The organism is Amycolatopsis sp. NPDC049253, assembly GCF_040678995.1.
Taxonomy (GTDB): domain Bacteria; phylum Actinomycetota; class Actinomycetes; order Mycobacteriales; family Pseudonocardiaceae; genus Amycolatopsis.
The window spans coordinates 111,937-168,119 of the sequence record NZ_JBFAQX010000006.1 but is presented as its reverse complement, the minus strand read 5'-3'; the positions used below and the strand labels follow the sequence as shown (position 1 = coordinate 168,119).

The window sequence follows — 56,183 nt, the reverse complement described above, 5'->3', positions numbered from 1 at the left end:
CCGGGCGTAGCCGGCGGCCTCACGTTCGGCCAATGCCGAGGGCTCGGCGCGCGGGCCAGACGCCCGACGCGCTGGTGCGGGCAGCTCTCGTCGCTGGGACTACACGGCCGGGAGGGAAGCGCGTTTCGCGGGCTGGGCCGCGTTCGGCCAATGCCGAGGGCTCGGCGCGTGTGCTACGGGGCGCTCGACGTAGTTCTTGCGTGCTCAGGCCGCATTCCGACGTCGCGGCGGCGATGGTGCGGGTGCGGGCAGTGCTCGTCATGGGACTACTCGGCCGGGAGGGAAGCGCGTCTCGCGCGCTGGGCATGCCGAGGGCTCGGCGCGCTGCCAAGGCGTAGTTCTTGTGTGGTGGGGCCGCGTTCCTGCGCGCGGCGGGCGATGGTGTGGGTGCGGACAGCGCTCGTTGCCGGTACTGCACGGCTGCGAGGTAAGCGCGCTGGGCCACGATGCCGAGGTCGACGGTCCCGCGGGCGCCGGCGGCGGGCCTTCACGTGACGCGAACCGGGTTCGCGCCTAACGTGGTCGGTGGTGCCGTCGAGGGGGAGAGCCGTGGCTGACCTGGATACCTTCACGCAGCTGTTCGCGCCGGAGCACAAGGCGGATCCGTACCCGCTGTACCGCAAGTGGCGCGAGGCGGAGCCCGTCGCGGAGATCGCGCCGGGGTTCCTCGTGGTGAGCAGTCTGGCGGAGGCGACGGACGTCGTGCGCGATCCCGCGTTCGGGCATCCCGAGCCCGAGGTCCTCGACCCGGCCGCGCGCCACCCGGACGACCTGGTCGACGCCGAGGGTCGCCCGGTGGTGTCGTTCCTCGGTCTCAACCCGCCGGACCACACGCGCCTGCGCCGGCTCGTGTCGAAGGCCTTCACGCCGCGGATGGTCGAGCGCCTGCGCCCGCGCGTCGAGGACATCACCGCGCGCCTGATCTCCGACCTGATCGACGCCGGTTCGGCCGACCTGATGACCGCGCTGGCCGCGCCGCTGCCGGTCGAGGTCATCAGCGAGATGCTCGGGGTCCCGATGGCGGACCGTTCGCGTTTCGCCGAGTGGTCGCACGCGCTGGCCCGCGCCCTCGACCCGGCGTTCCTCGTCGCCGACTCCGTGCTCGAAGAAGCGGGCGACGCCGGGCGCGAGTTCAACGCCTACTTCCGCGAGCTGGCCGCCGAACGCCGCCGCAACCCCGGCGAGGACCTCCTGTCGGACCTCGTGGCCGTCACCGACCAGGGCGACAAGCTCACCGAAGCCGAGCTCCTGGTCACGCTCACCCTCCTGCTCGTCGCCGGCCACGAAACCACCACCAACCTCATCGGCAACGGCGTCCTGGCCCTGCTCGCCACCCCCGCCGGTCTCCGCTCTCTCGGCGACGACGGCGCCCTCGCGCCCAACGCCGTCGAAGAAGTCCTCCGCCACGACTCCCCGGTGCAGCTCACCAGCCGCGTCGCCCTGCGGCCCACGCGCGTCGGCACCACCGACGTCGCCCCCGGCACCCAGGCCATCGTCCTCATCGGCGCCGCCAACCGCGACCCGGCCACTCACCCGGACCCGGACACCTTCGACCCCACTCGCGAGCCCTCGCGCCACCTCGCCTTCGGCCAGGGCATCCACTTCTGCCTCGGCTCACCCCTGGCCCGCCTCGAAGGCCAGACCGCCCTGCGCGAGCTCGCCGTCCGTACCCCCACCCTCGACCTGGCCGGCACCCCGGCCTGGAACCCGACCGTCACCATGCGCGGCCTGTCCGAGTTCCCGGTGGCGATCGGCTGAGTCCGCGAGACTTCCCGCGGCGAATCGAGCGGCCCGCGCCGAGACCCGGTGCCCTGCCCTGTTCGGCGACTCGCCGCGAAAGCCGAGCGCCGACGAGACCCGCGATCCGACCGCCGGCTCTTCTGCCCGTGTCGCCACCGTCGCCGATTCCGCGACGGGCTCCTCGCGAAACCAAAGAAGCCCGTCGCCGACCTGACGTCGTGACCCGCCCTTTGGGACACCCGTCCCATCAAGCAGCCGACGGACGCATCGGCGCCGCTCGCGCCGGACCCAGCCGCGGTGCCAGCAGGTGGAACCGCGTGCAGACCCACCCCGTTCGCGTCCGCTCGAACCGGGCGGCCAGGGCCAGCACCCGGGGCCCGCTCCGGATGGTCGTCGCGGCTTCCAGCGCGAGGTCCGTCGGATGGCACAGGTGCAGCGTCCCGATCCGGTGGCGCGTGCTCGGCAGGCGGCTGTGCGTCAGGAGCCGCGCGAACAGGGCCGGGTCGACGAGGTGCTGCACCTGCGCGGCGGCGCGGCGGCCGCCGAGGACTTCGAGGATGGCGTTGAGGCGGCCGGTCAGCTGGCGTTCGCTCGGGGGTCCCAGGAGCTGCACCACGTTGTGGCCCGCGGGCGGCAGGTCGCGGACCGGCGGGCGGTGCCGCGCGACGTGGCGGGCAGGGTGGGGCCGGGCGGCGGGCTCGCTGCCCGCGAGGCCCCGGAGGCGGTGGGTCGTCATGTGTTCCTCCCCTGAAACGCGGACGATCCGCTGCAGGTAGTGCCCGGACAAACCCGGAACCGGGACCGCTTGCGCCTGATCCGGCGAAATCCGCGAATCCGCCCATTCCGATCTGCAAGATGCGCTACGCCTGTTGCCGCGCCCGCGGATCGCTAGGGTGAGCCCGTGCTCAAAGGCTTGCTGGTCGACTACGCCGGCGTCCTCACCGACCCCGACGCCCACCTGCTCTACGACTACCTGCGCGCCATCCGCTCAGGCGGCACGCGCACCGGCCTGGTCTCCAACGCGCCCGGCGCCACGTCGGCCGTCCGCCACGAGCTGGCCGATTACTTCGACACGCTGGTCTTCTCCGGCGAGGTCGGCGTCGCCAAACCCAGCCGCGAGATCTACCTCGTGGCCGCCGAACGCCTCGGCCTCGCCGCCGCCACCTGCGCGTTCGTGGACGACGCCGCCCGCAACGTCCGCGGCGCCGCCGAGGCGGGCATGGTCGCCATCCACCACGTCACGATGGAAGGCACCCTCGAAGAGCTGGCCGGTCTCTTCAGCTAGCCCGTCGCACCAGCTCGAACGACAGCACCGCGGCCGCCGCCGAGACGTTCAGCGACTCGACGTCGCCGGGCATCGGGATGGAGACCCATTCGGTCACCAGCTCGGCCACGGCAGCGCCCACCCCCGCGGTCTCCCCGCCCAGCACGAACGCCGCCCGCTGCGGCAGCGCAACGTCGAACACCGTCGACTTGCCCGACGCACTCAGCGCGTACAGGCCATACCCCGCGTCCGTCAGCATTTCCGCCGCCTCGCGCGCGCTGCCGCACCGCAGCACCGGCGCGCGGAACGCCACCCCGGCCGAAGCCTTGACCACCATCGGGTCCAACGCGGCCACGCCTCGCCGCGGCACGATCACGCCTTCCAGGCCGGCGGCGGTGGCCGTGCGCAGGATCATGCCGACGTTCGCCGGTGTCGTGATGCCGTCGAGCAGCAGGACCCGCGCGGGCGGGCGGCGGTCGTCCAGCGCGGCGGCGAGGGAACGCATCCGCGGCGCGACGACGTCGGCCAGCACGCCCTGGTCCTGCTTGCCGTTGCCGGCCAGCACCTTCACGCGGTGGGCGCTCGCGCGCTGCACCGGCACCCCGGCGTCCCTCGCGGCGCGCTGGATCTCGGCGGCGGCCGGGCCGCGGGCGGTGTCGGCGAGGATGACCTTGTCCACCTGCAGACCGTCGTCGGCCAGCGCTTCGAGCACCGGCTTGCGCCCGTAGACGGTCAGGAACCGGTCCTTCGGAGAAACCTCCGCCTCATCACCCACGCCGGTCAGTCTCGCACTGTGTAAGGATCGGCCCATGCCCGACCGTCTGTCCGCGCTCGACGCGTCGTTCCTGTACGTCGAGGACCACGCGACCCCGATGCACGTCGGCGGCGTGGCGATCTTCGAGCGCCCGCGCAGCGGGTTCGACTACGCGGGCCTGCTCGACCTCGTCGGCTCGCGCCTGCCGTTCCTGCCGCGCTACCGCCAGCGCGTGCTCGACGTGCCCGGGCACCTCGCCCGGCCCGTGTGGGTGGACGACGTCGACTTCGACCTCAACTACCACGTCCGCCGCTCCGCGCTGCCCCAGCCAGGCACCGACGAGCAGCTGTTCGACCTGGTCGCGCGCCTGATGTCACGCCGGCTGGCGCCCGAACGCCCGCTGTGGGAGGCCTACTTCGTCGAGGGTCTCGCCGGCGACCGCGTGGCGCTGGTGACCAAGACGCACCAGTCCGTTGTGGACGGTATCGGCACCATCGACCTCGGCCAGCTCATCCTCGACGACGCCCCGGCGCCGCCCGAGCCGTACGAGGACACCTGGACACCGAGCCGCGAGCCGAGCCGCGCGCAGCTGGTGTTCGACGCCGTGAGCGAGGCGGTGCAACGCCCCGGTGAGCTGGTGGAGAACGTCCGCTCCGCCGCCGACGACGCGCTGACCTCGGTCGGCAAGGTCGCCGAGACGCTCGGGGACGTGGTGTCCACGCTGCGCACCGTCGTCAACCCTGCGCCGCAGGGCCCGCTCAACGTGCGCGTGTCCGGCGGCCGGCTGTTCTCCGTGGTGCGCACGCGGCTGGAGGACTACCGCAAGATCCGCGCGGAGCACGGCGGGACCGTCAACGACGTGATCCTCACCGCGATCACCGGCGCGCTGCGCGAGTGGCTCCTTTCGCGCGGGGTGAACCTCGCGTCCACGGCCACCGTGCGTGCGCTGGTGCCCATGGCCGTGCGCGACGCGGAGACGGCCGAGTACTCCACGCCGGCGCTCGTCGGCAACCAGGTGGCGGCCTACCTCGTCGACCTGCCGGTGGGCGAGCCGAACCCCGTGCTGCGGCTGCAGCACGTCGGCCACGCGATGACCGAGCACCTGGACTCCGGCCGTTCGGTCGCCGCGCGCGGGCTGCTGAAGGTGAGCGGCTTCGCGCCGGCGACGCTGCATTCGCTCGGCGCGCGGGCCGGCGGTTCGCTGTCGGGCCGGATCTTCAACCTCATGATCACCAACTCGCCGGGGCCGCAGGAACCGGTGTACGCGGGTGAGGCGAGACTGATCGAGATGTTCCCCGTGATGCCGCTGATGCGCACCCAGGCGCTGGCGATCGGGGTCACGTCCTACCACGGCGGTGTCTACTTCGGACTCAACGGCGACCGCAAGGCCGCGTTCGACGTCGACCTGCTCGGCGGGATGATCGAAGAAGCGTTGGAAGAGCTGAAGGGTGCGCACTGGTGAGGGTCTACATTCCGGCGACGATCGCGATGCTCCGCGAACTCGAGTCGAACGGCGAGTTCCGGGCCCGCAGCGGCACGGCGTTCGCGCTGACGCCCGCGCTGCGCGAGGCGTACGTGAGCGGCTCCGACGAAGAGCTGGAGTACGCCGCGTTGCTGGACGCCGCCCGCGCGTCGCTGCGCCTGATCAACGCGGAGGAAAAGGGCGAGCCCCGCCGCGCCGTCGTCTCGGCCGACGTGGACAACGTGACGTTGCGCGCGGACCTCGACGCCGCCGTCGTCCGCCTCGACGGCCCCGTCGCGCTCAGCCAGATCGCCGCGATCCACGTGGACTCCGTGGAAGCCGCCGACGCCGTCTCCGCCGCCGCTGCCGTGATCGACGCCGCCGATCTGGGCGACGAGGACGCCGAGTTCGTGCTGGGTGACGCCGAGGATCACGAGCTGGCCTGGTACGTGCCGCAGGAGCTGCCGTTCTTGCTGGAGCTGATGTAGTCCCCGTTTTTTGTCGGACCCGGCTGGCAGAGTTCCGTCCCGTGACGGAACTCGACTTCTGGCAGCTCATCGACTCCATTCGCGAGGATGTCGCCGCCCGCGCGGCCGACCTCCTCGCGACTCGCCCGCGCGCGGAAATCGTTGCCGCGCACGGGGTTTTGGGCGGACTCCTCGCGGAGTCCTACCGCAGCCCTCTGTGGGCCGCCGCGTACCTCATCAACGGCGGCTGCTCCGACGACGGCTTCGACTACTTCCGCGGCTGGCTCGTCACCCAGGGCCGCGAGGTCTTCACCCGCGCCCTCGCCGACCCCGACTCGCTGGCCGACGTGCCGGCCGTGCGCGCCGCCGCCGCGGGAGGCGAGGAGCTGGAGTGCGAAGAGATCCTTTACTTCACCTCCGCGGCCTATCTCGCGGCGACCGGGGAACCACTTCCCGAGGATTCGCCTGTCTCGCTGCCGCCGCTCGACCCGGACTTCGACGTCGAGGATCCCGAATACGTACAGGAACGGTTGCCGCGGTTGTCTGCGCTGTTCGCCGCCTGAACGGGGTCAGCGGCCGAGCCCGGCGATCATCAACCCCACCGTGAAGTCGAACCGGTCGTGGCCCTCGCCGGCCGTGAGTTCGGTGGCGTGGCGCGTGGTGTGGGGGAACGTCTCGGCGGGCAGGGCGGTGAGGCGGCGGCGGAGTTCGTCGCGGTCGAGGACCCAGGCCGTGTCGTCGCGGGTCGAGCGGCGGCGGGCGATGGAGAGCTCCAGGCAGTAGGACGCGACGTACAGCAGGAGCGCGTCGATCGCCCAAGCGGCAGACTGCGGTGCGACGCCGCCGGTGAGCAGGATCGCGAGCATGCCCTCGTGGACGCGCACGGCTTCCAGGTCGGTGGGGACCATGGCGAACGCGGCGCTGGCGATGCCGGGGTAGCGCAGGTACTGGTCGCGCAGCTGCTCGCACACGCCGCGGATCTGGTCGCGCCACTCCTCGGCGGAGGGCGAAGGCAGCGTGAGCTCGGAGCACAGCCGTCCGATGAGCAGCTCGCCCAGGTCGGCCTTGTTGACCACGTGGTTGTAGAGCGACGCGGGTCCGGTGTCTAGGGCGTCGGCCAGGCGCCGCATGGTCAGGGCCTCGTAGCCCTCCCGGGCGGTCACGTCGAGCGCCGTGTCGATGACCTGCTCCACGATCGGGGTCTTGCGGCGGCGCCGCGGTCGGGCCTCGGCCTGGAGGTTCGGCGGCTGGTGGCGCGCCGCGCGTCGCTCTCGCGGGTTCACGGGGACCACCCTAGCTTGACACGAACAACGTTCGTAAGTAGAACATTGTTCGTGTCTGAACGCGTGGACGTGACCGTGGTCGGTGCGGGGCCGGTGGGTCTCGTGCTCGCCGCCGAGCTGGCCCTGTCCGGGGCAAAAGTGCAGGTACTGGAGCGGCTGACCGAGCCCGACGTGGCGGTGAAGGCCGGTGCGATCAACGTGCCGACGGCCGAGGCGCTCGACCGCCGCGGCCTGCTGCCTGCGGCCGAGCGGGTGCAGCGGGAGCTGCTCGGGCAGGTGGGGTCGTTCGCGCGCCTGGTCGGGAAACGGGAAGGTCCGCGCTTCACCGGCCACTTCGCGGGCATGGTGCTCGACCCCGACCTCGTCGACTGGTCCGATCCGGACCTCGCCGCCCATGCCGCCGTCGACGGCGCGCGGCTGGTGCCCCAGCGCGAGCTGGAGGCGCTGCTGGCCGAGCACGTCGCGCGGCTCGGCGTGCCGGTGCGGCGCGGGGTGGAGGTCACGTCGCTCGAGGACACCGGCGACGGCGTGCTCGTCGGCACCACGGCCGGCCCGGTGCGCACGGCGTGGCTGGTCGGCTGCGACGGCGGGCACAGCGCCGTCCGCCGCCTCGCCGGCATCGATTTCGCCGGCACCGCCCCCGAGCTCACGGGGCGCCTGGCCGTCGCCGACATCGCCGACCCGGAGAAGCTCGCCGACGGCTGGGCGTGGTCGGCCGCGGGCGCCTACCGCTGCGGCCCGCAGCCCGGCCGCGTGACCACCGTCGAGTTCGACGGCGGCCCGGCCGACCGTTTCGCGCCCGTCACCCTGGAGGAGGTGCAGGCCAGCCTGCGCCGCGTCTCCGGCACCGACGTCACCCTCACCGCCCTCCGCGGCACGGCCACCCGCTGGACCGACAACACCCGCCAGGCCGCCACCTACCGCTCCGGCCGCGTCTTCCTCGCCGGCGACTCCGCCCACGTCCACCCGCCCTTCGGCGGCCAGGGCCTCAACCTCGGCGTCGGCGACGCGATGAACCTGGGCTGGAAACTGGGTGCCGTCATCGCCGGCTGGGCCCCCGACGGCCTGCTCGCCACCTACGACGCCGAACGCCGCCCCCTCGGCGCCTGGGTCCTCGACTGGACGCGCGCCCAGATCGGCGTCCTGCGCGGCGACCCCCAGTCGGCCGCGCTGCGCACCGTCGTCGCCGACCTGCTCGCCACCCCCGACGGCGCCACCCACGCCGTCAAGAAGATCTCCGGCGTCACCCAGCACCTCGACCTCCCCGGCGACCACCCGCTGACCGGCCGCCACGCCCCGGACGTGCCGCTGTCCGACGGCTCCCGCCTCGCCGACCACGCCCACTCCGGCGGGTTCGCCCTGCTCGACCGCACTCCCGACGGCGCGTTCTCCCGCCTCGCCGCGCCGTGGTCCACCCGCGTCACCACCGTCCCCGACGCCCCCACCACCCCGACCGGCCTCCTGCTCCGCCCGGACGGCATCGTCGCCTGGGCCACGGACACCCCCGACCCCGCCGGCCTTGCCACGGCCCTGCACCACTGGGCCGGCGAGCCGCTGCCCGATCACGCAGCAGTGGGCTGAGCTTCGCGCGCATCGGTCGCTCGCCCTGTGACTCGGCGCGGGTGGTTCGTGCGGAGCCGGGAGGCCCGAACCTCGCCGACAGCGGCGGGTTACGGCGCCTTGGGCGGCGGTGGTGCGATTTCCTGCCGCGGCCCGTCGGCGGCGCGCCTGTCGTCACGGGTCCGGACCCAGGCCGACCGGCCCGGGCCGGTCAGCCGCCGATGAGCGTGCCGACCTGGTCTGCCGCCGGGGCGGTCACGTTGACCGGCGAGCCCCACGCCGAGTAGCGGGCCATGATGCGGGCGCTGCCCTGGCCGCCGGAGCCGCGCAGGACGGGGGAGAGGTCGAGGACCAGTTGCAGGGGCCGGTTGTCCTCGTCGAGCCACAGGTCGAGGGGGACTTTCGTGTCGCCCAGCTGCGCGTCGGCCGGGAGGCCCGCGGGGAGCTCGGCGCCGAGGTGGGCCAGGTCGACGTCGACGCGGTAGTGGGCGGCGTCGGTGCCGTCGAGGATCGTCGCGTCGCTGGACGTGAGCGTGCCCGCGGTGCGGACCTGTTCGAGTGTGCGCGCGGGGTCGTTCTGCTCGGCGAGCTGGGCGAGGCTGCCGCCGAGGACCTGGGAGAACGGGTCGCTGCCGTCGGGCGACACCTTCACCCAGGGTTTGCGGCCCGTCACCTGGTCGAGGGCGCTCGGGGGGACCTTCGCGTACAGCGTCTGGGCGACCAGGCGAAGCTCCAGCGGCTCGCCGACGTAGTCGGTGGTCATCTGCAGCGACGTGCCGCCGGGGCCGAACACGGCCTCACCCTGGCCGTGGGACACGAGGGCGCCCGCGGCGACGTCGGTGGTGAACTTCGCGGAGTGGCCGGCGTTCGTCGCCGCGACGGCCGCGTCGGCCAGGGCGCGGGCGTCGGAGAACCGCTCGGGCGAAGCCGAACACCCGCCGATCACGAGCAGCGCGGCGCACGCCACGGCCGTCCTGCGCATCCGGAAAACCCCGTCCTGACCGGCGGAAAGAGACCCTACAAAAGCACAGGTGCACCCGAGAACCCGTTCGGGGGAAGCGGCGCTACCGCCAGTGACGCGAAAGGGGCGCCCGACGAGTCGAGGCGCCCCTTCAAGCTGGGAAAGCGGGTCAGCCACCCATCTTCTTCAGCATCGCGCTCAGGTCGGTGACCTGGTCCGCCGGCGGAGCGGCGACGGTAACCGGGGTACCCCAGTCGCTGTACTTGAGCGTCATCTTGCCGGTCCCGGCCGCGCCCGCGCCCATCGCCTGCATCATGGAGCTCTCGTCCATGGTGATCTCCAGCGGCAGCTGGTTCTTGTCCACCCAGATCTCCGCGGGGATCTTGATGTCCTTGCCCTTGATGGCCTGCTCGAGCTGAGCCTTGCTGGCGGCAGGCATCGACTGGGTGAACTTGTCCATCGCCTTGGCGATGTCGATCTCCACCTTGTAGTGGTTCACCTGCTGACCGTCGAGCGTGGTCTGGTCGGAGCTGACGATTTTGCCGGCCTCGGCGATCTGGTCCAGCATCTTCGTCGGGTCGCTGTTGTCCCCGGCCTGCGACATGCTGCCGGACAGCGCCTGAGACATCGGGTCGTCGGCGTCCGGCGAGATCTTCACCCACGGCTTGTCGGTGCCGAGTTGCGCCAACTGCGCGGCGGGCATCTTGATGTACATCGTCTTGTCGACCAGCCGCATCTCCATCTGCTGGCCTTCGGTCGTCATGGTCATCGACATTTCCGGGTTGCCCGGTTCGTACGACGCCACACCCTGAGCCGTCACGGTGTTGCCCGCCGCGGACATCTCCATCGAGACCTTCGACGACTTCGACTTCTGCGTGCCCTGCTTCGACGCCGTCGCCAGCTCGATCACGTTCGAGAACGGCGCGGCCAGCCCCAGCTCCGGCTTCGCCCCCGCCGGCGCGGCGGTCCCGTTCTCAGCCTTCGAACCACAGCCCGTCAGCACGAGTGCCAGCGCGGCACCCGCGGCGACGGCGAAAGTGGTTTTGCGCATGCAATCCCCCTATGAAGGTCATTACTCCACCCGCAGTATCGCTGGATCGGGGCAGTGGTTACGCCCTTCAGGTCACGATTTGGGTGACGAATCACCCGGTGTGCCGTCCACCTGCGGAGTAATCATGGGACGCGCGGTGACCGTCGCCGGTTCCCGCCTACTCCGCGCCACCCGCGCGTGAAACGAGCAGCCGACGCAGCGACGCCAGCCGCTCGGCGCTCGCGCGGCCTTCGGTGACGACGGCGTCGAGCGCGCAGTCCGGGTCCTCCGGCGGGCCGAGGTGGCCGCAGTTCGTGGGGCACTCCTCGGCGGCCTCGGCGAACTCCTCGAAGGCGTTCACGATGTCATCCGCGGTCACGTGCGCCAGCCCGAACGACCGCACGCCCGGCGTGTCGATCACCCAGCCGCCGCCCGCCAGGGGCAGCGGCAGCGCGACGGCCGCCACGGACGTGTGTCGACCCTTGCCGACGGAGCTGACGACGCCCGTGGCGAGCTCGGCGTCGGGCACCAGGCGGTTGACCAGGGTGGACTTGCCGACGCCGGAGTGCCCGACCAATGCGGACACACGGCCTTCCAGCCGTTCGGCCAGGCCTTCGGGCTTCTCGTCGTGGCGCGTGACGATGGCGGGCACGTCGAGGCCGGCGTAGCTCGCGAGCAGCTCGTCGGGGCTGGCCAGGTCGGCTTTCGTGAGGCAGAGCACGGGTTCGAGCCCGCCCGCGTAGCAGGCGACCAGGCAACGGTCGATGAAGCCGGTCCGCGGCGGGGGATCGGCGAGCGAGGTGACGATCAGCAGCTGGGCGGCGTTCGCGACGACCACGCGCTCGTACGGGTCGGTGTCGTCGGCGGTGCGGCGCAGCACGCTGGTGCGCTCGTCGACGCGGACGATGCGCGCGAGCGTGTCCGGCAGGCCCGAGACGTCGCCGACTACGGCGACCATGTCCCCGACGACCACGGAGACGCGCCCCATCTCGCGAGCGCGCATGGCCGTGACCACACGAAGCGGATCGGCGTCGATGGCGCACGTCCAGCGCCCGCGGTCCTTGCCGATCACCATGGCGGTGACGGCGTCGGCGTGCTCGGGCCGGCGTTTGGTCCGGGGCCTGGTGCCCTTGCCGGGACGGACCCGCACGTCGGATTCGTCCAGCTTGCTCCAGTCGCCTCGCGCCAAACCGCCCACCGTCCTCCCGGTCCGTCCTGCCTGGTCGAAATGATCCCATGCCGGTCGCGCCCGGCCCGGCCTGCGTGTAACGATGGCGTCTTGAGAGGTGCGAGGAGGCTGGCATGTGCGGCCGTTACGCGGCGACCAAGGACCCCGCGAAACTGATCGACGAGTTCGCCGCGGTCGATCTGACCGAGGGTGCCGCGCGCGAGGACTACAACGTCGCGCCGACCAAGAACGTCGTCACCGTGGTCCAGCGCCACCCCCGTGACGCCGAGGGGCAGGTGCTCGAGGACGAGCCCGCCGAACGGTCGCTGCGGATCATGAAGTGGGGCCTCGTGCCGTTCTGGGCGAAGGACCCCTCCGTCGGCTCGCGCATGATCAACACGCGCGCCGAGACGGCGGCTGAAAAGCCGGCCTTCAAACGTGCGCTGAAGTCGCGCCGCTGCCTGGTGCCGGCCGACGGCTGGTTCGAATGGCGGCGCACGGGCAAGGAGAAGGAGCCGTTCTACATGACGGATCCTTCCGGCGCGTCGCTCTCGTTCGGCGGGATCTGGGAGAGCTGGCGCCCGAAGGACGGTTCGTCGGACGAGCAGCCGCTGATCACCTTCTCGATCATCACGACGGACGCCGAGGGCCAGCTGCGCGGCATCCACGACCGCATGCCGCTGATCGTCCCGCGCGAGCACTGGGACGGCTGGCTCGACCCGGACCAGTCCTCCGTGGACGGTCTCCTCGTGCCCACACCGCCCGACTTCGTCGAGTCGCTCGAGCTGCGCCCGATCTCCACGCTGGTCAACAACGTCCGCAACAACGGCCCCCAACTGCTCACCCGCGCCGAGCCCTCGGTGGACTCGGACGCGCTGTTCTGATGACCACCCTCGAGATCGACACCCCCCACGGCCCCGCGCGCGCCGAGCTCCACTGCGCGAAGGACGGTGCTGCCGTGCTCCTGCTCGGCCACGGCGCGGGTGGCGGGATCGGGGCGAAGGACCTGGTCGCGGTGGCGCGGGCCGCGAAGGCGGCCGGGGTGCATGTGGCCTTGGTGGAGCAGCCGTACCGGGTGGCGGGGCGCCGGGCGCCCGCGCCGGCCAATCAGCTGGACACCGCTTGGCTGGCCGTGGCGGACGAGCTGTCGGCCCACTTCGGTGACCTGCCGCTGGTCTTCGGCGGGCGGTCCTCCGGTGCGCGGGTCGCCTGCCGGACGGCTTCGGCCGGCCAGGCTGTGGCGGTGCTGTGCCTGGCGTTTCCCGAGCACCCGCCGGGCCGGCCGGAGAAGACGCGGCAGCCGGAGCTGGACGCGGTGGAAGTGCCGACCCTGGTGGTGCAGGGCGAGCGCGATCCCTTCGGCCGCCCTTCGGCGGGTCCGCACCACGAAGTGGTGATGGTCTCGGGGGACCACACCTTGTCGGCCGACCTCGACGCGGTGTCGCGCGCCGCGGCGGAGTGGCTGGGGCGGGTGTTGAGGCCGCACCTCTGAGTGATCGCGTTGTGGCGGCCCGGTCTTGGGTCAAGGCGGTTGCCCACAGGCTTCCCCCAGTTGTGGACAACTCGGCCTTCGCGGTGGCTTACCACCGGGTTCGTCGGAGGGGGCCGGCAGAATGGAACGAGGGACGCCCCCGGGAGGGTGGGGGTCTCTACGGCGGTGGGGTCTGGCCGGCAGTAGAGAAGGCCGGCAGTAGAGAAGGCCGGCAGTAGAGAAGGCCGGCGCAACCCATGAACGGCCCGGCGAGATCCGTCAGCCGGCGATCGGAGCCACCACCGCCCCCGTCAGCCGCACCAGATCGCCCGGCGCCAGTTCCACCTCGAGGCCCCGGCGCCCGGCCGAGCAGTACACCGTCGGAAATCCCGAAGCCGACTCGTCCACCACCACCGGCAGGCGGCTCCGGTGCCCCAGTGGCGAAATCCCCCCGAGCACGTAGCCGGTCGCCCGCTGTGCGGCCGCGGGGTCCGCCATGCGCGCCTTCTTGCCCCCGGCCGCGGCGGCGAGCGCCTTCAGGTCGAGTGACCCGGTGACCGGGACCACGCCCACCGTGAGCTTGCCGTCGACGTCCGCCACCAGCGTCTTGAAGACGCGCGCGGCCTCCAGGCCCAGGGCTTCGACGGCCTCCAGGCCGTACGACTCGGCGCGTGGGTCGTGGTCGTATGAGTGGAGCGTGTGCGCGACCTTGTGTTTTGTGAGCAGCGCCGTCGCCGGTGTTCCCTTGCCCGCCATGGGATCGGAGTCTACGAAGAGGTCGGGAATGGACGCCCGCCACGTTCTGTTGAAAGAAACGTGACCACGACGCTTACCACTGCCCGCCCTCGTAGGCGCAGCACCGAGCAGGGCGTTCCGAGCCCCCGCGTAAACTCGGCGTTGCCGTATGCGCAGAAGCGCATCGACGCCGAACGGGAAGGGAACGGTTTGCCGAGCACCCCGAACACCGCGCCGGAGACGGCGGCCGACGAGCTGGAGCTGGCGGAGCGCTTCGAGCGCGACGCGATGCCCCTGCTCGATCAGCTGTACTCGGCCGCGATGCGGATGACGCGGAACCCCTCCGACGCCGAGGACCTGGTCCAGGAGACCTACCTCAAGGCATACGCGGCGTTCGCCTCCTTCAAGGCCGGCACGAACCTCAAGGCGTGGATGTACCGCATCCTCACCAACACCTACATCAACGGCTACCGCAAGCGTCAGCGGCAGCCGGTGCAGCAGCCCACCGAGGAGATCACCGACTGGCAGATCGCCAAGGCGGAGAGTCACACCTCCAGCGGGCTGCGCTCGGCCGAGGTCGAGGCGATGGACAACCTCCCCGACGCCGACGTGAAGCAGGCGCTGCAGAAGCTGCCCGAGGAGTTCCGGCTGGCCGTCTACCTGGCGGATGTCGAGGGCTTCGCGTACAAGGAGATCGCCGAGATCATGGACACGCCCATCGGCACCGTGATGTCCCGTCTGCACCGCGGTCGCGCCCAGCTGCGCGACCTGCTGGCCGACGTCGCGCGCGAGCGCGGCTTCATCCGCGGTGACCGCGAGGAGGTGGCGAAGCGATGAGCACGGGTGACGCGCCGGAGACCGAGGACAAGGTCCGCTGCGAAGAGGCGCTTTCGGAGATCTACCTGCTCCTCGACAAGGAGTGCAGCCCGCTGCGCGACGCCGAGCTGCGGCGCCACATCGAGGACTGCCCGCCGTGCCTCGAGGAGTACGGCATCGACGAGCAGATCAAGGAGCTGCTGCATCGCAAGTGCGGCGGTGACCTGGCGCCGGCGGAGCTGAAGAGCCGACTGCGCGCCTCGATTCGCCAGACCGTGGCCACGCGCGGCGGCGTGACGCTCGAGCGGACCGAGATCACCGTCGAGCAGCGCACCGGCGAGTAACCCACGCTCTGAACACGACGACGGCCCCCGTACCAGCTGGTGCGGGGGCCGTGTCGCGTCCGGACGCCGGAATCAGGCGTTGGGCTTCTTGCCGTGGTTCGCGCCGTTCTTCTTGCGGTCGCGACGCTTGCGGGCGCGCTTCGACATGCTTCACTCCTCGTATTCACACCGGATGGCCCGGGTGCGGGGTGCCGGAGCACCTGCCGGGCTCGGGTCAACCGCTCCAGTGTGTCATGCGTGCCCCGGTTCACCTGCGGCGCCCGTGCTGATCGTCGTGCGCTCTGGTTTGATGGGCGGATGACCGGAGGAACCACGCACCACGCACTCGTGGTCGCCGAGTAGCTCGTGTCCACTCTTTCCGACCTGCTCGCCGAGAACACCGGCCTTCCGGGCGAGGCGGCCGACCACCTGCAGACCGTCGTCGCGGAGTGGCAGCTGCTGGCCGATCTGTCGTTCGCCGATTTCCTGCTCTGGGTCCCCGTCGCGAAGGACCTGCAGCCCGAGGGCGGCGATTTCGTGTGCGTCGCGCACGCCCGGCCCACCACCGCGCCCACCGCGCACCCCGAGGACGTCGTCGGCACGCGGTTCACCGTTGCCGAGCACCCGGAGCTGGCGAAGGCCGTGCGCGAGCGGAAAATCGGCCGCGAGGAAGACCCGCACTGGTACCGCGACCTGCCGATGCGCCGCGAAGCTGTGCCGGTGACCTTCGGCGGCGAGGTGATCGCCGTGCTCAGCCGCGAGACGAACCTGGCCGCGCCGCGCGTGCCGAGCCCGCTGGAGATCGCGTACCTGGGCAGCGCGGGCGACCTGTGCCAGATGATCGTCGACGGCACGTTCCCGCCCCCGGGCGGCAACCAGGCCGATACCCACACCAGCCCCCGCGTCGGCGACGGCCTCATCCGCCTCGATCCGAGCGGCACCGTCGTGTTCGCCAGCCCCAACGGCCTGTCCGCCTACCACCGCATGGGCCACGAGTCCGACCTGGTGGGGCAGCGGCTGGCGCCCTTGACGCGTTCGCTGATCCGCGACCCGTTCGACGCCACCGAGGTCTCGCACCGCATCATCGAGGCTCTCGACGGCAAGCCCTCCACCCGCACGGAGGCCGACTCGCGTCGCGGCGCCGTGGTGCTGTTCCGTGCGCTGCCGCTGCGGCCGTCGGGCCAGGCGGCGGGCGCGCTCGTGCTGGTCCGCGACGTCACCGAGGTCAAGCGCCGCGACCGCGCGCTGCTGTCCAAGGACGCGACGATCCGCGAGATCCACCACCGCGTGAAGAACAACCTCCAGACCGTCGCCGCGCTGCTGCGGCTGCAGTCGCGCCGCACCACGAGCGAAGAGGCCCGCCTCGCGCTCGGCGAGTCCGTGCGGCGCGTCTCGTCGATCGCGATGGTCCACGAGGCCCTGTCGATCTCCGTCGACGAGCGCGTGGACCTCGACAAGCTGCTCGACAACGTCCTGCCGATGGTCGGCGAGGTCGCCACCGCCGAGTCGCAGGTGGGGCTCACGCGCAAGGGCTCGTTCGGCATCGTCGTCGCCGAGATCGCGACGCCGCTGGTGATGGTGCTGACGGAGCTCGTGCAGAACGCCATCGAGCACGCGTTCCCCCAGGGCCGCCCGGGCAAGGTCGAGATCATCGTGGAGCGCTCCGCGCGCTGGCTCGACGTCCTCATCCGCGACAACGGCCGCGGCCTGCCCTCGGGCTTCTCCCTGGAACGCAGCGACGGCCTCGGCCTGCAGATCGTGCGCACGCTGGTGGAGTCGGAACTGCGCGGGTCCCTGTCGCTGCGCAAGGTACGCACGGACTCCACCGGCGCGCGGGTGCCGGGCACCGAGGCCGCGCTGCGCATCCCGCTGTCCCGTCGGCTCTAGCGCCAGTACTCGACGCGCTGCCCGTCGGTGTCGGCCACGAAGACGACCGCGTCGGCGCCGTCGACCTGGGCCGGGCTCAGCGGGAGGTGGCCGGGCAGGATCGGCTCGCCCGTGCCGGTCGACGGGGGCAGCGCCGCGCGCAAGGCCTCTGCCTTGAACATCGCGCGACGGGTGGTGGCCGCCGCCAGTTCGCCCTGGAGGGTGCCGGGTTCGGCGTGGGGGTTGGCGTCGGCGGCCACGAAGACGTAGCGCTCGCCCAGAGTCAACGCGACGAGCGCGCCCGCGCTGCCCCACGTCGCCTCCTCCGGGCCCATCCGCAGGGTGGACGGCACGCGCTGCAGGTGCACGTTGTGCGCGAACACCAGGCTCGGCCCGCGGTCCCGCTCCTGCGAGAGCATCGCGAGCAGGTTGTCGGCCATCATCTCGGCGCGCAGGCTGAGCAGGGTCCCGAACCGATCGGGCGCGGCGAAGGCCATCGCCGCGTGGTAGCGGAGCAGGCCCACCGCGGTGCGTGCGTGTGCGGTGGCGCGCGCGTAGCCGGTGGGATCGGCGGGCTGGAGCACGGGTGCCGCGCGGTGGAGGGCGCCGGCCAGGTCGTCGGCGACAATGCGCAACTCGCGGGCGCGGTCGGAGCCGCCGATGGACGCGGCCGCGTCGTACATGGCCTGCTCGTTCGTCCAGTCGTTGTCGCCGCCGAGCAACGCGTCCAGGTCGTGGATCCAGGCCGGCCGCAACGCCGTGGGCAGGTAGCCGAGCACGGCGGTCAGCGCGCGCCGCGGGCTCGGCGCGGAGGTGGTCTCCGTCGGCGCGTCGAAGCCGTGGAACCGCACCTGGTCCTCGGCCGCGCGGCCGGCGTTGTGCTCGCGCAGCCACTCGACGAGCTCCCGGTTGCCCGGCACCCGGTCGAACGCGTGACTGAAGCCGGTCTTGAGCACCTCGTCGAGGTCCGCCTCGCCGCCGGTCACGTAGTCGTCGACGACGGACGCGGCGAAGACGTCGGTCTCCAGCGAGATCGACCGGTAGCCCCGCTCGACGAGGTGGGCGAGAAGTTCGTTGCGCAGCAAGGGAAACGCTTGGATCCCGTGCGTCGGCTCACCGAGGGCGAGCAGGACTGGCCGGGCCTCGGCCAGCAGCTCGTCGACGGCGCGGCCCAGGCTCGCCGCGTCGCCGATTTCGCGGCCGATTCCGCGCAGGGTGGTGGCAGTGGACATGGAAAACCCCTTCCAGAGAAACCTATCCTCGACCGTATCGTTGAAGAATCGAGTGAAACTTCGAAGCGATTCACCTGCTGTTGACGACACAAAGCCTCAAACGGAGGTTCATCCTGCGCCCCATCGACCTCGCCCGGGAGCACGGGTTGTCCGCCCAGGCCGTCCGCAACTACGACGACGCCGGCGTGCTCCCGCCGACCGAACGAAGCGACACCGGCTACCGCCGCTACACGCCTCTTCACGCGCAGGCCCTGCGGGCCTTCCTGACGTTGCGGTCGGGCCACGGGCACCAGCCGACGGTGGAGATCATGCGCTCGATCCACCGCGATGACACCGAATCCGCCTACCGGCTCATCGATGCCGCGCACGTCGCCCTGCTCGCCGAACGCGACACCCGCACCGAGGTCGCGACGGCCCTGAGCAGCCTGTCCACGGCTCCGGCGCCCCGTCAAGGTGCGCCGCTGACCGTCGGCGAGCTCGCCCGCCGCCTCGACGTGCACCCGGCGACGCTGCGCGCCTGGGAAACCGAGGGCATCCTGCGACCTGAACGAGACCGCGCCACCGGCTACCGCGCATACGGACCCGACTGCGTGCGCGACGCCGAGATCGCCCGGCAGCTGCGCCGCGGTGGCTACCTGCTGCGCCAGGTCGCCCAGTTCCTCGACTCACTGCGCGAAGCGGGCGGGGCCGACGCCTTGAGCGCCTTCCTCGACGCCTGGCAGCAGCGGCTCACCGCCCGCAGCCGCGCCCTGCTCGCCGGCGCCGCCCAGCTCGACGCCTACCTCACCGCGCGGCTCGTGAGTGCCGAAGCCGGCACTCACGAGTCCTGATCACGCCTGGCTGAGCTCGACGACCGGGAACTCGACGCGTTCCGGAGCCCGCCCGGCCTGCAGCATCCACGCCTCGCCGGTGCCCTCGCCCGCGGCGATCGTCGCGACCGCGGCCGCGATTTCCGCCGGAGACGCCACGGCCAGGCCGTTGGCCACGAGCGTGTCCTTGAGCCCGCCGATCATCCGCGTCTCCACGAACCCCGGGCACACGGCGTTGAGCGTGATCCCCGAATCGGCACAGGCCGGGGCCAGCGACCGCACCAGGCCGATGATCGCGTGCTTGCTCGCCGAGTACACCGGGTCGAACGTGGCCGGCGAGATGCCCGCGAGGCTCGACGTCACCACGATCGCGCCCCCGCCGTGAGCCCGCAGCGCGGGGACTGCGGCGCGGAGGCCGAACATCGTGCCGTCGACGTTCACGGCCAACGCGCGGCGGTAGCGTTCGAGGTCGAAGTCGTCGAGGCCGCCCGCGCCGCCGGTGCCGGCGTTGAGGTGCACGACGTCGAGGCCGCCGTACTCGCTCACCGCCGCGGCCACGGCGGCTTCGTTGTCCTCGGGCCGCGTGACGTCGGTACGTACGAACAGGCCCCCGACCTCGGCGGCGACCTCGGCGCCCGCGACCTCGTCGACGTCGGCCACCACCACCCGCGCGCCCTCGGCCGCGAAGTGCCGCGCCACTGCGGCACCGATCCCGCTCGAACCTCCGGTGATCAGCACGACGGTCATGCCCGCGTCTCCTCTCCGACTTCGGCCGCGATGGCGGCGGCGACACTCTTGCGACGGGCGTAGACCCGCGTGGCGACCTCGAGCGCGAGGTACACGGCGACGTACTGCAGACCGCTGATCAACGGCACCCGGTCCACGGGCAGCGCGTACGCCAGCACCACGCGAACTCCGGCGTCGAGCACGAGCACGACGCCCCACATCGCGGTGGCCACGCGCAGCACGTGGCGGTAGGTGGGTGAGCCGAGCCAGTTGCGCTCGATGCGTTCGCGCGCCTCCTGGCCGAGGAACGACCGCAGCACCTGGTACAGGAACGGTGTGCGCAGCAGGGTCGCCAGCATCCAGAGCCCGGCGGCCGCGGTCATCCAGCCGTCCTTGGCCAGCAGGAACCGCGGGCTGCCGGACAGGAACGACGTCGCGACGCTCAGCACCAGGATGCTCAGCGTGAACACCGCGAGCGTGTCCACGCGCCGCTTCGTGATCACTGTCTGCACGGCGCGCACGGCCGGCGGGACGACACCCGCCAGCAGCGCCAGCCACTGGTTCACGCCGAGCGCGCGCAGGCCGTAGAAGAGCGCGGCCGGGGCGACCAGGTTGATGGCGAGGTTGACGATCAGCTCCCGGCGCAGTTCCGGGGGAGCGGCAGGCTTTTCGGGAGGGGCGAGTGTGGTCATCACGGGACCTCGATCCGCTGACGGTCGCGGTGGCTCCAGGTCTTGGCGAGCACGGCGACGGTGATGGCGGCCAGGACGACCAGCGCGAGCCAGCCGATCCAGCTGCCGGTGGAGGTGAAGACGCTGCCGAGCGCGGGGTTGAGCACGCGCGCTTCGAAGAACAGGTACGCGAGCGGTCCCGTCGCCGCGAGGATGAGCACGGTTCCGGCGACCGCTGTCACGAGCGTCCAGCGGCCCAGGCGCAGGTTCGCCACCGCCAGTGCGAGTGAAAGCACCAGCACGACAACGAAGAACGGCACCCAGAACCCCCACAACGTGGGGTCGAGCACCGGCACCCGCGAGCCGGACGCCGTGGTCACGAGCGTGGCCGAGCGCTGCACGAACAGCGCCACCACCAGCAGGACCGCCAGCACGATCCCACTGCCGACCTCGCTCCACGTGGTGGTCGCCGTGGCGTCGGAGAACGGGAGCTGGTCGGGTTTCCAGTCCTCGTCGGGTTCGCCGGGGCCGCGCTCGCTGCCGAAGCGATCGAGCAGTACATAAAGGACGGTGACCCCGGTGAACAGGTACACCGCGGCGGTCAGCGTCACGCCCAGGGGCGAAAAGATCGCCGCCGCAACGTTTTCGCCGCGCACCCAGTGCCCGATCGCGTTCACGAGGTAGGTGATCGGCAGCACGGTCGCGCTCAGCAGCCGCATCGCCTTGGCGTAGCTCGGGTAGTTCGCCGGTCCGATCAGCACGGTCGCCTTGTCCGCGTACCGCGTCGCCAGCTGGGCCGGGTCGCCGAGCTCGGCCAGCGCCGCGTACTCGGCCTGGCCCGGGCTCTCCCCGAGCGAGACCCGTGCCTCGACGTCGTCGGCGATCGCGGCGCGCAGCTCGCGGTCGATCTCGCCGCGGTGCTTGCCCGAGACGTGCCGCACGGCGGCGGCCACATATCGGTCGGTGAGTGTGGTGCTCATGGTTGTTCCCCCAGTTCGGTGTCTGCTCCGGTGTTCGTCTCCGGGTCGGCTTCGGTGTCCAGCCGGCTCAGCGCGGTGTCGATCGCGCGCCACTCCTTCTGCAGCTCCCGCGCGAGCCGAAGCCCGTCGCGGCTGGTGCGGTAGAACTTCCGCGGCCGGGCGCCCGAGGTGTCCCACTCGCTGGTCAGCAGCCCCTGACCCTCCAGGCGGCGCAACAGCGGGTACAGCGTGTTGGCCGGCGCGGGCACCCCCGCGCGCTCCAGTGCGTCGAGCAGTCCGTAGCCGTACCCGGGCTTCTGCAGCGCCAGCAGACTCGCCAGCACGACCGTCCCCCGCCACAGCTCCTGCCGATGCGCGTCCAGCAAGTCGGTGTCTTTCACGCTTGTCACGATAGTGTGTGAGACACAGTATCGTCAAATGGCAATGCTGTGCGAGCTGTCAGGGTGTGCGAGAGAGGGTGCCGCGCAGGCTTGGGTCGCGTCCCGTTCGGAAGCCGTTCGGCAAACGTTCAACCGACGGCGTGCCGCTCATCGGGACCGCGGGCGGTGGAGAGAGCTCACGCGGGTGGCGGGGAGCGTCAAACGCGAAAGATCTTCTACCTCAAGGCAATTGTCCGGGCGAATCAGTCCACAACGGACGGCCGGCGGGTGAGGGGGCGGCGGCACCGCGGAGAGCGCGGACAGGCGGCGGGGCGCATCCGACGGATGCGGCGACAAGTCTCGGCGACGCCGCGGGTGCGGTCGAAGGGCCCGATGCGCCGACGGGGCACATCGGAAGAACCTTCGGTTGCGCGAAGTGCTGGTGCCGAACTCGGCATGGCTGCGGGTGCGGTCGAAAGGACCCCGCGCGCCGGAAGAATCCGAGGGGCACGGCGAGGGCGCGGCCGGAAGAACCCCGGACACGCCGAAGGGCCGGTACCGAACGAATCGGTACCGGCCCTCACGACGTTCCGCGGGAGGACTTGTTCAGTCCTGGTGAGGTGCAGCGCACCCGGGTGCGGGCGGTTTCACCTCGGTTGTTACGCTTAAACCGGATGGGTATCGCCCCAAGTCGCAGGCGGAGGGGACGCAAAGGCCCCCTGCGACAAATCCAGTTCAGGGTTGTGGTGCTTCTGAGCCTTCAGGCTCAGGCGATGGTACGCGTGCCGATCTGCGTACGGCGGCGCTTGAGCGCGCGTCGCTCGTCCTCGCTCATGCCGCCCCACACGCCGGCGTCCTGGCCGCTGGCCAGAGCCCAGGCCAGGCAGTCGGAAGCGACGGTGCAGCGGTGGCACACGGCCTTCGCCTCGGAGACCTGCAGCAGAGCCGGACCGCTGGTTCCCACCGGGAAGAACAGCTCGGGGTCCTCGTCTCGGCAGGACGCGTCGTGGCGCCAGTCCATGTTCGTGAGCTCCTTCATAGTGGCGCGGGAGGGCCGCGCCACAGTCGTCATGGCGGTCGTGTTTTTGGGTGCTTGTGAATGCTTTCACGAAGGACCGCGTTCGACAAGGGTTTCCCGAAGATCGGTGAGTCAGCTCACCCGGCCGAGCGACGCCTCTGACCTGCGGTTTCTGTCCGAAACGGACCGTGTGGCGGAAGCGCGATGCGGTGAGCGGAGCTTCTGCGTCGACGAGCGGCAAAATGCACTTTGCCGCAGGCGATCAGTGGTCGCACCGTCACACGATTACTGTGAGTGCATCCGGCACGCTGTGGAATTCCACTCGCGTCCGCTGTCCGACGAGGTCCCCGTCGACCTGGAAGTTCACCGGCTCAGCTGCGTCGATGCGGATCATCGGCACGTCGTCGTGGCGCACCAGGTGGCGCCCGTGCTGGTCGCTCTTCGTGAGCAAAGCTTGGCGTACATGCGTGAACACGGTGGGCAACCGCAGACCGTTCAACGCGAACAAGCCCAATCCCGTCTCGAACGAGCAACCCGAGTTGAGGTGGATGGCGCGATCACCCAGGTAGGTCCACGGATCGGTGTTGGACACGAACGCGGTCACCACCTCGGTGGGTTCCTCGCCCGGGATCCGCACGGTCAGGGCCGGCCGGCCCAGCGGCGGCCGGAAGTAGGAGCGCACCGAGGCGCGGAGATAGAGCGTCGCGCTCGTTTCCTTGCCCCGCCGCTTCGCGACGCGGCCCACCACGTCGGCGTCCCAGCCGAGCCCGGCGTTGAAGGTGAACCAGTGCCCGTCGGCGAGGCCGAGGCCGATGCGGCGGCGCCGGTCGTTCTCGAGCGCGTTGAGCAGCTGGTGCGTCGCCTCGACGGGATCCACGGGAAGGCCGAGAGCGCGCGCGAACACGTTGGCCGAGCCGCCGGGCACCACGCCGAGCATCGGGACGCCCCCGAGCTCGCCCGGGTCGCCGGTGGAGTCCGCGAGGAGACCGTTGACGACCTCGTTGACCGTGCCGTCGCCGCCGTGGGCCACGACCAGGTCGAAACCGTCACGGGCCGCCGAGCGCGCCACGGCCATCGCGTGGCCGCGGTAGTCCGTCTCGACGACGTCGAGCTTCACCTGGCTGGCCAGCGCGTGCGCCAGCACATCCCGGCCACCGGCGGTGGTCGAGGTGGCCTGCGGGTTCACGACGAGAATGGCGCGCACTTCCGCAGCGTAGGTGACGTTCGCCCGGCTGGAGAACCTTCGACGGCACAAGGTGACGCGAAGCTCAGCACGGTGAACGGCGCCCCAGATCTGCGCCGGTGCTGCGTTCGGGAACGCGCCAGTACTGCGTCCGATGACCCTGTGGCGGGCGATCCTCCCTTGCGTACGGCGAACATCCGCTCGTCGTGACAAGTGCACCCGGGCCGACCGCCCGCTCATCGACGACAACCCCGATTTTCACGTGCCCGGCGCCCCGCGAAAACGGCCGACCGGGTGGCATACGATCGAAACCGCTCACCCACCGTGACCCGTGCAGGTCGGGTCGCTGTGCTCCCGCAAAGCAGCTTGGAAGGCCGCACCCGTGTCGCTCGACGAGAACCAGCCGCCCACCCCGTTCGAGGTCCGGCTGGCCGGGATCCTCACCGCGCTGCCCGGTCTCGGGCTCCTGGTGCTCGGCGTCGTGATCCTCGTGCGCGGACTGCAGGAGCCGTCGCAGCCCGGCAACAACATCTGGGCCGAGTTCGGCACCTACGCCGTGCTGGCGATCGCGTTCCTGGCCGCCTCGGCGGGACTGGTCCTCGGCCGCCAGTGGGCGCGTTCGCCCGGTGTCGTGGTCGCGCTGCTGCTCATGGGCGTGGGCTGGTACGTGCTCGGCCCGTCCGGCCAGCCGGCCTGGGGTGTGCCGATCGGCGTGTGCGGCCTCGCGGCGCTCGTGCTGCTCTTCCGCCGCCCGGCCCGCGCGTGGGCGCTCGGCCTGCGCGAAGGCGAGACGGAAGAAGAAGCAGCCGAACGCGGTGGCCTCGCCGGGCGCCGCGAGGAACGCGAGCGCCACGAAAAGGAGTGACGCGTCCGGCGGCGTCAGCTTTCCGCGGCCAGCGCCTTCAGTGGTGCGTCCGTGAGGCGGTAGGTGGTCCACTCGTCCTGCGGCAGCGCGCCGAGCGCCCGGTAGAACCCGACGGCCGGGTTCCAGTTCAGCACCGCCCACTCCAGCCGCTGGTAACCCTGCTCGACGCACTCGGCGGCCAGTGCCGCGAGCAGTGCCTTGCCCAGCCCGGAGCCGCGCAGTTCGGCACGCACGAACAGGTCTTCCAGGTAGATGCCGTGCGTGCCTCGCCACGTCGAGAAGCTCAGGAACCACAAGGCGAACCCGGCCACCTGGCCGTCGACTTCCGCGACGTGGCCGAACAGCGCCGGTGCGGGACCGAACAACGCTTTGTGCAGCTGCGGTGCTTCGAGGTGGCATTCGTCCGGCGCGCGCTCGAACTCGGCGAGTGCGTAGACCAGTTCCACCACGGCGTCGACGTCTTCGGGCCGGATCCGCCGGACACGGGGGTCGGTCAAGTGCTCAGCCTTCCAGCGCGGGCAGCAGGTTCAGGTGCTCGACCTGGGGCTCGCCGCGTTCGTCGCCCAGCACGGCGATGCCGGCCGGGTCCAGTCCGAAGTGGACACCCGCGGTGGCGGGCAGGCCGACCCAGCGCGCCACCAGCACGCGGCTGAAGTGCCCGTGGCCCACCAGGACCACGTCGCCGTTGTCGATCTCGCGGCGCGCGCGGTCGAGGACCTTGTCGGCGCGCGCGGCCACGTCCGCCGCGCTCTCCCCGCCCGGGATCGGGTGCGTCCACACGGTCCAGCCCGGGTCCGTTTCGCGGATCTTCGGCGTGGTGACGCCTTCGTAGTCGCCGTAGTCCCACTCGGCGAGGTCTTCGGTGAGCTCGTCCACGCGCAGGCCGGCGAGCTCGGCCGTGCGCTTCGCGCGTTCACGCGGGCTCGAGATCACGAGCTTGGGGCCACCGAGCAGGGTGCGCAGGGTGCCGCCCGCCGCGCGCGCCTGGTCCTCACCGGCCGCCGTGAGCGGGATGTCGGTGCGTCCGGTGTGCCTGCCGTTGACGGACCACTCGGTCTGGCCGTGCCTGAGGAGGAAGAGCCGATGTGCCACGAGCCCGAATATAGCCCCGCGCCCGTTTGCGGGCAGGTCGCGTACTGTGTTTACCTACTGGCGAGTAGGTAGAGGGGAGGTTCGGATGGGCACGAGCCCGACGTTCGCGCTGTGGCGCCGGCTGGCCGGCAAACCCGGTGGCAAGCAGCTGTTTTCCGCCGCGATGTGCCTGCGCGTGCCCTACTTTGGGACGGTGCTGCCGTCGGTGCGGCAGCTGCGTCCGGGGCACTGTTCGGTCACCGCGCCGAAGTGGTGGGGTGTTCACAACCACATCCGGACCTTTCACGCGATCGCCGCGTGCAACCTCGCGGAGATCGCGATGGGCATGCTCGCGGAGGTGACCGTGCCGCCGTCGCACCGCTGGCTGCCCAAGGGTATGGACGTGCGGTACCTCGCCAAGGCGACCACGGGCCTGCGCGCCGTCGCCGAACTGCCGGAGCTGCCCGAGTTCGGCGACGAGGGGTTCGATCTCCCGGTGCCGGTGCGGATTCTCGACGCACGCGGAACGACCGTCGTCACGGCGACCATCACGATCTGGGTGACGCGGAAAAACAGCGATCGGGGTCACTCGCGAATTGACCCGGCCGAGTGAAACTTAACGCCGTTTACTGGGTGGATGCGAATAGTGCTCATTTTCGGCCTTGTCAGCTCCCGAACCACGCCGACACCATGCAGGCATGCCAGCCCTGACGCGCCGCCGGTTCCTCGGCCTCGCCGCGCTGAACACCGCCGCGGCCTTCGGACTGACCGGGATTTCCGCTGCCAGCGCCCGCGCCGCCGTGAACCCGCCCCTGCCCGGGTACTCGCCCGCCGTGATCATCGGGACCGGCTACGGCGCCGGGGCCACCGCGTTGCGTCTCGGCGAGGCCGGCGTGCCCACGCTGATGCTCGAAATGGGGCAGCTGTGGCACGATCCCGGGCCTGACGGCAAGGTTTTCTGCGAGATGCTGAACCCCGACCGGCGCTCGATGTGGTTCAAGAACCGCACCCAGGCGCCGCTCGCGTCTTTCCTGTGGCTCGACATCGCCAACCGCGACATCAAGCCGTACGCCGGGGTGCTCGACCGCGTGAACTACGGCGACATGTCCGTGTACCTCGGCCGCGGCGTCGGTGGTGGCTCGCTGGTCAACGGTGCGATGGCCGTGACGCCGAAACGTTCGTACTTCGAGGAAATCCTGCCCCGGGTGGACGCCGGCGAAATGTACGGCAAGTACTTCCCGCGCGCGCGAGCCGGGCTCGGCGTGAACTCCGTGGACGAGCGGTGGTTCGAGACCTGCCGTTCCTACCAATACGCGCGCGTTTCGCGGAAAGCGGCGCAGAAAGCCGGTTTCGCGACGACCTTCGTGCCCAGCGTCTACGACTTCTCCTACCTCGAACAGGAAGAAGCCGGCACGGTCGAACGCTCCGCGCTCGCGTCGGAAGTGATCTACGGCAACAACCACGGCAAGCGTTCGCTCGACAAGTCCTACCTCGCGGCCGCGGTCGGCACCGGCCACGTGACGATCCAGACGCTGCACGAGGTCCGCGAGATCGTCCGGCAGCCCGATGGCACGTACGCGCTGGTGGTGCGCGAAATCGACCCGTACGGCGCGGTCGTCGCGACCAAGCACGTTTCCGCGAAGCACCTCTTCCTCGGCGCCGGCAGCGTCGGTTCCACCGAACTGCTGTTGCGGGCAAGGGAAACCGGCCGCCTGCCGGACCTGCCCGACGCGGTGGGCCAGGGCTGGGGCACCAACGGCAACGTGATGCTGGGGCGCGCCAACCACGTCTGGGACACCACGGGCAGCCTGCAATCCGGCATGCCCGCACTCGGCATCGACAACTGGCACGACCCCGTGCACCCGGTGTTCGCGGAGATCGCGCCCGTGCCGGCCGGGCTCGAGACGTGGGTGAGCCTTTATCTCGCCATCACGAAGAACCCGCAACGTGGGCACTTCACCTACGATGCGGCCTCCGATTCGGCGAGGCTGCAGTGGGCGGCCGCGCAGGGCCAGCCGTCGATCGACGCGGCGAAGGCGCTGTTCGACAAGATCAACGCGGCCAACCTCACCATCTACCGCCACGACCTCTTCGGCGACACCCGCCCGTTCGAGAACCGCTTCACCTACCACCCCCTCGGCGGCCTCGTCCTCGGCGAAGCGACCGACGACCACGGGCGCGTGAAGGGCTACCGCAACCTCTACGTGACGGACGGCTCGCTCATCCCGGGCAGCACGGGTGTGAACCCGTTCGTCACGATCACGGCCCTGGCGGAGCGCAACGTGGAACGGGTGCTGGCGGAAGACGTGCTGGCCTGAGCCCTCACGTCCCCAGGTCGGCCAGTGCGGACACGAACCCACCGGTCCGCTCGCCGAGTCCGCCGAAGAACCGCGCGTCGGCGTCTTCGACGTCGTGCAGTGCTTTCGCGACCAGCGCCGAGCCGGCTCCGGTGAGCTGCAGGCGCTTCGCGCGCGCGTCGGCCGGGTCGTCGGCGCGGGTCAGCAGCCCGCGGTCCGCGAGCTTGCGCACGACCTGGCTGGTCATCATCGTGTCCGTGCCCGCCTGCTCGGCGAGCTGCCGCTGCGTGGGCGGCTCGCCGGATCGCGTGAGCCACCACGTGGTGGTGAGCAGCACGAACTGGACGTGCGTGAGGTCGTGCGGCGCCAGCGCCGCGCGCATCACGCGTTGCCAGGCCAGCGTGACGCGCCACAGCAGGAAGCCGGGGCTCGCGTCGGGGCCGGGCAGGCGGGACTCCGGAGCGGTCATGCCCGCAAGGATGCCTCGGCGAGCCGCGCCAGCGCGCGCATGGCGTCCGGGGTGTCCTCGGTGACCGCCGGGCCCAGCTCCGGCGGTCCGTCCACCGTCACGCGGTAGACGATGCGCGTGCCGTCCTCGGCGTCTTCCAGCCGGTGGTCGAAGACGAGCGTGGCGTCGGGCAGCCGTGTCTCGTCGGTGAACCCGCGGCCGTAGTCGACGGCGGTGAGCGTGAACGGGATCGGCGGCAGGTCCGGCATCGTCATGGTGCCGCTGGTGCCCGCCTCGAACGGGCCGTCCAGCGCGACTTCCCGCAGGCTCGCGTCCCATTCGGGCCAGCGGGAGGTGTCCGTCCACAGTGGCCAGATGGCCGACGCCGGCGCGGTGGTGGTCTCGGTGTGCTCGTACTCGTACAGTGCCATGCGGGCATACTATATGTGCGCATACTAAAAGAGCAACGGCGAGAACCGCCACGGATCGGCCGGAACTCAGCGGTGAGCCGAGCGCAGCTTCTCGTAGAACGCCGTGCAATCGGCGTACGCCGGCAGCAGTCCCTGCTCCTCCGCCTCCGCCAGCGTCGGGGCGGAACGGTCCTTTTCGGACACGATCGGCGTGAGATCGGCGGGCCACGGCAGGTCGAGCGCGGGGTCGAGCGGGCTGATGCCGTGCTCGCCCGAGGGGTTGTACGGCTCCGAGCACAGGTAGGCCATCGCCGTGTTGTCCTCGAGCGCGACGAACGCGTGGCCCAGGCCCTCGGCGACGTACACGGCGCGGAAGTCCTTCGCGTCGAGCAGGACGGCATCCCACTGGCCGAAGGTGGGGGAGCCCGTGCGCACGTCGATGATCACGTCGAGCAGGGAGCCGGCCGGGCAGTAGACGTACTTCGCCTGGCCCGGCGGTACGTCGGCGAAGTGCACGCCGCGGATGGTGCCGCGGCGGGAGACGCTGTGGTTGGTCTGGCCCACGCGCATCGGGTGCCCGGTGGCGCTCAGGAGCGCCTCTTCCTGGAACGGCGCCACGAAGAGCCCGCGCTCGTCGGGGAACGCGCGGGGGGTGAACTCGTAGGCGTCGGCGACCTTCAGCGGGCGGAATTGCATGCGCTCACCTTATCGAGTGCCGCGCGGCGCGAAATGCGGGTGGCCGTGATCACTGAATCGGTTCGGAACCATTCAACAAAACCGGACGGACGTCTTGGGAATAAGGGTATTTCGGGGGTTTTCCTCGGGAAGTCCGCGGAATCTGTGACATGAGCCGCACCGAGGGTTCGCCTCCGGAGGGGCTCCTGTCATGATTGGGAGACCGCAGCGTCCGCGGCCATCAGCCACACCCCACGGATCGGATGGCCGCTGTGACGCCTCGCCGACAGGCCGGCGCTACCGCGCTGGGCTGCCGTCCGGAGGACAAGTTCCATCGGTGCCGGGTGCGCCTTCGCCCGCCGCCAGTGGTCCCCCGCTCGCAGTCCCAGGAGTAATTCAGTGACGCAGATCCACCCCGCGAGTTCCGCGATCGCCGAGGGGCGAACGCCGGAAACGACGACAGGAACCCCGATGACCGACCAGGCCAGCACGGCCGCCACCGCCGCTCCGGTGACCGACGCCGAGATCTTCACCGGGCACGAGGGCGGCAAGCTCTCCGTGGCGGCCACCCGGCCCATCTCCGACCCGCGCGACCTCTCGATCGCCTACACGCCCGGCGTGGCGAAGGTGAGCCGGGCGATCGCCGAGGACGCCGCCCAGGCGAAGCGGTACACCTGGGCCGACCGTCTCGTGGTGGTCGTCAGCGACGGCACGGCGGTGCTCGGCCTCGGCGACATCGGCGCGAGCGCGTCGCTGCCCGTCATGGAGGGCAAGTCGGTGCTGTTCAAGACCTTCGGTGGCCTCGACTCGATCCCGCTGGTGCTCGACACCACCGACGTCGACGAGATCGTGGAGACGCTGGTGCGCCTGCGCCCGTCGTTCGGCGCGGTGAACCTCGAGGACGTCTCGGCGCCGCGGTGCTTCGAGCTGGAGGACAAGCTCAAGGCCGCGCTCGACTGCCCGGTCATGCACGACGACCAGCACGGCACCGCGATCGTCACGCTCGCCGCGCTGCGCGGGGCGAACCTGGTGCTGGACCGCGCGATCGCCGACCAGCGCGTGGTCATCTCGGGTGCGGGCGCGGCGGGGGTGGCCTGCGCGAAGATCCTGCAGGAGGCCGGCGTCGGGGACGTCACGGTGCTCGACTCGCGCGGCATCATCCACTCGGGACGTGAGGGCCTCAACCCGATCAAGGAGCAGCTGGCCGCGACGACCAACAAGTCCGGTCTCGCCGGTGGTCTCGAGGCCGCGCTGAAGGGCGCGGACGTGTTCCTCGGCCTGTCCAGCGCGACGATCGACCCCGAGCTGCTCGGCTCCATGGCCGACGACCCGATCGTGTTCGCACTGTCCAATCCGGACCCGGAGGTGCACCCGGCCGACGCGGCGCGTTACGCGGCGATCGTCGCCACGGGCCGCAGTGACTTCCCGAACCAGATCAACAACGTCCTGGCGTTCCCCGGCGTCTTCCGCGGCGCCCTCGACGCCGGTGCGCGCGCGATCACCGAGAACATGAAGCTGGCCGCGGCCGACGCCATCGTCGCCGTCGCGACCGACGACCTCGGCCCCGACCGCATCGTGCCGAGCCCGCTCGACCCGCGCGTGGCCCCGGAGGTCGCGGCGGCCGTCGCCAAGGCCGCGGTGGCCGACGGTGTGACCGGCTGATCCCTCGCGCCAAAAGAGGGGCTCCCCGTCGCGGGGAGCCCCTCTTTTTTGGACTTGCCGGTCCATTTTTTCGTTGCCACGCTGGAGGCATGACGATCGACCTCGGCGCCTACGGCGTCTGGCAACCGGCCGCTCTGACCACCCCGGCGATGGCGACGGAGATCGAGCAGCTCGGTTTCTCCACGTTGTGGGCCGCCGGCCCACCGACCGACCTGGCCGGCCTCGACGAACTCCTGGCAGCCACCTCGACGCTCGTGGTCGGCACGAGCATCCTCAACATCTGGCACGGTGACCCGGCCGTCGCCGCGAAGGCGTACCACCGGCTGGTTTCCCGGTTCCCCGGCCGGTTCTGGCTCGGCATCGGCGCGGGGCACCCGGAGCAGACGCAGGAGTTCACCAAGCCGCTCGCCGCGATGAAGCGTTACCTCGACGGCCTCGACGCGGGCGGCGTGCCGGTGGAGGGCCGCGCGATCGCCGCGCTGGGGCCGAAGATGCTGGAGCTCACCGCCTCGCGCGCGGGCGGATCGGTGCCCTACCTCGTGCCGCCGGCGCACACGCGGCTCTCGCGTGCGGCGCTCGGCCCGTCCGCGCTGCTGGCGCCCGAGCACAAGGTCGTGCTCGACCCCGATCCGGCGCGCGCCCGCGACACCGCGCGGCCGCGCATCAAGCACCCGTACCTGGGCCTCACCAACTACACGAGCAACCTGCGCCGCCTGGGCTTCACCGACGAAGACCTGGCCGGCGACGGCAGCGACCGCCTCATCGACGCCGTCGTCGCCCACGGCGACGCGGCCGCGATCGCCGCGCAGCTCGGTGAGCACCACGAGCAGGGCGCGAACCACGTCGCCATCCAGGTGATCACCACCCGCCACGCCACCCACCCGGACATCCCGGACGTCGAGCTGCAGGTCTACGACGACGAGGTCTTCAGTGTCTACAAGGCACTGGCGGCGCAGCTGTTCTGAGCCACTGCGGTCCGGGCTTCAGCGCAGCAGCTCCACCAGCCGGTGCCGCGGCACGTCCACGAGCCGCAGGTCGGTGAGCTCGTCCGGCACGTCGAGCGCGACGTTCGCCAGCCGCGCGTGCGCCCGCGTCAGGACCTCCGACGGGTCGTCGACCATGTCCGCCGTGACCACGGCGTGGCGGTTGTCCGGCGTGCTGCGCAGGAACCGCAGGCGGTACTTGCCGGCCATGAGGTCGGTGAGTGCCGCCTGCGAGGCCGCGTCGGCGAGGTCCGGGTGGTTGTTGGGCACGAGCAGGGCCAGCCGGCGCGCGTTGGTGCCGAGCAGCGTGCGCAGCAGCCACGGGCCGGGGTCGGCGGTGAGGTCCATCGCGACGGCGTCGCCCTCCGGCGCGGACATCGACCAGTCGACGGGCCGGGTTTCCAGGGCGAGGCCCCCTTCGGAGGCGATGTCGCGCAACGCGGACAGCAACGTCGGCTTCGTGCCGGTCGCCTCCACGGACTGCGGCCCGTGGGTGTAGATGGCCGACTTTCCCTTGCCCCGGCCCGTTTTGCGGGCCTTCGCGGTGGGCTGGCAGACGTAGAGGTCGGCAGCGGCGCCGATGGCCTGGGCGCCGTCGTAGCGGTTGAAGTCGGGCAGGATCGCCTCGAACGTGAGCCCGAGTGTCGCCAGCGAACGCTGCACCTGGGCGCCTAGCGCGGGGTGGCGGGGGCTGTAGCCGTAGGCCAGCAGGACGCGGCCTTCGGTCGGCTCCCGCAGCGCTTGCACGGCGCGCGCGGCGAACAGCCCCATGCCGTCCGGGGTGTAGGGCGGATCACTGAAGACGAGGTCCGCGCGGCCCGTGACGGCGGGCGGCAGGCCGACCCGCAGGTCGGCGTGCGCGGTGGCGACGGCGCGCGCGCCGGTGGAGTCCAGGTAGGACAGAACTCGTTCGTCGAGGTCCACCACGGTCAGCTCGGCCTCGGGGCACACGGCGTGCACGGCCAGCGAGGTCAGGTCGTGGTCGCCGAGGAACAGCAGGCGGGAACGGCGCAGGTCGTAACGGGCGTTGAGCCACAAAGCACGCCGCAGCACCGTCTCGGGCGTCGCCTGCACGTGGTCGAGGGCGGCGAGCGGCGCGGGCACGCCGGCGACCCAGCCGGAGATCGACGCGAGCAGCTCGGAGTGCGCGGCCACGGCGTCGTCGAGCGGATCGGGCAGCCGCGGCAGGCGGTACTTCTCGTACCCGGGCAGCGCGTCCGGTGCGATCCGGACACCCGCGGCGGAACGCTCCAGATCACGCTCCAGCGCGGCCAGCACGTCCTCGACGCTGCGCCGGGGTGCCGCGGACAGGCGTACCAGGTCGGCCAGCTCACGGGGACCCGTGCGGAGCAGGTCGATCACCTCGTACAACGGGCGTACGCCGGCGCCGTGCGCGGTCAGGAGGTCGTCGAGAGCGGTCACGGACGTCGAGAGTAACCGGCCACTGTGCGGGAAAGGCTGCCAAGGCCCGCCGAGTGGGCTACGGTCGATCTGCATCTGACGTGGGGAGAAGTCCGTGACGATCGAGTTCCGCGATGTGACCAAACGCTATCCGGACGGCACGGTGGCGGTGAACGGACTCTCGCTCACCGTCGAAGACGGCACCATCACCGTGCTCGTCGGCCCTTCGGGCTGCGGAAAAACCACCTCGCTGCGCATGATCAACCGCATGGTGGAGCCCACGTCGGGCGCCGTGCTGCTCGACGGCAAGGACGTGAGCGAGGGCGACCCCGCGCTGCTGCGCCGCGGCATCGGCTACGTGATCCAGCACGCCGGCCTCTTTCCACACAGGACGGTGCTCGACAACATCGCGACCGTGCCGCTGCTGTCCGGCTGGGACAAGCGCAAGGCCCGCGCCCGCGCGGCCGAGCTGCTGGAGACCGTCGGCCTTCCGAAGGAGCTCGGCAAGCGGTACCCGGCGCAGCTCTCGGGCGGACAGCAGCAGCGCGTGGGCGTGGCCCGGGCGCTCGCGGCCGACTCGCCGGTGTTGCTGATGGACGAGCCGTTCTCCGCCGTCGACCCGATCGTGCGCGAGGAGCTGCAGGACGAGCTGCTGCGGCTGCAGTCGCAGCTGGGCAAGACCATCGTGTTCGTCACGCACGACATCGACGAGGCCGTGCGGCTCGGCGACAAGATCGCGGTGCTGCGCGTGGGCGGCGTGCTCGCCCAGTACGGCACCCCGTCCGACGTGCTGCGCCACCCCGTGGACGACTTCGTGGCGTCGTTCGTCGGGCGCGACCGCGGTTACCGGGGGCTGTCCTTCGTGTCCGCCGGCGGCGTCGAGGTGTCCCCTGTGGACGTCGTCGAGCTCGGCACGAAGCTGCCGGAGCCGACGAAGACCTGGCAGCTCGTGGTGAACTCCGAGAAGCAGCCCCGCGGCTGGCTGGCGCCGAACTCCACTGTGGACGGCGAGCTCACCGAGGGCGACCTCGTGGCGGGCGGTTCCCTCTACGTGCAGGGCACGCCCATCCGCGGCGCGCTCGACGCCGCCCTGTCCTCGCCCGCGAGTCTCGGCGTGGTCGTGGACGAGGGTCACCGCGTGGTGGGGACGGTCGTGGCCCACCAGGTCCTGGATGTGATCGAGGCCACCCCGCAGGCGTCCTGATGGGCGGGTTCTTCGACGAGCTCGGGCGCTACCTGGGCAGCGCGAACAACCGCGGCGAGATCCTCGGTGACCTGGGCGAGCACATCTACCTCGCGCTGGTACCGCTGGTGATCGGGATCGTGCTCGCCATCGTGCTGGGCTGGCTCGGGGACCGCTGGCAGCCGGTGCGCAGCGTGCTGCTGGTGGTGGCGAACCTGCTGTACACCATCCCGTCGCTGGCGCTGTTCGTGGTGATCCCGGGCCTCATCGGGTCGAAGATCCTCGACAGCGTCAACGTGATCGTCGCGCTCACGATCTACACCACGGCGCTGCTCGTGCGCCCGGTGCTCGACGCGCTCGACGCCGTGCCGTCGCACATCATCGCCGCCGCCACGGCCATCGGCTACCGCGCGCCGCGGCGCTTCCTCGGCGTGGAGCTGCCGCTTTCGGTGCCGGTGCTCGCCGCGGGCGTGCGCGTGGCGTCGGTGAGCAACATCAGCCTCGTGAGCGTCGGCGCGCTGATCGGCACCGGCGGGCTGGGTGTGCTGTTCACCGACGGGTTCCAGCGCGAGTACTTCTCGCCGATCGTGGTCGGCATCGTGCTCACGCTGCTGCTGGCGCTGGTCGTCGACGTGGTGCTGGTGCAGCTGCGCAACGTCCTCACCCCGTGGGAGCGCGCCGGCCGCGCGCCCGTGCTCGCGGAGGCGGCGGCGTGAACGTCTTCGACTGGTTCACCACGGCCGCCAACTGGCAGGGCCCGGACGGCATCGCCACGCGCCTGGGCGAGCACCTCGGCTACGTGCTGCTCGCGCTGGTCATCGCCGTCGTGATCGCGTTCCCGCTCGGCCTGTGGGTCGGGCACACCGGCCGCGGCGCCGTGGTGCTGGTGGGCGCGGGCAACGCGATCCGCGCGCTGCCGACGCTGGGGCTCGTCACGTTCCTGTTCCTGCTCTTCACCGAGAGCACCACGGCCACGATCATCGGCCTGGTGGTGCTGGCGATCCCGCCCGTGCTGGCCGGCACCTACGCGGGCCTGCAGGCGGCCGAGCACGACGTGGTCGACGCCGCCGAGGGCATCGGCATGACGGGCTGGCAGCAGCTGTGGAAGGTCGAGCTGCCGATCGCGTTGCCGCTGGTGCTGGGCGGGATCCGCAACGCCGTGCTGCAGCTGATCGCGACGGCGGCGGTCGCCGCGTACGTCGGGCTCGGCGGCCTCGGCCGGTTCCTGCTCGACGGGCTGGCCATCCTGGACTACACGGAGGTCGTCGCGGGCGCCATCCTCACGGCGCTGCTGGCGATCGTGTTCGACCTGGTGCTCGCCGCGGCGCAGCGCGCACTCGTGCCGAAGGGCGTCCGGCTCGCCGTGCAGGCGAGCACCGGTTCGGCCGCGGCGGCGGGAGGTGTGGCGTGAGGCGCTGGGGTTGCGTGTTCTTGTCTTTGGCCTTGGTTGTCGCGGGGTGTGGCAACCCGCTCGCCGGCGGCGGCGAGGGCGGCACGACGGGCGACATCATCATCGGCGCGTCCGACGTCGGCGAAAGCCTGCTGCTGGCCCAGATCTATGCCGGCGCGTTGCGCGACGCCGGTGCTTCGAACGTCACGGTGCGCCCGCCGGTCGGCAGCCGTGAGGTCGTGGTGAAGGCCCTGCAGGACAAGTCTCTCTCGGTGGTGCCCGACTACAGCGGCAACCTCCTGCGCTACTTCGACAAGGACACGCAGGCGACCACTTCGGACGACGTGTACGCGCAGCTCAAGCAGAAGCTGCCCGCCGGGTTCGAGGTCCTCGACCAGGCGCCGGCGCAGGACAAGGACTTGCTCGTGGTGCGCCCCGAGCTGGCGGCCGCGGGCGTGCGGACGTTCTCGGACCTGGGCAGCCGCTGCGGCGAGCTGGTGATGGGCGGGCCGGGCCAGTGGAGCAGCCGCTGGAAGGACCGCATCAAGCAGCTGTACGGCTGCTCCTTCAAGGAGATCCGCACCACCGACACCGGCGGCCCCGTCACCGTGGCCGCGCTGAAGTCCGGCGAGGTCCAGGTGGCCGACCTGTTCAGCACGTCGTCGACGATCAAGTCCAACGGCTTCGTGCCCCTCGACGACGACAAGAACATGTTCCCGGCGCAGAACATCGTGCCGCTGGTCGCCCGCGGGACGCTGTCCCCGGGTGAGGTCGCCGCCCTGAACCGCGTCTCGGCCGCCCTGACGACCGACCAGCTGACCGAGCTGAACGTCCAGTTCACCGACGAGAAGCGCAACCCGCTGGACATCGCCGACGACTTCCTGGCCCGCAACCACCTGAAGGCGTGAGCCGTCAGCGGAACTCGTGCACGACCTCGATCTCACCGAGGATGTGCCGGTTGAACTCCGCCAGCTCCTCGGCCGGCACCCAGAGCTCGAGGATCGTCTCGCCGCCCGCCTGCCGCACCGGGTAGCGCTCCAGGAACTCCGTCTCCACCTCGAACCGCGTGACGAACCCGGCGCCGTCGTGGCGCACGTTCCAGTCCCTGGCGATGCGCACCGCGTAGTCCTCGTTGAGCACGGGGTAGAAGATCGGCTGCTCCGGCAACCGCGGCGGCCACGCGCGCCACCGGAGCTCCCGCACGAGCTCCAGCTCCACCGGCCCGGTGGGGCGCCAGAGGATGGTCATCGGCTTTCCTTCACAGTCGTTCGAACGCGGGCGCGTACCGGAAGGCGCCCCGGTTTTTCGGCTTGCGGGCGGTCAACGCGCGAGCCTGGAAGTGCGGCGCCCATTCGGGCACCGGCGGCGTGATCCCCAGCCGCTCGGCCGGCACGAACCCGAACCTGCGGTAGTACCCCGGATCGCCCAGCAGAACCACCACCGCGAACCCGAGCGCGTCGGCGGCCCCGAGCGTCGCGTGCATGAGGGCTGACCCGACCCCGCCGCGCTGAAACTCCGGCAGCACCCCGAGCGGCCCGAGCCCCACGGCGCTGCCGCGGTCTTCGTCCAGCTTGCCGGGGCTCGAGCAGGCGTGGCCGACGATGCGACCGCCCTGCTCGGCGACCAGCGACAGCGCGGGGATGAGGTCCCCGTCCGCGCGCAGCCCGTCGACGAGCACGGCCTCGGGCACGGTGGTCAGCCCGGGCTGCGCGAACGCGGCCGTGTGCACGGCGCGGATCGCGGTCTCGTCGGTGTGAAGGGCCTGGCGGATCAGCATGGGTGAATTGTTCCTGGCTGCGCGGGCGTGGGTAAAACCGTTTTCCGACCACGCGAATGGTCCGAACAGCGCAACGCGGTGAAAACCTCCGAGACGACTCTTCTTCCTGCCACCAGTGCCGCGCACCTAGCCTCAGGCCAACTGGTGTTCGCGCTGGTCGAGGAGGGACGAATTGTGCGTAAAGCTCGGGGAACAGTGACCAGAAGCCTGATGATCCTGGCCAGTGCCGCCTCGATCGCGACCGTAACCGTGTTCGGGAGCGGCGTGGCGTCTGCTCAGGAGGGCGCGATCGTCGGTGCGGGTGGTGCCGGCGCGGTGAAAGACAGCTACCTCGTGGTGCTCAAGGACGGCACCTCGGTGGAGTCGACGGCGAAGAGCGTCACCGGCCGCCACGGCGGCTCGGTCGAGCGCACGTTCTCGAAGGCGCTGCGCGGTTTCACCGGCACGATGTCCGAGACGCAGGCCAAGCGCACCGCCGCCGACCCCGCTGTGTCCTTTGTGGAGCAGAACCGCGTGGTCCACGCCTTGACCGACCAGCTGGACCCGCCGTCGTGGGGCCTCGACCGGGTGGACCAGCGTGAACTGCCGCTGGACGAGGACTACACCTACAGCACGACGGCCGCCGACGTGCACGCGTACGTGATCGACACCGGGATCAACCTCACCCACTCCGAGTTCGACGGCCGCGCCGTCTCCGGGTACGACTTCGTGGACAACGACTCCGACGCCACCGACTGCTACGGCCACGGCACCCACGTGGCCGGCACGATCGGCGGCAAGACCTACGGCGTGGCGAAGGAAGTCAGCCTGACCGCGGTCCGCGTGCTCGACTGCACCGGCAGCGGCACCCTCGACCAGGTCGTCGCCGGCATCGACTGGGTCACCGAGAACGCCGAGTTGCCGGCCGTGGCGAACATGAGCCTCGGCGGTGCAGTGTCCACTGTGGTGGACGAGGCCGTGCAGCGGTCGATCGCCGCGGGTGTCACGTATGGCATCGCGGGCGGCAACTCCTACGGCGGCAGCGCGTGTGACGCCTCGCCCGCCCGCGTGCCCGAGGCGATCACCGTCGGCGCCACCACGGACACCGACGCCAGGTCCGTCTTCTCCAACACCGGCTCGTGCCTCGACATGTTCGCGCCGGGCACCGACATCACGTCCGCCTGGATCGGCGACGACACCGCGACCAACACCATCAGCGGCACGTCGATGGCGACTCCGCACGTGGTCGGCGCCGCGGCGCTGTACCTGGCGGACCACCCGTCGGCCACACCCGAAGAGGTCCGCGACGCGCTGGTGGACGCGGGGACGAAGGACGAGATCACCGACGCGGGCACGGGGTCGCCCAACGTCCTGGTGTACTCCGGGACCGACGGCACCGGCGACCCCGATTGACGAGGCGCCCGCCCGGGGTCACCCCTCCGACGAGGAAGCGGACAGTTCCCCTTCACGTCGCGTGAGCACCAACGGTCCGTCGGCCGTGACGGCCACCGTGTGCTCGGAATGCGCGGTCCGTGAACCGTCGGCCGAGCGGATCGTCCAGCCGTCGGGGTCGTACACGATGCGGTCCGTCGTGCGCGCGAACCATGGCTCCAGCGCGAGCGTGAGCCCGGGCCGGAGCTTCAAGCCGCGGCCCGCCGTGCCCTTGTTGGAGACATGCAGGTCCTCGTGCATGGTCCGGCCGATGCCGTGGCCGCCGAACTCCGTGTTGACCGGGTAGCCGTACGAAACGGCCACCGCGTAGATCGCCGCGGAGACGTCGCCCAGGCGGTTGCCGGGGCGAGCCGCCGAGATCGCCGCCTCCAGCGCTTCCTCCGTGGCCCGGATGATCCGCAGGTCCTCCTCGGCCGGCGTCCCGACGATGACCGTGCGCGCCGAGTCGGCGACCCAGCCGTCGATGCCGACCGCGAGGTCAGCGGTGAGCACGTCGCCGTCGCGCAGTACGTAGTCGTGGGGCAGGCCGTGCAGGACCGCGTCGTTCACCGACAGGCAGATGACGTTGCGGAACGGTCCCTTGCCGAACGAAGGCGCGTAGTCCCAGTAGCACGACTCGGCTCCGCGCCGCTTGATCATGCCGCGTGCGTGGTGCTCGAGGTCCAGGAGGTTGACGCCCACGTCGGCGAGCCCGCCGACCTCGGTGAGGACCTCCGCGACGAAGCGGCCGGCCACGTGCATGCGGTCGATCTCCGCAGGCGTCTTCAGTTCGATCACGAAAAACCTCGCAGCACAAAAGGTATAGTTATACCGCCAGCCTAACACTGGCCGGTATAGAAATACCATCTGCTCGAGCCGCGGAAACGCCCGGAGGCCACCACGGGCGAACCGTGGTGGCCTCCGGGGAAAAGCCGTCGATCAGTCGAACGCCTTCGCGATCAGGGCCTTCTGCTCCACCTCGTGCACCTTCGACGAACCCGCCGACGGCGCGGCCATCGGGCGGCGCGAGACGACCTGCAGACCGGCGAAGACCTCCGGGAACTTCCGCGGCAGGTTGAGGCCGAAGAACGGCCACGCACCCTGGTTCTCCGGCTCCTCCTGGACCCACGCGATCTGCTGCGCGTTGCTGTAGCGCTCGATGGCGGCGAGCAGCTTGCGCTTCGGCAGCGGGTAGTACTGCTCGATGCGCACGATCGCGACGTCGTTCGCCTCGCGCTTGGCGCGCTCGGCCACCAGCTCCCAGTAGAGCTTGCCCGAGGTCAGCAGCACCTTGCGGACGCCTTCGGGGTTCTGGGTGGTGTCATCGATGACGGACATGAACCGGCTCTGGCCGGTGAAGTCCTCGACCGCCGACGTCGCGGCCTTGTTGCGCAGCATCGACTTCGGCGTGAAGACCACCAGCGGACGCTGGATGCCGTCGAGGGCGTGGCGGCGCAGCAGGTGGAAGTAGTTCGCCGGGGTCGACGGCACGGCGACGGTCATCGAGCCCTCGGCGCACAGCGAGAGGAAACGCTCGATGCGGCCGGACGTGTGGTCCGGGCCCTGGCCCTCGTGGCCGTGCGGCAGCAGCAGCACGACGTCGGAGCGCTGGCCCCACTTGGCCTCGCCCGAGGAGATGTACTCGTCGATCACGGTCTGCGCGCCGTTGACGAAGTCACCGAACTGCGCTTCCCACATGACCAGCGACTCGGGGTTCGCCACGGCGTAGCCGTACTCGAAGCCGACGGCCGCGTACTCCGACAGCGCCGAGTCGTAGATCATCACGCGGCCCTGGCCGTCGGCCAGGTTCTGCAGCGGCGAGTACTCCTGGCCGGTCTTGCGGTCGATGAACACCGAGTGCCGCTGCGTGAACGTGCCGCGGCGCGAGTCCTGACCGGACAGCCGCACCAGGCGGCCCTCCATCGCCAGCGAGCCGAACGCGAGCAGCTCGCCGAACGCCCAGTCGACGTCGCCTTCGCGCGACATCTTGTGGCGGCGCTCCATGACCGGCTTGACGCGCGGGTGCGGGGTGAAGCCCTCGGGGACGTTGAGGAACGCGTCGCCGATCCGCTCCACGACGTCCGTCGAGACGGCCGTGGTGACCTTCGCCGGCACCTGCTGCTCTTCCTCGACCGAGGGGCTCGCCTTCGCCGGGTGCTTCTCGAGCTCGCGCACCTCGTTGAAGACGTGCTCAAGCTGGCTGGAGAAGTCGCGCAGCGCGGCTTCGGCCTCTTCGACGGAGATGTCCCCGCGGCCGATCAGCGCCTCGGTGTAGGTCTTCCGGACCGAGCGCTTGGTGTCGATGATGTCGTACATCGCCGGCTGCGTCATCGAGGGGTCGTCGCCCTCGTTGTGGCCGCGGCGGCGGTAGCAGATCAGGTCGATGACCACGTCCTTGTGGAACGCCTGGCGGTAGTCCACGGCCAGCTTGGCCACCCAGTGGGCGGCTTCGGGGTCGTCGCCGTTCACATGGAAGATCGGCGAGCCGATCATCTTCGCGACGTCGGTGGCGTACTGCGACGAGCGCGAGTGCTCGGGCGCGGTGGTGAAGCCGACCTGGTTGTTCACGATCACGTGCACGGTGCCGCCGGTGCGGTAGCCGCGCAGCAGCGCGAGGTTCAGGGTCTCGGCCACGACACCCTGGCCCGCGAAAGCCGCGTCGCCGTGCATCAGGACGGGCAGTACCGAGTAGCCGCCCGTCGTGCTGTCGCCCTTGTCGAGGATGTCCTGCTTGGCGCGGACGATGCCCTCGAGTACCGGGTCGACCGTCTCGAGGTGCGACGGGTTCGAGGCCAGCGACACCTTCGTCTCGCCGTCGCCGAACATGCGGAAGTACTTGCCCTCGGCGCCGAGGTGGTACTTCACGTCACCGGAGCCGTGGGCCTGGCCCGGGTCGAGGTTGCCCTCGAACTCCTGGAAGATCTGGCTGATCGGCTTGCCGACGATGTTGGCCAGCACGTTGAGGCGGCCGCGGTGCGGCATGCCGATCACGACCTCGTCGAGCTCGTGCTCGGCGGCCTTGTCGAGGATGGTGTCGAGCAGCGGGATCGCCGTCTCGCCGCCTTCCAGCGAGAAGCGCTTCTGGCCGACGTACTTCGTCTGCAGGAAGGTCTCGAACGCCTCGGCGGCGTTGAGCTTCGACAGCACGTACTTCTGGACGGTGGAGTCCGGCTTCTCGTGCGGGATCTCCACGCGGTCCTGGATCCAGCGCCGCTCCTCGGGGTCGAGGATGTGCGTGTACTCGATGCCGACGGTGCGGCAGTACGAGTTGCGCAGCACGCCCAGGATGTCGCGCAGGGTCATGCGCTCCTGGCCGGAGAAGCCGCCGACCGGGAACTCGCGGTCGAGGTCCCAGAGGGTGAGGCCGTGGGAGATGACGTCGAGGTCGACGTGGCTGCGCTGGCGGTAGTTCAGCGGGTCCGTGTCGGCCATCAGGTGGCCGCGCGTGCGGAACGCGTCGATCAGCTCGATCACGCGGGCGGTCTTGTCGACCGGGCCCTCGGGGATGTCGGCGACCCAGCGGATCGGCTCGTACGGCAGGCGCAGGCTGGTGAAGACGTCGTCGTAGAAGCCGTCGCCGCCGAGCAGCAGCTCGTGGATGCGCTTGAGGAACTCACCGGACTCGGCGCCCTGGATGATGCGGTGGTCGTAGGTCGACGTCAGCGTCATGATCTTGCTGACGGCCAGGTCGACCAGCGTCTTCTCGCTCGTGCCCTCGAAGGCCGCCGGGTACTGCATGGCGCCGACGCCGATGATCGCGCCCTGGCCGGCCGACAGGCGCGGTACCGAGTGGTTGGTGCCGATGCCGCCCGGGTTGGTCAGCGAGATGGTGGTGCCGGCGAAGTCGTCCGCGGTGAGCTTGTTGTTGCGGGCCTTCTTGATGATGTCCTCGTACGCCTGCCAGAACTGCAGGAAGGACATGTCCTCGACGCCCTTGACCGAGGCCACGACGAGGGTGCGCGCACCCTCCTTGCCCTTCATGTCGATGGCGAGGCCGAAGTTCACGTGTTCCGGCGTGACCGAGAACGGCTTCCCGTCGATCAGCTGGTAGTGCCGGTTCATGTTCGGGAAGTCCTTCAGCGCCCGCACCATGGCGTAGCCGATGAGGTGCGTGAAGGAGATCTTGCCGCCGCGGGTGCGGTTGAGGTGGTTGTTGATGACGATGCGGTTGTCCGCCATCAGCTTCGCCGGGACGGCGCGCACGCTGGTCGCGGTCGGCACGGACAGCGAGGCGTCCATGTTCTTCGCGATCGCCGCGGCGGCGCCGCGCAGCTGCTTGGTCTCGGGCTCTTCCTTCGCGGCGGCGGGCTCCTTCGCCGCGGCCTTGGGAGCCGGCTTCGCGGGCGCGCTCTTCGGGGCCGGGGCCGGAGCCGGCGTGGGGGCGGCGGCCGGCTTGGCCGGCGCCGTCTGCCGGGCGGCCGACTCGGCGTTCTGGACCGCCTTGGCGGACGGTTCGGTCGCGTGGCCGTTACCGCTGGCCGCAGTGGTGGCGGCGCTCTGGCGCGCACTGTCGGCCTTCGCCTGTGCCGTCTGCGTCGGCTTGAAATCTGCGAAGAAGTCGTGCCAGGCGGCATCGACTGAGGAAGGGTCCGCGAGGAACTGGTCGTACATTTCCTCGACCAGCCACTCGTTGGGGCCGAACTGTGACGCAGGGCTGCTGCTGGACACGGCTTGGGCTCGCCTCTATCCGTCTCGATCTTGTCTGTGCTAATGCGCCTACCAGGCTAACCCCCTCTGTGACGGCCGTGTGATGGAACTGCCCTGTGTGAGGCCTGGCGCACTAGGGGATCGATCACTGACTCGATCAAGTGTCCCGAGGAGCGGACTTTTGAGGTAGAGGAGATTCGCCGGTCACGACCATTTCGGGCAACGTTGGTGCCTCCTTCGCCGAGGTGCCCGCACGAGTTCACGCCTGCCCGGTGCACTGTCGGGAGGATGCGGCCCACGTCGGCTGTGCGGCCGCCCCGGCGCTCCGAGGTGGTGCAGCACGATGTGGCTCGTCGAATGTCCCTCGTTCTGGGACCAGGGGCTCATCCGCCCCCTGGTCGTCGAGAACGGCAAGGTCGTCCTCATGTGCGACTCCTGCGGCGTGGTCTGGCACACCCCCGCGGGCATCGACGACTTCGAGCACGTCGCACCCTGCGAACCCGACTGGTCCATCGACCAGGACAGCCACGTGCGCCCCGGCACGGTCCGCTGGGCCTCCGCGGCGGAGGTCACGTCGGCCGGATGGGGCGAGCTGGCCTGGCGCGAGCTGCCCTAGCCGTCTGCGCTCGCGGCGACGGCCTCCGCCAGCTCGGCGGACAACGGGTACGGCGGCTCGGCCGGCACCAGCGCCCGAGCCTCGGCGACGCGCCCGCCGACGAGGTGCTCACGGATGGCGCGCATGACCGGCGTGACGTCGGTGACCGCGGTGATCCACTCGTCCGCGTACCGGTCCACGGCTTCGCCGCTCAGCCCGAGCTGGATCGATCGGTGCGGCAACGGCCGGTGGTGCACGTCGCGCTCGGGATCCCACTGCACGCGGACCGGGCTGGTCCGCACCGCCGTCCTCCACGCCGTCCTGTCGCGGTGCACCCGCGGGTCGAAGTGGCTCAGCGCCGCGTGGGCGAGCACCCAGGCGAAGCCCTCGCGCGTCAGGTCCAGCGCCAGCGCGCGCTCCTGGCCGGGCTTGGTCGTCCAGCCGCAGCGGTAGCCCATCCACGTGAACGAGGGCTTGATCCACGTCATCCGCTCCCGCTTGAACGGAGCCACGAACGTGCCCGCGGCCAGCGCCGCGTCGGCGATCTCCGGTGAGTACGCCTGGTAGACGCGGATCGTCCGGTCGTCGTGGTGCGCGCGGATTTGACGGGCCGGGATCCTGGCCGCTTCGACCACCGTCTCTTCGAACACTGTCTCTTCGAACACACTCCTGATTCTCGGGTCGTGCGCCGGTGCCTGGCGAAGGCTTTTCCCCGTCGACTCAGCCGCCGGCGTCAGCCGAGGGACCACAGGCGGGCGTAGTGGCCGCCGGCTGCCAGGAGGTCGGCGTGGGTGCCCTGTTCGATGATGCGGCCGTGGTCGAGGACGACGATGCGGTCGGCCTTGGCGGCGGTAGCCAGGCGGTGCGCGACGACGAAGGTGGTGCGGCGGCGCGCGAGGTGTTCGGTGGCCCGCAGGACCGCCGCCTCGGTGGACGGGTCGAGGGCGGCGGTGGCCTCGTCGAGCAGCAGGACGTCGGGGTTCACGAGCTCGGCGCGGGCGAGCGCGACGAGCTGGCGCTGGCCCGCGGACAGCGACCGGCCGCGTTCGCCGACGGGCTGGAGGAAGCCGGCGGGCAGCGCGGCGACGCCGTCGAGCGCGCCGACCGAGCGGACCGCCGCCTCGACCTCCGCGTCGGTCGCGCCGGGGCGGCCGTAGCGGACGTTGTCGGCGACGGTGCCGGAGAACAGGTGGGCCTCCTGCGGCACCACGCCCATGCGGGCGCGCAGGCCGGGCAGGTCGTACTCGCGGACGTCGACGCCGTCGATCAGCACCGCGCCGCCCGTGGCGTCGTAGTAGCGCGCCACCAGCTTCACCGCAGTCGACTTGCCCGCGCCCGTCGCGCCGACCAGCGCCACGGTCTCGCCCGGCGCCACGTCCAGCGACAGCTTTTCCAGCGCCGGGTGCTCGGCACCCGTGTAGGAGAAGTCGACGTCCTTGAACGTCACCTCGCCGCTCAGGTGCTCCGGCAGCGCGATCGGGTGCGCGGCGGGCGGCACCGACGTCGGCGTGCGCAGCAGGTCGCCGATCCGGGCCATGCCGACGCGCGCCTGCTGGTAGCCGTCGAACACCGCCGACAGCTGCTGGATCGGCGAGAAGAACTGCTGCAGGTACAGCAGGAACCCGAGCAGCACACCGGCCTCCAGCGTCCCCGCGGCCACGCGGTTGGCGCCGATCACCAGCACCGTCGTGGTCGCCAGGTCCGACAGCAGTGCCACGAGCGGGAAGTACGTGGCGATGTAGCGCTGGGCCCGCAGCCGCGAGCGCCGGTACTCGTCGCTGCGCGACGCGAACGCCGCCGCCGAACGCTCCTCGCGCGTGTAAGCCTGGGCGACCCGCAGGCCGCTGACGTTCTCCTGCATGTCGGCGTTGACCACGCTGACCTTCTCGCGCGCCTCCGTGTACGCCCGCGAAGCGACCCGCCGGAACACCAGCGTCGCCACGAGCAGCACGGGCAGCATCGCGAGCGCGTACAGCGCCAGCGACGCGTCGGTGACCAGCAGCGCGACGGTGATGCCCACCAGCGTCAGCGCGCTCACCACGGCCGTGGCCAGGCCGGTCTGCAGGAACGTGGACAACGCGTCCACGTCCGTGGTCATCCGGGTCATGATCTTCCCGGACAGCTCGCGCTCGTAGTAGTCGAGCCCGAGCCGCTGCAGATGCGCGTAGCTGCGCACGCGAAGCGAGTACAGCACCGTCTCGCCGACGCGCGCGGTCAGCCGCGTCTGCCCGCGCACCACGAACCAGTCGGCCGCGACCACCAGCGCGCCGATGCCCGCCATCAGCCAGACCACGCTGACGACACCGGGCTGCACGCCGTGGTCCACCCCTCGCTGGTACAGCGCGGGCAGCGCCAGCGAGGCCAGCGCGTCGGCCGCCACCAGCGCGATCACCGCGACCAGCGGCCACCGCACAGGCCGCAACAGCCGCGAAAGCCGGAATCCCGGGTCGGCGGCCGTGATGTCCACATCGGACAGTCGCGGCCGGTCGTCAGCGGGCGGCAGCTTGCGCACGCCCTCCAGCAGCTCCGGCGTCGGCGGCACGTCGGCCCCGGCCCCGCCGCCGATGAAACCGGTTCCACCGCCCGGCGTGCCCCCGCGTGCGGCGGCGGCTTCGGCGAGCGCGTCGACCTCGTCGCGCTCGTCGTCGCGCGGCCACAGCACCGGCGTGATGCCGTCGGCGTCGGGCTCGAGGTCCTCGCAGCGGTGCGGCTTCTCGACGTCGTCGCCCGGGCCCGCCACGAGCTCGCGGAATAGCGGGCAGCGCGCCTGTAGCTCCTCCTCCGTGCCGACGTCGACGACCGTGCCCTGGTCGAGCACGGCGATCCGGTCGGCCAGCTGCAGCGTGGAGCGGCGGTGCGCGATGAGCAACGTGGTGCGCGAGGCCGTGACCGAGCGCAGGGTGTCGTGGATCGCGGCCTCGGTGACGGTGTCGATCGCCGACGTCGCGTCGTCCAGGATCAGCACGCGCGGGTCGGTCATCAGTGCCCGCGCGAGGCCGAGGCGCTGGCGCTGCCCGCCCGAGAGCGTGAGGCCGCGCTCGCCGACCTCCGTGTCGTAGCCGTGGGGCAGGGCGCGGATGAACTCGTCGGCCTCGGCCGCGCGGGCCGCCGCGTACACCTCTTCGTCGCTCGCGTCGGGACGGCCGTAGGCGATGTTGTCGCGCACGGAGGAGGAGAACAGGAAGGCCTCCTCGAACACCACGCCGATCGCCTGCCGCAGCTGCTTCAGCGGCACGTCGCGCACGTCGAGGCCGCCGACGCGGACGACCCCCGCGTGCGCGTCGTAGAACCGCGGCAGCAGGAGTGAGATCGTGGACTTGCCCGACCCCGCCGTGCCGACCAGGGCGAGCGTCTCGCCCGGCCGCGCCGTGAGCGTGAGGCCGTCGAGCACCGGCTCGCTGCGGGTGTAGCCGAACCGCACGTCTTCGAGCTCGACGCCGAGCGCACCCTCCGGCAGCGGCCGCGCGTCGGGGCTGTCCACGACGTCGGGCTGGGCGTCGATGAGCTCGTACACGCGCTCGGCGCCCGCGCGCGTCAGCTGCGCCTGCACCACCAGGCTGGACAGCATCCGCGCGGGCCCGATGAGCGTGGCGAGGTAGGTGGCGAAGGCCAGGAAGGTGCCGAGGCTGATCTGCCCGTTCAGCGCCAGGACGCCGCCGATCGCGAGCACCGCGACCTGACCGGCGGCGGGCAGCGCGGTGGTCGTGGCCGTCGGCACCGCGGACAGCTTGGCCGCGCGCAGCCGCTCGGCGAACAACCGCCGCGCCGTGCGCTCCAGCCGCGAGACCTCACGCGACTCCTGGCCGAAGCCCTTCACCACGCGCACGCCGGTGACGGTCTCCTCCACCTGCTGCGCCACGTCGGCCGCGCGCTGCTGCGCCGACCACGTGGCCGGGAAGAGCCGTTTGCGGCTCAGCGTCACGATGATGCCGACGGCCGGCGCCACCACGAGCGCGATGAGCGTGAGCAGCGGCGACATCCACAGCATCGCGCCCAGCGCGAGCAGCGCGAAGATCACCGACCCGGCCGACAGCGGCACCTGCATCAGCAGCCCGGTGACGAGCTGCAGGTCGGAGATCGCGCGCGAGACCACCTGGCCCGTGCGCAGCGCGTCCTGCTTGCCGCCGTCGAGCCGCGAGACGGAGCCGAAGACTCGATTGCGCAGGTCGTGCTGCACGTCCAGCGCGAGCCGCCCCCCGACGTAGCGGCGCAGGAACGCCGACCCGAACGCCACCACCTGCAGCGTGACCAGCACGGCCGCGATGGCGCCGAGGCCCGAGGTGTGGCCCGCCACCGCGTCGTCGACCGCCGTGCGCACGAGCAGCGGGCTCGCGGCCTGCACGCCCACGGACAGGATCGCCGCGGCCATCGCGAGCACGACGACGCCCCGGTGCTCCCAGCACGCGGCCGAGAGCCGCCGGACCCAGCCGACGGGAGGAGCCGGCGTCTCAGCAGCCGGACGTTCTTGACGCGCACGCGTCGCAGTGGTGGTCACGTTCTCAATCTAGGCATGGGGACCGACCTTTTATTCCGCCTCGAAGGGATGACGGGTCTCTTCACCCCTTCAACCGGCGCCGCGCAACTGCTGTCAGGTACTGCGAATTCCTTGTACTGCAACGGATGGCGGCCGACCACAAGCACGCTGGGTCGGGTACCGATCGCACCGTGGGGTTCCGGGGGCTCGGCCCCCGGGTACTACATCGCCCTTCCGCGGGAGCACGAAGTGCGAACAGGAAGGGAAGAAGGGGCGACCCGCTCAACCAGCCTGGGGGTCACTGGGAGCGGGTCGCCGAGTACTAGCTTAGGTAATAAGTGCGGACTTCGCTCCTCGGGGTCTTCAACGCAGGCTGATTACTTCTTCACAGAGTGAGCCCGCAACCGGTGAAGAAGCACGTTCAGAATCGTGAAACCCCTCGTCAAGAGCACTTCGTTCACCGAACGGGTACCGCTGAACGGGACGCGCAGCGTGACGAACGTCGCTCCGGCCAGCGGTTCCTCGCCGGCCCCGGCGCGCTGCCCGGAAGAACACGAGGGGCCCCCGCTGGTTCGCGGAGGCCCCTCGAGGCGCCAGGTGGATCGGAAGGGTTACGCCAGGGCGGTCGCCAGCGGCGTGTGCGCCAGGCCGTGCGCGGTGGCGACGGGCTCGTTGGTGAGGGCGCCGTCGTGGGTGTTGAGGCCCTTGGCGAGCGACGCGTCGGCGTTCAGGGCCGCGTGCCAGCCGCGGTCGGCGAGCTGCACGGCGTACGGCAGCGTCACGTTGGTGAGGCCGTAGGTCGAGGTCCGCGGCACGGCGCCCGGCATGTTGGCGACGCAGTAGAACACCGACTCGTGGACGCGGTAGGTCGGGTCGTCGTGCGTGGTCGGGCGCGAGTCGGCGAAGCAGCCGCCCTGGTCGATGGCGATGTCGACCAGCACGGAGCCCGGCTTCATGCGTGACACGAGCTGGTTGGAGACCAGCTTCGGGGCCTTCGCGCCCGGCACCAGCACGGCGCCGATCACGAGGTCGGCCTCCAGCACGGACTCCTCGACCGACAGGCGGTTGGAGGTGACCGTGCGGATGCGGCCGCCGAAGTCGTTGTCGATCTGGCGCAGGCGGTCGACGTTGGTGTCCAGGATCTCGACGTCCGAGCCCAGGCCCAGCGCCACGCGGGCGGCGTTGATGCCCGCGACGCCGCCGCCGATCACCACGACCCGCGCCGGGTGCACGCCGGGGATGCCGCCGGGCAGCACGCCGCGGCCGCCACTCGGCTTCATCAGCGAGTACGCGCCCACCTGCGGCGCCAGCCGGCCCGCGACCTCGGACATCGGCGCCAGCAAAGGCAGGGCGCCGGTGGCCGTCTGCACCGTCTCGTACGCGATCGCGGTGGTGCCCGCCGCCAGCAGGGCGTCGGTCAGGGGCCGGTCGGCCGCGATGTGGAGGTAGGTGAACAGCGCCAGGTCCTTGCGCAGCCGGGGGTACTCCTCGGCGATGGGCTCCTTCACCTTGAGCACCAGCTCGCCCTCGGCCCACGTCTCGTCGGCGGTCGCGAGCACCTTGGCGCCCGCGGCCACGTACTCCTCGTCGCTGATCGACGAACCCACCCCGGCGCCGGTCTCGACGAACACGTCGTGACCACGCCCCACCAGCTCGTGCACGCCCGCCGGGGTCAGGGCGACCCGGTACTCGTGCTTCTTGATCTCACGGGGAACGGCGATACGCACGGCGGCCTCCTGGCGGCGGGTTGGTTCGAGGTGCTGCCACTCACGGTGATGCACCCGGACGGCGGTGTCATCATGCGCACAGGACAGTTCTTTCGCCATTTCATGGTGCCACGGGAACAAACGGCTTGACCTCGACCGCGCTCGAGGTTGTTGGCTGTCGCACCTGGTCGTGGAGGAGGGCGTGCATGCGTGCGGTGTGGTTGAGGGAGTTCGGCGGGCCTGAGGTACTGGTGGCGGGGGAGGCGCCCGACCCGGTCCCGGGGCCGGGCCAGGTGCTGGTCGAGGTGGCGTTCGTGAACGTGACGTTCGTGGAGACGCAGTTCCGGGCGTCGGGCTTCGGCCCCTCCGCGGCGGCGTTGCCGATGATCCCCGGCAACGGCGTCGGCGGGGTGATCAGCAAGGTCGGCGACGGCGTGGACCTGGCGCTCGTGGGCCGGCGGGTGGTGACGTCGACCGGCGGTAGCGGCGGCTACGCCCAGCGCGCGGTGGTCGACGCGGCCCTGGTCTTCCCGGTGCCCGACGCCCTTTCGCTCGACGCCGCGGTCGCCCTGCTCGCCGACGGCCGGACCGCCACCGGGCTCGTCCACGCCGCCGCCGTCGCCCCGGGCGACCGCGTGCTCGTCGAGGCTGCCGCCGGCGGCGTCGGCAGCCTGCTCGTGCAGCTCGCGAAGACGGCCGGCGCCGAGGTCGTCGCGGCGGCGGGCAGCGCTGAAAAACTCGCGCGCGCCCGGGAGCTCGGCGCGGACGTGGCAGTGGACTACACGACCGCTGACTGGGCCTCGGCGGTGGGACCGCTCGACGTGGTCTTCGACGGGGTCGGCGGCTCCATCGGCACCACCGCGTTTTCCCTGCTGCGCCCCGGCGGTCGCATGGCGGTGTACGGACTCGCGAGCGGCGCGTGGGCGGAAGTGTCCGAAGAGGACGCTCGCGCCCGCGGCGTCACGGTGATCCGCTCCCTCGGCGACGCGGCCGCCTTGCGCGCCTTCACGGTGTCCGCCCTCGACGCGGCCTCGGCGGGCCGCCTCACTCCGGTGATCGGCCAACGGTTCCCACTCGCCGCGGCCGCCGACGCCCACGCGGCGATGGAGGCGCGTGGCACGTTCGGCAAGACGCTGCTGGTCGCATGACGCCGTTCGCTGCGAGGCGCTTCGGGCCCAGTTGGGCGCATTGCGCCAGGACCCCCCGCCCCAGAGGACAAGCCCCCGCCCTCCCCGGGGGGCGTCCCTGTTCCATCGTATCGCCCCCTGGCCCCGAAAAATTGCTGCAGCGCAGTCTGTGGACAACTCCGCCGAAGACGGCCTGCCTGTGGATAGACCAAACCCGCCACTTGGTCGTCGCGAGCGGTCCCGCGGAGGTCGTGGCCTTCGACGTGCCACGCGGACGGCGGAAGCTGGCGCGGTACCTGGGGCCTGACGAGCAGCGGTGGGATGCGCGGTTCCGCGCTTATCTGCACGAGACCGAGCGGGGCACGGTCTGGGTTCGGCTGATGCCGGAAAGCCTTCGGGGGAAGGACCTTTCGTACGTCAGCTCCACCTCAGGGACACCAACCGCGTAAGTCACGCCGACCGCGCGTTTGGATATTGGTCGTCGACGCGGGGCGCGTCGAGCCGGCGGAGCGCACTGCGCCAGGCCCCCGGACCCGAAAGGCAGCCCCTCCACGGCAGGGGTTCCGTCGAAGTCTTTGTGTTGGTTAAGCGAGTATTCCGTGCGGGGTGGGGTTCCACTCTATCGCCCCTGGCCCCGAAAAATGGCAGCAGCGCAGTCTGTGGACAACTCCGCCGAAGACGGCCTGCCTGTGGATAGACCAAACCCGCCACTTGGTCGTCGCGAGCGGTCCCGCGGAGGTCGTGGCCTTCGACGTGCCACGCGGGCGGCGGAAGCTGGCGCGGTACCCGAGGCCCGACGAGCAGCAAGGGGATCCGCGGCTCCGCGCTCATCTGCACGAGTCCGACCTGGGCACGGTCTCAGTTCGTCCAACCCCGGAAACCCTTCACGCACGACCCCAACTACCTCAGCTCCACCGCAACGCCACCAACTGCGTAAGCAGCGCCAACCGCACATCAGGATCGTCCAGATCGAGCGGCACGAGGTCCAGCAGGCGTTTCATGCGGTACCGCAACGTGTTCGGGTGGATGCGCAGCTCCGCGGCGGCCGCGCGGGGGTCGCCGGGGTGGCGGAGCCATTCGTAGAGCGTGTCGACGTAGCCGGCTTTCGTGGTTTCGTCGTGGGCGCGCAGGAGGCCGAGCGGGCCGAGGTCCGCGACGCGCGCGGTGGCCGAGCCGGTGGCGGCGCGGTGCAGCACCAGTGAAGTCCACGCGTCCTCGTACGCGATGACGCGTCCTTCGACCAGGCCGGCGCGCAGCAGGCCCAGCGCTTCGTCGGCCTGTGTGCGCGAAGTGGCCAACGCGGAGACGGCCACGGGGGCACCGGCGGCGGCACGGGGGACGCCGCCGCGGCGGGAGGCGGGCTGGGCGGCCAGTGCATCGCGCAGTTCGGCCCAGGCGGCGCCGTCGGGGACCACCGCGTAGAGCAGGCCGCCGAGCTCGGTGGCGACGGGGCGGCGGCCGATGCCCTGGGAGATGCGTTCGAGCAGCGCCAGCCGCAGGCCCTCGGCGTCGCGCCCGTCGCCGCCGGTCACCTCGATCGCGACGACGCGGTGGGGCTCGTCGGACAGGTCCAGCTCGGCCACGACCCGTCGCTGGCCGGCGTGGCCTTCGAGGACCGCGCGCAGCAGCTCGGCCGACGCGCGGCGCTGCGCGTCCGTGTGCGCGCGGCGCCGCAGCAGGTGCAACGCGACCACCGGCGCGGCGTCGGCGAAGGCGGCCGCGCGCTCCTCCGACACCGGCCCCGCGACGACGGCCCACATGGACCCCAGCAGCTCACCGCCCATCCGGATGGGCACGATCAGCCGCGGCAGCGTGCCGTCGCGCTGGGCCGGCACGAAGATCGTCTGGCGCCCGCGCGACAGTTCGCGGAACACGCCGCGCGAACGGAACCGCGCGAGCACGTCGTCGGGGATCCGGCGGCCCATGATCGTGGCGACGCGCGCGGGGTCGGTGAGGTCCTGGCGCGCGGAGTAGGCGAGCACGCGCGAGTTCGTGTCTTCGATCGTCACGGGCGCGTCGACCACGGACGCCACCGCGTCGGCGAGCCGGAACAGGTCGCCGGAGCCGGGGTCGCCGCCGTCTTCGAGGGACTCCGATTCGTCGCCCAGCGCGTCGAGGACCGTGCGCAGCAGCCACACGAGCTGGGCCCACGACGTCGCCGAATGGACCTGGATGAGCGCGATGCCGGCGGATTTCGCCGCGCGGCGCACGGTGGGTTTGGCGGCCAGCGGCGGTTTCAGCAGGACCGCGGCGGCGCCCTGCGCGGCGCTCACGCGCACCAGCTCGGCGGCGTCCGCCGGATCCGCCGTGGCGACGCCCAGCACGAGGTCGCCCGCCGCGATGCCCGCGGGCACGCCGGGCTCGGCGATCACCACGTCGCCCGCCGCCGGGCAGTCGTCGGGCAGCTGGAGCGCGTGGAGCAACGTCGGCCCCACCCGGTCGACCACGCTGCGTACCGAGACCACGGGATACATCCTCGCCGAGACCCGTTCGGGGCGCTCGGCGCGGGTAGCCTTCGGGCGACCGCCGAACGGAGGAAGACGATGGCGATCGTGGTGCCGGCAAGATCGTCGTCGGCGTGGCGGACCGGAAGCGGGCGATCGTGCCCGGGGGACCGGCGCCCGATCGAGCTCGGCGGCGATGTTCACCGACACCGAGGTTCGCGCCGCGACGGCGTGACCGAGTCCGTTATGGACGGTCACCCGAACGGCCGCGTCCGGGCACCCTCCCGGGTGATCGACTTGCACGGTAGGTTGGCGGAGTACTCCCAGCCCGTGGGAACCCTTGGGTGGGCCGTTCAGGGGAGCTAGCTTCGTGCGCGGAGCCGATCCCTTTGAGCCGCAAGGAGAAACTGATGCCGGAAGACAGCTCGGCCTGGTCCTTCGAGACCAAGCAGATTCACGCCGGCGCGGCACCCGACCCCGCGACGGGCGCCCGCGCGACGCCGATCTACCAGACCACGTCGTACGTCTTCCGCGACACGCAGCACGGTGCAGACCTCTTCAGCCTGGCCGAGCCCGGCAACATCTACACGCGCATCATGAACCCGACGCAGGACGTGCTGGAGCAGCGCCTGGCCGCGCTCGAAGGCGGCGTCGCGGCGCTCGCGTTCGCCTCCGGCTCGGCAGCCACCACCGCGGCGATCCTCACGCTGGCCGGCGCGGGTGACCACTTCGTGTCCAGCCCGTCGCTCTACGGCGGCACCTACAACCTGTTCCACTACACGCTGCCGAAGCTCGGCATCGAGGTCACGTTCGTCGACGACCAGGACGACCCCGAGCAGTGGCGCGCCGCCGTGCGGCCCAACACGAAGGCGTTCTTCGCCGAGACGCTGGCCAACCCGGGCAGCAACGTGCTCGACATCCGCACCGTCGCCGACGTCGCCCACGAGGCCGGCGTGCCGCTGATCGTCGACAACACCGTGCCCACGCCGTTCCTGCTGCGCCCGATCGAGCACGGCGCCGACGTGGTCGTGCACTCGGCCACGAAGTACCTCGGCGGCCACGGCACCACGGTCGCGGGTGTGCTCGTGGACGGCGGCACGTTCGACTTCGGCAAGGACCCGGCGCGCTTCCCGGGCTTCTCCGAGCCGGACCCGAGCTACCACGGTCTCAAGTACTGGGAGGCACTCGGCCCGGGCGCGTACGCGGCGAAGGCGCGCGTGCAGATCCTCCGCGACACCGGCGCGGCCATCTCTCCGCTCAACAGCTTCCTGATCCTGCAGGGCATCGAGACGCTGTCGCTGCGGCTAGAGCGCCACGTCGCCAACACGCAAGCGCTTGCGGAGTGGCTGGAGGAGCGCGACGAGGTCGAGAACGTCTACTACGCCGGCCTCCCGTCGAGCAAGTTCCACGCAGCCGCGCAGAAGTACCTGCCGCGCGGCGCGGGCGCGGTGCTGTCGTTCGACCTGCGCGGCGGCGTCGAGGCCGGGCGCAAGTTCGTGGACGGAACCACGCTGCACAGCCAGCTGGTGAACATCGGCGACGTGCGCAGCCTGATCGTGCACCCGGCGTCGACCACGCACAGCCAGCTCAGCCCGGAGGAGCAGCTCGCGAGCGGCGTCACGCCGGGCCTGGTGCGGCTCGCCGTGGGGCTCGAGGGCATCGAGGACCTCAAGGCCGACCTCGAGGCGGGCTTCCGCGCCGCCAAGGCGGAACTGTGACGGATTCCGGTGCGCGTCCCCT

At 71.2% G+C, this 56,183-nt stretch carries 53 protein-coding genes and 1 pseudogene (1 of these 54 running past the window's edge); 26 read left to right on the top strand and 28 right to left on the bottom strand.

Annotated features, from left to right (window positions below; translation table 11 throughout):
- The first annotated feature begins 549 nt into the window (after nt 1-549).
- Nucleotides 550-1,758, top strand: coding sequence for a cytochrome P450 (locus tag AB0K15_RS16560; RefSeq protein ID WP_364050264.1), 1,209 nt, complete (start codon nt 550-552; stop codon nt 1,756-1,758).
- A 229-nt stretch (nt 1,759-1,987) separates the two neighbouring features.
- On the opposite strand, the gene AB0K15_RS16555 is transcribed toward AB0K15_RS16560, so the two are convergent.
- Entirely contained in the window at nt 1,988-2,476 is a 489-nt protein-coding gene (locus AB0K15_RS16555) for an Rv3235 family protein (protein ID WP_364050261.1), read from the bottom strand.
- Between the two features lie 165 nt (nt 2,477-2,641).
- On the opposite strand from AB0K15_RS16555, the gene AB0K15_RS16550 reads away from it, so the two are divergent.
- Nucleotides 2,642-3,025, top strand: coding sequence for an HAD-IA family hydrolase (locus tag AB0K15_RS16550; protein ID WP_364050258.1), 384 nt, complete (start codon nt 2,642-2,644; stop codon nt 3,023-3,025).
- Here AB0K15_RS16550 and AB0K15_RS16545 read toward each other — a convergent pair.
- Nucleotides 3,018-3,779 carry an RNA methyltransferase gene (locus AB0K15_RS16545; protein ID WP_364050255.1) on the bottom strand — a complete coding sequence of 254 codons (762 nt, stop codon included), beginning with the start codon at nt 3,777-3,779 and terminating at the stop codon, nt 3,018-3,020. The genes AB0K15_RS16550 and AB0K15_RS16545 overlap by 8 nt on opposite strands.
- A gap of 34 nt (nt 3,780-3,813) precedes the next feature.
- Between AB0K15_RS16545 and AB0K15_RS16540 the strand changes: the two genes are divergently transcribed.
- From AB0K15_RS16540 to AB0K15_RS16530, 3 genes are read left to right on the top strand one after another with little or no spacing between them, the layout of a single operon-like run.
- Complete coding sequence (locus AB0K15_RS16540) at nt 3,814-5,220, top strand: wax ester/triacylglycerol synthase family O-acyltransferase (RefSeq protein ID WP_364050252.1); 1,407 nt, start codon at nt 3,814-3,816, stop codon at nt 5,218-5,220.
- Nucleotides 5,217-5,708: a hypothetical protein gene (locus AB0K15_RS16535; protein ID WP_364050249.1), complete on the top strand. Its 492-nt coding sequence runs from the start codon at nt 5,217-5,219 to the stop codon at nt 5,706-5,708. The genes AB0K15_RS16540 and AB0K15_RS16535 overlap by 4 nt, the downstream gene beginning before the upstream one ends.
- Before the next feature lie 41 nt (nt 5,709-5,749).
- Nucleotides 5,750-6,250, top strand: a complete 501-nt coding sequence (locus AB0K15_RS16530) for a DUF4240 domain-containing protein (RefSeq protein WP_364050246.1) — start codon at nt 5,750-5,752, stop codon at nt 6,248-6,250.
- A 6-nt stretch (nt 6,251-6,256) separates the two neighbouring features.
- Here the strand turns inward: AB0K15_RS16530 and AB0K15_RS16525 are convergent, their stop codons facing one another.
- Complete coding sequence (locus tag AB0K15_RS16525) at nt 6,257-6,970, bottom strand: TetR/AcrR family transcriptional regulator C-terminal domain-containing protein (RefSeq protein WP_364050243.1); 714 nt, start codon at nt 6,968-6,970, stop codon at nt 6,257-6,259.
- A gap of 51 nt (nt 6,971-7,021) precedes the next feature.
- Between AB0K15_RS16525 and AB0K15_RS16520 the strand changes: the two genes are divergently transcribed.
- The gene (locus AB0K15_RS16520) at nt 7,022-8,551 is read left to right on the top strand and encodes an FAD-dependent monooxygenase (RefSeq protein WP_364050240.1); all 1,530 of its coding nucleotides are present in this window, start codon (nt 7,022-7,024) and stop codon (nt 8,549-8,551) included.
- A 190-nt stretch (nt 8,552-8,741) separates the two neighbouring features.
- Here the strand turns inward: AB0K15_RS16520 and AB0K15_RS16515 are convergent, their stop codons facing one another.
- The 3 genes from AB0K15_RS16515 to rsgA all read right to left on the bottom strand — a co-directional run bounded on the left by AB0K15_RS16515 (nt 8,742) and on the right by rsgA (nt 11,710).
- Nucleotides 8,742-9,512, bottom strand: a complete 771-nt coding sequence (locus AB0K15_RS16515; RefSeq protein WP_364050237.1) for a hypothetical protein — start codon at nt 9,510-9,512, stop codon at nt 8,742-8,744.
- A gap of 148 nt (nt 9,513-9,660) precedes the next feature.
- Nucleotides 9,661-10,542, bottom strand: a complete 882-nt coding sequence (locus tag AB0K15_RS16510) for a hypothetical protein (RefSeq protein WP_364050234.1) — start codon at nt 10,540-10,542, stop codon at nt 9,661-9,663.
- Between the two features lie 157 nt (nt 10,543-10,699).
- Nucleotides 10,700-11,710 (bottom strand): ribosome small subunit-dependent GTPase A, encoded by a 1,011-nt coding sequence (rsgA, locus tag AB0K15_RS16505; protein ID WP_364050231.1) that lies wholly within the window; start codon nt 11,708-11,710, stop codon nt 10,700-10,702.
- A gap of 113 nt (nt 11,711-11,823) precedes the next feature.
- Between rsgA and AB0K15_RS16500 the strand changes: the two genes are divergently transcribed.
- Nucleotides 11,824-12,573 (top strand): SOS response-associated peptidase, encoded by a 750-nt coding sequence (locus AB0K15_RS16500; protein WP_364050228.1) that lies wholly within the window; start codon nt 11,824-11,826, stop codon nt 12,571-12,573.
- Nucleotides 12,573-13,181 (top strand): alpha/beta family hydrolase, encoded by a 609-nt coding sequence (locus AB0K15_RS16495; RefSeq protein ID WP_364050226.1) that lies wholly within the window; start codon nt 12,573-12,575, stop codon nt 13,179-13,181. The genes AB0K15_RS16500 and AB0K15_RS16495 overlap by 1 nt, the downstream gene beginning before the upstream one ends.
- 258 nt (nt 13,182-13,439) lie before the next feature.
- Here the strand turns inward: AB0K15_RS16495 and ybaK are convergent, their stop codons facing one another.
- On the bottom strand, nt 13,440-13,916 hold the full coding sequence (gene ybaK / locus AB0K15_RS16490) for a Cys-tRNA(Pro) deacylase (protein ID WP_364050224.1): 477 nt from the start codon (nt 13,914-13,916) through the stop codon (nt 13,440-13,442).
- A gap of 189 nt (nt 13,917-14,105) precedes the next feature.
- On the opposite strand from ybaK, the gene AB0K15_RS16485 reads away from it, so the two are divergent.
- The 3 genes from AB0K15_RS16485 (at nt 14,106) to AB0K15_RS16475 (ending at nt 16,921) form a co-directional block, all read left to right on the top strand.
- The gene (locus AB0K15_RS16485; protein WP_220244018.1) at nt 14,106-14,732 is read left to right on the top strand and encodes a sigma-70 family RNA polymerase sigma factor; all 627 of its coding nucleotides are present in this window, start codon (nt 14,106-14,108) and stop codon (nt 14,730-14,732) included.
- Nucleotides 14,729-15,055 carry a mycothiol system anti-sigma-R factor gene (gene rsrA / locus AB0K15_RS16480; protein ID WP_364050222.1) on the top strand — a complete coding sequence of 109 codons (327 nt, stop codon included), beginning with the start codon at nt 14,729-14,731 and terminating at the stop codon, nt 15,053-15,055. The genes AB0K15_RS16485 and rsrA overlap by 4 nt, the downstream gene beginning before the upstream one ends.
- A gap of 345 nt (nt 15,056-15,400) precedes the next feature.
- Complete coding sequence (locus AB0K15_RS16475) at nt 15,401-16,921, top strand: histidine kinase N-terminal domain-containing protein (protein ID WP_360594395.1); 1,521 nt, start codon at nt 15,401-15,403, stop codon at nt 16,919-16,921.
- Here AB0K15_RS16475 and AB0K15_RS16470 read toward each other — a convergent pair.
- Nucleotides 16,918-18,132, bottom strand: coding sequence for an erythromycin esterase family protein (locus AB0K15_RS16470; RefSeq protein WP_364050220.1), 1,215 nt, complete (start codon nt 18,130-18,132; stop codon nt 16,918-16,920). The two genes, AB0K15_RS16475 and AB0K15_RS16470, sit on opposite strands and share 4 nt — an antisense overlap.
- Nucleotides 18,133-18,245: 113 nt before the next feature.
- Between AB0K15_RS16470 and AB0K15_RS16465 the strand changes: the two genes are divergently transcribed.
- Nucleotides 18,246-18,962 carry a MerR family transcriptional regulator gene (locus AB0K15_RS16465; RefSeq protein WP_364050905.1) on the top strand — a complete coding sequence of 239 codons (717 nt, stop codon included), beginning with the start codon at nt 18,246-18,248 and terminating at the stop codon, nt 18,960-18,962.
- Here the strand turns inward: AB0K15_RS16465 and AB0K15_RS16460 are convergent, their stop codons facing one another.
- The 6 genes from AB0K15_RS16460 to AB0K15_RS16435 all read right to left on the bottom strand — a co-directional run bounded on the left by AB0K15_RS16460 (nt 18,963) and on the right by AB0K15_RS16435 (nt 23,899).
- On the bottom strand, nt 18,963-19,688 hold the full coding sequence (locus AB0K15_RS16460; RefSeq protein WP_364050218.1) for an SDR family oxidoreductase: 726 nt from the start codon (nt 19,686-19,688) through the stop codon (nt 18,963-18,965). It abuts the gene before it with no gap.
- Nucleotides 19,685-20,359, bottom strand: a complete 675-nt coding sequence (locus AB0K15_RS16455) for a VC0807 family protein (RefSeq protein ID WP_364050216.1) — start codon at nt 20,357-20,359, stop codon at nt 19,685-19,687. Before AB0K15_RS16455 ends, AB0K15_RS16460 begins: the two co-directional genes overlap by 4 nt.
- The gene (locus AB0K15_RS16450) at nt 20,359-21,318 is read right to left on the bottom strand and encodes a permease prefix domain 1-containing protein (protein ID WP_364050214.1); all 960 of its coding nucleotides are present in this window, start codon (nt 21,316-21,318) and stop codon (nt 20,359-20,361) included. The genes AB0K15_RS16455 and AB0K15_RS16450 overlap by 1 nt, the downstream gene beginning before the upstream one ends.
- Nucleotides 21,315-21,698, bottom strand: a complete 384-nt coding sequence (locus AB0K15_RS16445; protein WP_364050212.1) for a PadR family transcriptional regulator — start codon at nt 21,696-21,698, stop codon at nt 21,315-21,317. Before AB0K15_RS16445 ends, AB0K15_RS16450 begins: the two co-directional genes overlap by 4 nt.
- Nucleotides 21,699-22,443: 745 nt before the next feature.
- Nucleotides 22,444-22,698: a WhiB family transcriptional regulator gene (locus tag AB0K15_RS16440; RefSeq protein ID WP_220247091.1), complete on the bottom strand. Its 255-nt coding sequence runs from the start codon at nt 22,696-22,698 to the stop codon at nt 22,444-22,446.
- 274 nt (nt 22,699-22,972) lie between these two features.
- Complete coding sequence (locus AB0K15_RS16435; RefSeq protein ID WP_364050210.1) at nt 22,973-23,899, bottom strand: diacylglycerol kinase family protein; 927 nt, start codon at nt 23,897-23,899, stop codon at nt 22,973-22,975.
- A 361-nt stretch (nt 23,900-24,260) separates the two neighbouring features.
- On the opposite strand from AB0K15_RS16435, the gene AB0K15_RS16430 reads away from it, so the two are divergent.
- Nucleotides 24,261-24,743 (top strand): hypothetical protein, encoded by a 483-nt coding sequence (locus AB0K15_RS16430; protein ID WP_364050208.1) that lies wholly within the window; start codon nt 24,261-24,263, stop codon nt 24,741-24,743.
- 14 nt (nt 24,744-24,757) lie between these two features.
- Here the strand turns inward: AB0K15_RS16430 and AB0K15_RS16425 are convergent, their stop codons facing one another.
- Together AB0K15_RS16425 and AB0K15_RS16420 are read right to left on the bottom strand one after the other, a co-directional pair.
- On the bottom strand, nt 24,758-25,240 hold the full coding sequence (locus AB0K15_RS16425) for a GNAT family N-acetyltransferase (RefSeq protein ID WP_364050206.1): 483 nt from the start codon (nt 25,238-25,240) through the stop codon (nt 24,758-24,760).
- A gap of 4 nt (nt 25,241-25,244) precedes the next feature.
- Nucleotides 25,245-25,835, bottom strand: coding sequence for an acid phosphatase (locus tag AB0K15_RS16420; protein ID WP_364050204.1), 591 nt, complete (start codon nt 25,833-25,835; stop codon nt 25,245-25,247).
- Between the two features lie 85 nt (nt 25,836-25,920).
- Between AB0K15_RS16420 and AB0K15_RS16415 the strand changes: the two genes are divergently transcribed.
- Nucleotides 25,921-26,427 carry a hotdog fold domain-containing protein gene (locus AB0K15_RS16415; protein WP_364050202.1) on the top strand — a complete coding sequence of 169 codons (507 nt, stop codon included), beginning with the start codon at nt 25,921-25,923 and terminating at the stop codon, nt 26,425-26,427.
- Between the two features lie 85 nt (nt 26,428-26,512).
- Entirely contained in the window at nt 26,513-28,132 is a 1,620-nt protein-coding gene (locus AB0K15_RS16410; protein WP_364050200.1) for a GMC oxidoreductase, read from the top strand.
- A gap of 4 nt (nt 28,133-28,136) precedes the next feature.
- Here AB0K15_RS16410 and AB0K15_RS16405 read toward each other — a convergent pair whose 3' ends face one another.
- From AB0K15_RS16405 to rfbC, 3 genes are all read right to left on the bottom strand, one after another.
- Entirely contained in the window at nt 28,137-28,580 is a 444-nt protein-coding gene (locus AB0K15_RS16405) for a MarR family winged helix-turn-helix transcriptional regulator (RefSeq protein ID WP_364050198.1), read from the bottom strand.
- Complete coding sequence (locus AB0K15_RS16400; protein WP_364050196.1) at nt 28,577-28,990, bottom strand: SRPBCC family protein; 414 nt, start codon at nt 28,988-28,990, stop codon at nt 28,577-28,579. The genes AB0K15_RS16405 and AB0K15_RS16400 overlap by 4 nt, the downstream gene beginning before the upstream one ends.
- Nucleotides 28,991-29,056: 66 nt before the next feature.
- Complete coding sequence (gene rfbC / locus AB0K15_RS16395; RefSeq protein WP_364050194.1) at nt 29,057-29,665, bottom strand: dTDP-4-dehydrorhamnose 3,5-epimerase; 609 nt, start codon at nt 29,663-29,665, stop codon at nt 29,057-29,059.
- Nucleotides 29,666-30,115: 450 nt separating this feature from the next.
- Here rfbC and AB0K15_RS16390 point away from each other — a divergent pair, with 450 nt between their 5' ends.
- Both AB0K15_RS16390 and AB0K15_RS16385 read left to right on the top strand, forming a co-directional pair.
- Nucleotides 30,116-31,306 (top strand): NADP-dependent malic enzyme, encoded by a 1,191-nt coding sequence (locus AB0K15_RS16390; RefSeq protein ID WP_364050192.1) that lies wholly within the window; start codon nt 30,116-30,118, stop codon nt 31,304-31,306.
- 89 nt (nt 31,307-31,395) lie between these two features.
- Nucleotides 31,396-32,271, top strand: a complete 876-nt coding sequence (locus AB0K15_RS16385; protein ID WP_364050190.1) for a TIGR03620 family F420-dependent LLM class oxidoreductase — start codon at nt 31,396-31,398, stop codon at nt 32,269-32,271.
- An 18-nt stretch (nt 32,272-32,289) separates the two neighbouring features.
- Here AB0K15_RS16385 and AB0K15_RS16380 read toward each other — a convergent pair whose 3' ends face one another.
- On the bottom strand, nt 32,290-33,711 hold the full coding sequence (locus AB0K15_RS16380; protein WP_364050188.1) for a bis-aminopropyl spermidine synthase family protein: 1,422 nt from the start codon (nt 33,709-33,711) through the stop codon (nt 32,290-32,292).
- 94 nt (nt 33,712-33,805) lie between these two features.
- On the opposite strand from AB0K15_RS16380, the gene AB0K15_RS16375 reads away from it, so the two are divergent.
- From AB0K15_RS16375 to AB0K15_RS16360, 4 genes are read left to right on the top strand one after another with little or no spacing between them, the layout of a single operon-like run.
- Nucleotides 33,806-34,894, top strand: coding sequence for an ATP-binding cassette domain-containing protein (locus AB0K15_RS16375; protein WP_364050186.1), 1,089 nt, complete (start codon nt 33,806-33,808; stop codon nt 34,892-34,894).
- The gene (locus tag AB0K15_RS16370; RefSeq protein WP_364050184.1) at nt 34,894-35,589 is read left to right on the top strand and encodes an ABC transporter permease subunit; all 696 of its coding nucleotides are present in this window, start codon (nt 34,894-34,896) and stop codon (nt 35,587-35,589) included. The genes AB0K15_RS16375 and AB0K15_RS16370 overlap by 1 nt, the downstream gene beginning before the upstream one ends.
- Nucleotides 35,586-36,284, top strand: coding sequence for an ABC transporter permease (locus AB0K15_RS16365; RefSeq protein ID WP_364050182.1), 699 nt, complete (start codon nt 35,586-35,588; stop codon nt 36,282-36,284). The genes AB0K15_RS16370 and AB0K15_RS16365 overlap by 4 nt, the downstream gene beginning before the upstream one ends.
- Nucleotides 36,281-37,171: an ABC transporter substrate-binding protein gene (locus AB0K15_RS16360; protein ID WP_364050180.1), complete on the top strand. Its 891-nt coding sequence runs from the start codon at nt 36,281-36,283 to the stop codon at nt 37,169-37,171. The genes AB0K15_RS16365 and AB0K15_RS16360 overlap by 4 nt, the downstream gene beginning before the upstream one ends.
- A gap of 4 nt (nt 37,172-37,175) precedes the next feature.
- Here AB0K15_RS16360 and AB0K15_RS16355 read toward each other — a convergent pair whose 3' ends face one another.
- Nucleotides 37,176-37,511 (bottom strand): hypothetical protein, encoded by a 336-nt coding sequence (locus AB0K15_RS16355; RefSeq protein WP_364050178.1) that lies wholly within the window; start codon nt 37,509-37,511, stop codon nt 37,176-37,178.
- 10 nt (nt 37,512-37,521) lie between these two features.
- Nucleotides 37,522-38,040 carry an N-acetyltransferase gene (locus tag AB0K15_RS16350; RefSeq protein ID WP_364050176.1) on the bottom strand — a complete coding sequence of 173 codons (519 nt, stop codon included), beginning with the start codon at nt 38,038-38,040 and terminating at the stop codon, nt 37,522-37,524.
- Nucleotides 38,041-38,250: 210 nt separating this feature from the next.
- Between AB0K15_RS16350 and AB0K15_RS16345 the strand changes: the two are divergent.
- Nucleotides 38,251-39,414, top strand: a pseudogene (locus tag AB0K15_RS16345) (S8 family peptidase); the annotation flags it as partial.
- A 36-nt stretch (nt 39,415-39,450) separates the two neighbouring features.
- Here AB0K15_RS16345 and map read toward each other — a convergent pair.
- Nucleotides 39,451-40,248 carry a type I methionyl aminopeptidase gene (gene map, locus AB0K15_RS16340; protein WP_364050174.1) on the bottom strand — a complete coding sequence of 266 codons (798 nt, stop codon included), beginning with the start codon at nt 40,246-40,248 and terminating at the stop codon, nt 39,451-39,453.
- Nucleotides 40,249-40,389: 141 nt separating this feature from the next.
- Nucleotides 40,390-44,118 (bottom strand): multifunctional oxoglutarate decarboxylase/oxoglutarate dehydrogenase thiamine pyrophosphate-binding subunit/dihydrolipoyllysine-residue succinyltransferase subunit, encoded by a 3,729-nt coding sequence (locus AB0K15_RS16335; RefSeq protein WP_364050172.1) that lies wholly within the window; start codon nt 44,116-44,118, stop codon nt 40,390-40,392.
- Between the two features lie 322 nt (nt 44,119-44,440).
- Here AB0K15_RS16335 and AB0K15_RS16330 point away from each other — a divergent pair, with 322 nt between their 5' ends.
- Nucleotides 44,441-44,713 carry a hypothetical protein gene (locus AB0K15_RS16330; protein ID WP_364050170.1) on the top strand — a complete coding sequence of 91 codons (273 nt, stop codon included), beginning with the start codon at nt 44,441-44,443 and terminating at the stop codon, nt 44,711-44,713.
- Here AB0K15_RS16330 and AB0K15_RS16325 read toward each other — a convergent pair.
- The 3 genes from AB0K15_RS16325 to ald form a co-directional block, all read right to left on the bottom strand.
- Nucleotides 44,710-45,357 carry a DUF4291 domain-containing protein gene (locus tag AB0K15_RS16325; RefSeq protein ID WP_364050168.1) on the bottom strand — a complete coding sequence of 216 codons (648 nt, stop codon included), beginning with the start codon at nt 45,355-45,357 and terminating at the stop codon, nt 44,710-44,712. The two genes, AB0K15_RS16330 and AB0K15_RS16325, sit on opposite strands and share 4 nt — an antisense overlap.
- A 68-nt stretch (nt 45,358-45,425) precedes the next feature.
- Nucleotides 45,426-49,187, bottom strand: a complete 3,762-nt coding sequence (locus tag AB0K15_RS16320; protein WP_364050166.1) for an ABC transporter ATP-binding protein — start codon at nt 49,185-49,187, stop codon at nt 45,426-45,428.
- Nucleotides 49,188-49,777: 590 nt separating this feature from the next.
- A complete protein-coding gene (gene ald, locus AB0K15_RS16315) occupies nt 49,778-50,893 on the bottom strand; it encodes an alanine dehydrogenase (RefSeq protein WP_364050164.1) in 1,116 nt (371 codons plus the stop codon).
- A 185-nt stretch (nt 50,894-51,078) separates the two neighbouring features.
- Here ald and AB0K15_RS16310 point away from each other — a divergent pair, with 185 nt between their 5' ends.
- Complete coding sequence (locus AB0K15_RS16310) at nt 51,079-52,020, top strand: zinc-binding dehydrogenase (protein WP_364050162.1); 942 nt, start codon at nt 51,079-51,081, stop codon at nt 52,018-52,020.
- 884 nt (nt 52,021-52,904) lie between these two features.
- On the opposite strand, the gene AB0K15_RS16305 is transcribed toward AB0K15_RS16310, so the two are convergent.
- Nucleotides 52,905-54,464, bottom strand: a complete 1,560-nt coding sequence (locus AB0K15_RS16305) for a helix-turn-helix domain-containing protein (RefSeq protein ID WP_364050160.1) — start codon at nt 54,462-54,464, stop codon at nt 52,905-52,907.
- Nucleotides 54,465-54,853: 389 nt separating this feature from the next.
- Here AB0K15_RS16305 and AB0K15_RS16300 point away from each other — a divergent pair, with 389 nt between their 5' ends.
- A complete protein-coding gene (locus tag AB0K15_RS16300) occupies nt 54,854-56,161 on the top strand; it encodes a bifunctional o-acetylhomoserine/o-acetylserine sulfhydrylase (RefSeq protein ID WP_364050158.1) in 1,308 nt (435 codons plus the stop codon).
- Nucleotides 56,158-56,183 carry the 5' portion of a homoserine O-acetyltransferase gene (locus tag AB0K15_RS16295; protein WP_364050156.1) on the top strand. 1,108 nt of this gene lie beyond the right edge of the window, so the window shows 26 of its 1,134 coding nt (coding positions 1-26); the start codon lies at nt 56,158-56,160; its stop codon lies beyond the right edge, outside the window. The genes AB0K15_RS16300 and AB0K15_RS16295 overlap by 4 nt, the downstream gene beginning before the upstream one ends.

Excerpts from the sequence above, each read along its gene's own strand:
- AB0K15_RS16555 (WP_364050261.1), bottom strand. The coding sequence starts at position 2,476 with ATGACGACCCACCGCCTCCGGGGCCTCGCGGGCAGCGAGCCCGCCGCC.
- AB0K15_RS16540 (WP_364050252.1), top strand. The coding sequence starts at position 3,814 with ATGCCCGACCGTCTGTCCGCGCTCGACGCGTCGTTCCTGTACGTCGAG.
- AB0K15_RS16515 (WP_364050237.1), bottom strand. The coding sequence starts at position 9,512 with ATGCGCAGGACGGCCGTGGCGTGCGCCGCGCTGCTCGTGATCGGCGGG.
- AB0K15_RS16510 (WP_364050234.1), bottom strand. The coding sequence starts at position 10,542 with ATGCGCAAAACCACTTTCGCCGTCGCCGCGGGTGCCGCGCTGGCACTC.
- AB0K15_RS16500 (WP_364050228.1), top strand. The coding sequence starts at position 11,824 with ATGTGCGGCCGTTACGCGGCGACCAAGGACCCCGCGAAACTGATCGAC.
- AB0K15_RS16495 (WP_364050226.1), top strand. The coding sequence starts at position 12,573 with ATGACCACCCTCGAGATCGACACCCCCCACGGCCCCGCGCGCGCCGAG.
- ybaK (WP_364050224.1), bottom strand. The coding sequence starts at position 13,916 with ATGGCGGGCAAGGGAACACCGGCGACGGCGCTGCTCACAAAACACAAG.
- rsrA (WP_364050222.1), top strand. The coding sequence starts at position 14,729 with ATGAGCACGGGTGACGCGCCGGAGACCGAGGACAAGGTCCGCTGCGAA.
- AB0K15_RS16470 (WP_364050220.1), bottom strand. The coding sequence starts at position 18,132 with ATGTCCACTGCCACCACCCTGCGCGGAATCGGCCGCGAAATCGGCGAC.
- AB0K15_RS16460 (WP_364050218.1), bottom strand. The coding sequence starts at position 19,688 with ATGACCGTCGTGCTGATCACCGGAGGTTCGAGCGGGATCGGTGCCGCA.
- AB0K15_RS16455 (WP_364050216.1), bottom strand. The coding sequence starts at position 20,359 with ATGACCACACTCGCCCCTCCCGAAAAGCCTGCCGCTCCCCCGGAACTG.
- AB0K15_RS16450 (WP_364050214.1), bottom strand. The coding sequence starts at position 21,318 with ATGAGCACCACACTCACCGACCGATATGTGGCCGCCGCCGTGCGGCAC.
- AB0K15_RS16440 (WP_220247091.1), bottom strand. The coding sequence starts at position 22,698 with ATGGACTGGCGCCACGACGCGTCCTGCCGAGACGAGGACCCCGAGCTG.
- AB0K15_RS16415 (WP_364050202.1), top strand. The coding sequence starts at position 25,921 with ATGGGCACGAGCCCGACGTTCGCGCTGTGGCGCCGGCTGGCCGGCAAA.
- AB0K15_RS16410 (WP_364050200.1), top strand. The coding sequence starts at position 26,513 with ATGCCAGCCCTGACGCGCCGCCGGTTCCTCGGCCTCGCCGCGCTGAAC.
- AB0K15_RS16405 (WP_364050198.1), bottom strand. The coding sequence starts at position 28,580 with ATGACCGCTCCGGAGTCCCGCCTGCCCGGCCCCGACGCGAGCCCCGGC.
- AB0K15_RS16400 (WP_364050196.1), bottom strand. The coding sequence starts at position 28,990 with ATGGCACTGTACGAGTACGAGCACACCGAGACCACCACCGCGCCGGCG.
- rfbC (WP_364050194.1), bottom strand. The coding sequence starts at position 29,665 with ATGCAATTCCGCCCGCTGAAGGTCGCCGACGCCTACGAGTTCACCCCC.
- AB0K15_RS16390 (WP_364050192.1), top strand. The coding sequence starts at position 30,116 with ATGACCGACCAGGCCAGCACGGCCGCCACCGCCGCTCCGGTGACCGAC.
- AB0K15_RS16385 (WP_364050190.1), top strand. The coding sequence starts at position 31,396 with ATGACGATCGACCTCGGCGCCTACGGCGTCTGGCAACCGGCCGCTCTG.
- AB0K15_RS16370 (WP_364050184.1), top strand. The coding sequence starts at position 34,894 with ATGGGCGGGTTCTTCGACGAGCTCGGGCGCTACCTGGGCAGCGCGAAC.
- AB0K15_RS16355 (WP_364050178.1), bottom strand. The coding sequence starts at position 37,511 with ATGACCATCCTCTGGCGCCCCACCGGGCCGGTGGAGCTGGAGCTCGTG.
- AB0K15_RS16350 (WP_364050176.1), bottom strand. The coding sequence starts at position 38,040 with ATGCTGATCCGCCAGGCCCTTCACACCGACGAGACCGCGATCCGCGCC.
- AB0K15_RS16330 (WP_364050170.1), top strand. The coding sequence starts at position 44,441 with ATGTGGCTCGTCGAATGTCCCTCGTTCTGGGACCAGGGGCTCATCCGC.
- AB0K15_RS16310 (WP_364050162.1), top strand. The coding sequence starts at position 51,079 with ATGCGTGCGGTGTGGTTGAGGGAGTTCGGCGGGCCTGAGGTACTGGTG.
- AB0K15_RS16300 (WP_364050158.1), top strand. The coding sequence starts at position 54,854 with ATGCCGGAAGACAGCTCGGCCTGGTCCTTCGAGACCAAGCAGATTCAC.